This is a genomic window from Streptomyces sp. NPDC005492, from assembly GCF_040605995.1.
Taxonomy (GTDB): Bacteria; Actinomycetota; Actinomycetes; order Streptomycetales; family Streptomycetaceae; genus Streptomyces.
Window position 1 is genome coordinate 57,672 of the sequence record NZ_JBEXDX010000010.1, and the last position, 54,535, is coordinate 112,206.

The window sequence follows — 54,535 nt, forward strand, 5'->3', positions numbered from 1 at the left end:
GAAGTCGACCGTCACGCAGTACGGCGTGCCGATCTCGTCCTGGCGGCGGTAGCGGCGGCCGATGGCGCCGGCGTCGTCGAACTCGATGTTCCAGTTCTGCCGGAGGGCCGCCGCGAGGCCCTTGGCCTTCGGGGAGAGGTCGGCGTTGCGGGACAGCGGAAGGACCGCGACCTTCACCGGGGCGAGGCGGTGGTCGAGGCGCAGCACCGTGCGCTTCTCCAGCTTGCCCTTGGCGTTGGGCGCCTCGTCCTCGACATAGGCGTCGAGCAGGAACGCCAGCATCGCCCGGCCGACACCGGCCGCGGGCTCGATGACGTACGGCGTCCAGCGCTCCTGGGCCTCCTGGTCGAAGAAGAAGAGGTCCTGGCCGGAGGCCTTGGAGTGGGCGGTGAGGTCGTAGTCGGTGCGGTTGGCGACACCTTCCAGCTCACCCCACTCGTTGCCGCCGAACTGGAAGCGGTACTCGATGTCGGCGGTGCGCTTGGAGTAGTGGGAGAGCTTCTCCTTGGGGTGGTCGTACCACCGCATGTTCTCCTCGCGCAGGCCCAGGCCGGTGTACCAGTTCCAGCGCTGCTCCATCCAGTACTCCTGCCACTTCTCGTCCTCGCCCGGCTTGACGAAGAACTCCATCTCCATCTGCTCGAACTCGCGGGTGCGGAAGATGAAGTTGCCGGGCGTGATCTCGTTGCGGAAGGACTTGCCCATCTGCGCGATGCCGAACGGCGGCTTCTTGCGCGAAGTGGTCTGCACCTGGCCGAAGTTGGTGAAGATGCCCTGGGCGGTCTCGGGGCGCAGGTAGGCGATGGAGCCGGTGTCCTGCGTCGGGCCGAGGTGGGTGGAGAGCAGGCCGGAGAACTGCTTGGGCTCGGTGAACTGGCCCTTGTTGCCGCAGTTGGGGCAGTTGATGTCGGCCAGGCCGTTCTCGGGGACGCGGCCGTGCTTGGCCTCGTAGGCCTCTTCCAGGTGGTCCGCGCGGAACCGCTTGTGACACGCGGTGCACTCGGTCAGCGGGTCCGAGAAGGTGGCGACATGGCCGGAGGCGACCCAGACCTCGGGGGCCAGGATCACGGACGAGTCGATACCGACCACGTCCTCGCGCGACGTCACCATGTAGCGCCACCACTGGCGCTTCAGGTTCTCCTTGAGCTCGACACCCAGCGGCCCGTAGTCCCAGGCGGCGCGCTGGCCGCCGTAGATCTCACTACAAGGGAATACGAAGCCACGGCGCTTGCTCAGGCTGACGATGGTGTCGATCTTGTCGGCGGCCACGGTGCTCTCTTCATGACGAATGGACGGCAGCGAATGCCTCAGGTTACCGGCGCCTCCCGCCCCCGTATCAAATCGGTTCCGTACCCTCACCTTGTTGACAACGGTTTCCATGTCAGTTGAAAATGACTGTCATGAACGTACGACGACGCCACATATCCGCGATCGCGACAGCCGCGGCCACCGCCCTCGGCCTCGGGACCCTCTCCGCCTGCTCCGACAGCGCGGCCGCCGCCAACACCGACAAGTTCGACGTCGTCGCGGCGTTCTACCCGCTCCAGTACCTCGCCGAGCAGATCGGCGGGGACCATGTGCACGTCACCAGCCTGACCAAGCCCGGCCAGGAGCCGCACGACCTGGAGATCAGCGCACAGCAGACCGCCGCGCTCGGCGAGTCCGACGCGGTGCTCTACCTCAAGAACCTCCAGCCCGCCGTCGACGACGCGGTGAGCCAGTCCGGGCTCAAGACGAAGATCGACGCCGCCTCCCTGACCACGCTGGAGAAGCACGGCAACGAGGTCGGCGGCCACGCGGCCTCCCACGACACCTCGAAGAACACCGAACTGGCCGGCCTCGACCCGCACATCTGGCTCGACCCGGTGCGCTACGCCCAGGTCGCCGAGGGCGTCGGCAAGGCCTTCGAGAAGGCCGACCCGAAGAACGCGGCCGACTACAAGAGGAACACCGCCGCGCTGGTGAAGAAACTCGGCACTCTCAACACCGAGTTCAAGACCGGCCTGGCGCACACCAAGACCAAGGTGTTCATCACCACCCACGCCGCCTTCGGCTACCTCGCCGAGCGCTACGGCCTCACCGAGGAGGCCATCAACGGCCTCGACCCCGAGTCGGAGCCCAGTGCGCAGCGCGTGAAGGACCTTGAGAAGATGGCCAAGGCCGACGGCGTCACCACGGTGTTCTACGAGACGCTCGTCAGCGACAAGACCGCGAAGACCATCGCCGCCGACGCGAGCCTGAAGACCGACGTCCTCGACCCGATCGAGGGCATCACCGCCAAGTCCCGCGGCAAGGACTACTTCTCGGTCCAGCAGGCCAATCTCAAGGCACTGCGGACCGCGTTGGGTGCCAAATGACCGTTGTCACGGAGGACGACATGGGCGCATCGGACCTGGGCGCATCGCCCGAGCCCGTCATATCGCTGCGCGGTGTCCGCGCCGAGCTGGGTTCGCGCCCCGTCCTGCGCGGGATCGACCTCACCGTGCACCGCGGTGAGGTCGTCGCGCTGCTCGGCGCCAACGGCTCCGGCAAGTCGACCGCGATCCGCACGGTCATCGGCCAAGTGCCGTTGTCCGCAGGGGAGATCGAACTGTTCGGCACCTCGCGCCGCGCCTTCCGCGACTGGCGGCGCGTGGGCTACGTACCGCAGCGCACCACGGCCGCGGGCGGTGTTCCGGCGACGGTCACCGAGATCGTCGCGTCCGGCCGCCTCTCCCGCGCCCGCTTCGGTCTGCTGCGCAAGGCGGACCACGAGGCCGTACGGCACGCCCTGGATCTGGTCGGCATGGCGGACCGCGCCAAGGACTCGGTCAACGCGCTCTCCGGCGGCCAGCACCAGCGTGTGCTGATCGCCCGCGCGCTCGCCGCCGAACCCGAACTCCTGATCATGGACGAGCCGATGGCGGGCGTCGACCTGGCCAGCCAGAAGGTGCTCGCGGACACCCTGACCCGTCAGGTCGCCGAGGGCACCACCGTCCTCCTCGTCCTGCACGAACTCGGCCCGCTGGAGCCCCTGATCGACCGGGCCGTCGTACTCCGTGACGGCTGCGTCCAGCACGACGGCCCGCCCCCGCGCGCCATCGGCCAGCACGCGCTGCCCGGCCACGACCACGTCCACCCCCACGAGCCGCTTCACACGGGACTGCTGAGCTGATGGAGATCCTCGACTACGCCTTCATGCAGCGGGCGCTCATCGCCGCCGTCCTCGTCGGCATCACCGCCCCCGCGATCGGCATCTACCTGGTCCAGCGCCGCCAGCCCCTGATGGGCGACGGCATCGGCCACGTGGCGATGACCGGCGTCGGCCTCGGCTTCCTGCTGAACACCTCCCCCGTGTGGATGGCCACCGCCGTCTCCGCCCTCGGCTCGGTCCTCATGGAACTGATCCGCTGGTACGGCAGGACCCGCGGCGACATCGCCCTCGCGATGCTCTTCTACGGCGGTATGGCGGGCGGCGTGATGTTCGTCAACCTCGCGCCGGGCGGCTCCAACGCCAACCTGAACTCGTATCTCTTCGGCTCGCTCTCCACGGTCTCGCCCTCCGACGTGACGGCGATCGGCATCCTCGCGGCCTTCGTGGTGATCGTCACGCTCGGCCTACGGCGGCAGCTCTTCGCCGTGAACCACGACGAGGAGTTCGCGCGGGTCACCGGCCTTCCCGTGCGCGCCCTGAACCTGCTGACGGCGGTCACGGCGGCCGTCACGGTCACCGTCGCGATGCGGGTCGTGGGCCTGATCCTGGTCTCCGCGCTGATGGTGGTGCCGGTCGCCGCCTCGCAGCAGCTCACCCGCAGCTTCGGGGCCACCCTGGCGATCGCGGGCGCGATCGGCGTGACCGTGACCGTCAGCGGCACCGTCACCTCGTACTACCAGAACGTCCCGCCCGGCGCGACGATCGTGCTGCTGACCATCGCCGCGTTCATCGCGCTCACCGCCCTGGCGGCCCCGCTCGCCCGCCGCCGGGCCCGGGCCGCGGCCGCCGCGCGACCCGCCGGGGACCCGGTGGAGTGCGCGATTCCAGCCACTCGGGGAGCCGCCGACGAGGTCGGCGTCTGACCATGCACAGCCCGGGCTGGCACAATGGCTCGGCAAAGTGCAGACGTGAGGAGGCAACGGTGACGACGGCCGGTCCGCCCGTAAAGGGACGATCCACCCGCCAGCGTGCGGCCGTATCGGCGGCACTCAACGAGGTGGACGAGTTCCGCAGCGCCCAGGAACTCCACGACATGCTCAAGCACAAGGGCGACTCGGTCGGCCTGACCACGGTCTACCGCACCCTCCAGTCCCTCGCCGACGCCGGCGAGGTCGACGTCCTGCGCACCTCCGAAGGCGAGTCCGTCTACCGCCGCTGCTCCACCGGCGACCACCACCACCACCTGGTCTGCCGCGTCTGCGGCAAGGCGGTCGAGGTCGAGGGCCCGGCGGTCGAGACGTGGGCCGAGACGATCGCGGCGGAGCACGGGTATGTGAACGTGGCGCACACGGTGGAGATCTTCGGCACCTGCGCGGACTGTGCGGCGGCTGCCGGCTGAGGTCCTAGACCCGGCTCAGGTGGGCGTCGAGTATCGCCCGCAGCCGGTCCACGTCGGCGGGGTCCCGCAGACCGCGCTTGGGCAGCACGGTGAAGTTGAGGGCGTTCTTCTCGGAGCTGAACATGTAGAAGCCGTCCGCGGTCTCCCGGTAGCGGGGCTGCACCGTCCAGTTCAGCGACGTGGACGCGTCGTCGGTGACCACCGACACCCCGGTGTCCGTCACGGTCACCCGGAACTCGCCCCGGCGCTCCGCGAGGCGCTGGAACTGGCGGGCCACGAGCCGGGGCTGGAACACCAGCAGGAAGAGGGCGAAGACCATACCGGCGAGCAGCGGGTACGGCAGCGAGTCGCCCTTGGCCAGCGCGGTCCCGACCACCAGGGCGCCGAAGCCGAGCACGAGGCCGATCAGCCACTTCTGTCTTCGCGCGGACCGGCTGACCCGCCCGCGCGCTCTCAGCGCCGCCACGAAGTCCTCGGCCGTCGGCCGGTACACCAGCTCGACAACCTGCCCTGCCACGTCATCCCGCCCCATGTCCATGAGGCGGGATGGTAGCCGTCCCGCCTAGCCCTCCTCGGGCCGACCCCGCATCCCCTGCTCCATCTCCAGCAGCTTCTCGTTCGGTACCGCCCCGCCGAACCGCCGGTCCCGCTGGGCGAATTCGACGCAGGCGCGCCACAGGTCGCGGCGGTCGAAGTCCGGCCACAGGACGTCCTGGAAGACCATCTCGGCGTAGGCGCTCTGCCAGATCAGGTAGTTGGAGGTGCGCTGCTCGCCGCTGGGGCGGAGGAAGAGGTCGACCTCGGGCATGTCCGGGTAGTACATGTACTTGGCGAAGGTCTTCTCGTCGACCTTGGCCGGGTCGAGCCGGCCCGCCTGCACATCCTCGGCCAACGCCCTTGCCGCGTCGGCGATTTCGGCCCGGCCGCCGTAGTTCATGCAGAAGTACAGCGTCAGCGCGTCGTTGTCCTTGGTCTGCTCCTGCGCGACCTGCAACTCCTTGGCCACCGACCGCCACAGCTTGGGCATCCGGCCCACCCACCGCACCCGGATGCCGAGTTCGTCGAGGGTGTCGCGGGTCTTGCGGATGAAGTCACGGTTGAAGTTCATGAGGAAGCGCACCTCGTCGGGCGACCGCTTCCAGTTCTCGGTGGAGAAGGCGTAGAGGGAGATCGCGCCGACGCCCATCTCGACGCCGCCCTGCAACACGTCCAACACCCGCTCGGCGCCCACCTTGTGGCCCTCCGTGCGCGGCAGCCCCCGCTCCTTCGCCCACCGGCCGTTCCCGTCCATGACGATCGCCACGTGCTTCGGGATCAGCTCACCGGGCAGCTTCGGCGCACGGGCCCCGGACGGGTGCGGCTCAGGCGCCTTGTACTCGCGCCGCTGGCGCCCCAGGATCCCGCGTACAACCATGACGTTCCTGTCTCCCTCTAAGGCCTACTACCTACGACTTTTCCACGTACCGCAGCGAACGCAGCCCGCGTTCCAGATGCCAGTGCAGATAGGCGGACACCAGCCCGCTCCCCTCCCGCACATGCCGCCCCTCGCACGCGTCCGCCGTCTCCCAGTCTCCCGTGAGCAGCGCACCGAGCAGTTCGAGGGCCTGCGGTGAAGGTACGACGCTCCCGGCCACCCGGCAGTCGGCGCAGACGACCCCGCCGGACGCCACGGAGAAGAACCGGTTCGGCCCGGGCATTCCGCACCGCGCGCAGTCACCGAAGCTTGGCGCATAGCCGTTGACGGCGAGGGAACGCAGCAGGAACGCGTCGAGGATGAGATGCGGCGCGTGCTCCCCGCCGGCCAGCGTCCGCAGCCCGCCCACCAGCAGCAGATACTGCTGCACCGCGGGCTCGCCCTCGTGATCGGTGAACCGCTCCGCCGTCTCCAGCATCGCCGTACCGGCGGTGTACCGCGCGTAGTCGCTCACGATCCCGCCACCGTACGGAGCGATCGTCTCACTCTGTGTGCACAACGGCAGCCCGCGCCCGACCAGTTCACTGCCCCGCGCGAAGAACTGCACGTCCACATGCGAGAAGGGTTCCAGCCGGGCCCCGAACTTCGACTTGGTCCGCCGCACCCCGCGCGCCACCGCGCGTACCCGCCCGTGACCCCGCGTGAGCAGCGTGATGATCCGGTCCGCCTCACCCAGCTTCTGGGTGCGCAGCACGATGCCGTCGTCGCGGAACAGACTCATGCGGCCCATTGTCCCCTACGGCTCCGCACCTCCACGACGCTTCAGGGCACCTCGCCCCGGCTGCGTGCGTTCGCATACGCGGTCGCCGCGCTCAGCCGCTCGGCCGGGGTCGCGTCCCGCACGGCGGCCGGCTCGGCGTCCCACTCCCGGCCGCCACCGTACGGCCGCAACTGGACGTAGGGCCCGACGTGCCCCATGACGATTCCCACTCTCCCCGTACAGGTGTCCACGGCGACCGATCCGACGGGTGGCTTCATCGTTCTCCTCGCACCCGAATCCGCAATTCCACCAAGGTGTCCTTCGCCTCCGCACAGTGTGCCCACACCTGGCTCCCCGCCCTTTTCGACTTTCACGCTTCTCGACTCCGGAGTGTGCTTCCACCTCTACACTCGGCAGGATTCGCATCTCGTCACCGATCGTCCGCATTGGCGCCGATCCCGTGAAGGTCGGCGTTGCGATCGGGTGCGCCCCCGCTCCCGTTCCGACTATGGAACGAGGCTCGAACGGGGGAGACCACCCATGTCGGTACGCATCCACTTCACGGACGACGACCTCGCCCACATCAGGCTGGCGCAGACACCGGACCCCTTATGGGAAGCGCTGCTCAGCATGCACGTGCTCCAGACGAACGCCGCGTCGGCCGTCTTCGGCCCCTGGCGGCGGGCGGTACGGCCCGAACTGCCCGCCCCGGTAAGAGAGTTGCTCCGGCTCGCACCGCCCAACGGGTACTCGCCGGACTTCCTCACCCCGGCGGGCGGAGCCGGTGGGCTGGAGGCGGGGATAGGCGCCCTCCTCTCCACCCCGCGACAGCGGCTCCGGCGCGATCTGCTCGAACTCGCGCACACGGGACGGCGGTTACCGTCCTGGGCCGCCTCGCTGGCCGACGGCGACCGGGAGGCCGTAGGGCAGCTGGCGACGGCGCTCCGCAGTTACATCCGGATCGCCCTGGCACCCTGGTGGGACGCCATCCGCACCCGTCTGGACGCCGAACGCTCCCTGCATGACCGCTTCCTGACGGAGAGTCACCTGGATGGCCTGCTGGGCCGGCTCCACCCCGGCCTCTCCTGGCAACCGCCGGTTCTCGAGGTGAGGGGGGTGGGCGGCGTGGACCGGGACGTACGGCTCGACGGGCGGGGGCTGCTGGTCCTGCCGTCGTACTTCTGCTGGCGGCACCCGACGCTCCTGAAGGACCCCGGCCTGCCGGTCGTCGTGGTCTATCCCATGGCGCACGACTCCGTCGTAGGACAGCCCCGGCCGCGCGCGTCCCTCGGCGCACTGCTCGGGCAGACCCGGACGGAGGTCCTGGAGTCGCTCGCGGAGCACCACGGCATGACGACCACCGAACTCGCCCACGGCGTCGGCATCGCGCCGGCCACCGCGAGCCATCACGCGGGCGTGCTGCGGGAGGCGGGCCTGCTGAGCACCTCCCGCGCGGGCCAGGCGGTCCTGCACACACTCACGCCACTCGGGCTGGCCCTGCTGGACGGCTAGGACCGGGCCACCGAACCCTTCGACCACCGTCGAAGGGTTTTCCTTTCCCTGTACGGCAGTTGAGAGCCTGACCGCATGCTGACCGCACTCCGCAAACGCAGCGTCCAACTCTCCGTCCTCGGCCTCGCGCCCCTCGCGCTGTTCCTGGCGCCGGGCACCGCGCAGGCCACCACCTGCGACGGCGGCTACCAGTTCCACTGGCACTGGAACTCCGACTCGCTCTTCTTCGACACCACGATGGCCAACTCGACGATCACCATCACCCGTTGCTGGGACGGCCAGGGCAACCTCACCAGCGGCACCACGGCGTCGATCACGAGCACCGATACCGGCTGGGGCACCATCAACCAGGCCAAGACGATCGACGGCACCTTCCAGGTCACCAACTCCGCCCCGCAGCAGTACCAGGGCTACCTGCCCGAGAAGCTCGGCTACGGCGCCAGCCCGCCCGCCGGTGAGGTGAAGGTGACCGTCAGCATCAACGCCAACGGCGACATGTCCGTCAACACCGACCCGCCGCCGTACATCGAGCAGGGCGAGGACCCCGGCTTCCTCGCGGACGGCGACTACTCCAGCAGCGACTACGAGCAGCTCGTACCGCCGCCGCCCGGGGCGTGATCCCTAACCCACCGAGACCAGGCCCGCCTCATAGGCCAGGATCACCAACTGGACGCGGTCCCTCGCGTCCAGCTTGGTGAAGAGGCGGGTCAGGTACGTCTTCGCCGTGGCCACGCTGATGCACAGCTCGGCCGCGATCTCCGTGTTGGACAGCCCCGAGCCGACCAGCGTCAGCACCTCGCGTTCCCGTCCCGTGATGCCCGTCAACTCACGGCGTGGGCGGGTCTGTTCGGGGCGGGAGGACGCGAAGTCGTGGATCAGGCGCCGGGTCACACTCGGGGCGATCAGGGCGTCCCCGGCGGCCACCACCCGTACCGCGCCGATGATGTCGTCCAGGGCCATGTCCTTGACCAGGAACCCGGACGCACCGGCGCGCAGCGCACCGTAGACGTAGTCGTCGTCGTCGAAGGTCGTGAGGACGACGACCCTGGCGGCGGACGATGCTGCTGGGACTTGTCCGGCCCAGCGGCGGGAGCGCCACGATCAGCGGGCACGCCTTCCGCCGCCATGCGCGCGGGCTGCGGCACGTCGGCGCGCTGCTCGACGCGGGCGATGTGCACGGCGGGCGGTCCGCACGGGCGCATCTGCGGACGCTGGCCCGCAGCAACCGCATCCCGGCGGGCCGGGTGGAGAAGGTGCTCGCCGAGGTCGGGCTCGACGGGGCGGCGGCCCGGCGCCAGGTCAGTGGCTACTCCCTCGGCATGAAACAGCGGCTCGGCATCGCGACCGCCCTGCTCGGCGACCCGCCCGTCCTGCTCTTCGACGAACCCCTCAACGGGCTTGATCCGGAAGGGGTGTTGTGGGTGCGGGGCCTGTTCCGGAGGCTGGCGGCGGAGGGCCGTACGGTCTTCGTCTCCAGCCATCTGATGTCCGAGATGGAGAACACCGCGGACGAACTGATCGTCATCGGCCGGGGCGAGCTGATCGCAGCCGAGAGCCTCGCGGACTTCGCCGCGCGCGGTACGGCGCCGACGGTGACCGTCCGAACACCGGACGCGGGCGCGCTGACCGCCGTCCTCGCGTCGCAGGGTGCGGTGGTGGCGCCGGACGGCGAGGAGACGCCGAAGGTGACCGGGATGGGCGCCGACCTCATCGGCGAGCTGGCGCACCAACACGGCTTTCTGCTTGGGGAGTTGACGACCGAGCACGCCTCCCTGGAGGCGGCCTTCATGGAACTGACCGCCGACAGCGCCGACTACCTGGCCGGAGACTCCCGATGACGACCACCACCCTGGACATGCCCGTCGCGCGCTTCGGCGATCTGCTGGCCGCCGAATGGCTCAAACTCCGTACCCTGCGCTCCACTTACTGGGCGCTCGGCATGGGCGCCCTGGCCGTGGTCGCCTTCAACGCGAACGCGGCGCGCGCCGACTACGTCAACTATCCGCACTACAACACGATGATGCGGTCCCGCTTCGCCACCACCGCGCTCTTCGACGCCTTCACCGACGGTGCCGCGATGATCCTGGTCCTGACGGTGGCGAGCATCGGCGCGGTCACGGTCGTCGGCGAGTACTCGACCGGGCTGATCCACACGACCTTCGCGGCCGTGCCGGACCGCCGGGCCCTGATGTCGGCGAAGGCGGCGGTGGTGACCGCGGTCATGACGGTGTACGGGTGGTCGTCGCGTCGGCGCTGCTCGCTCCGGTGTCCGCGCTGGTCGGCATGGCCATGGGCGCGCTGATCCGGCACAGCGCCACGACGATGGTCCTCACGACCGGCCTCCTGCTCCTCCTCCCCACCTTCGTCACCGACCGCTACCACTGGACGGCCTGCGTCCGCAACGCCCTCCCGTTCAACGCCTGGCGCCGCCTCGTCCAGGTCGACTACGGCCATATGCCCTACACCTTGGCCGAGCGTTATCCGACGACCGTCGCCGGTGGCTGGGTCGTGTTCGCGGTCTGGGCGCTGGTCGCGGCGGTGGTCACGGTTGTCGCAGTGGATCGGCGGGACGTGTGACCGTCCTGCGGCCCTCCGGGTCCGGCTCCGGTTCGGGGGCGCGGTCCGGTTCCGTCGCCTCCCACAGGACGTCGAAGCGGTGTACGCGCTCCGCCACGTGCTCGCGCGTCATCTTCAGCGTCGTCTTGGCCGGCATGATCCGGATGTCGGGCTCGGTCTCGTAGGAGAGTTCGCCGTCGAGGACGATGAAGTCGTTCAACGAGTTCATCTGCGCGGTCGGTTCCAGCAGGGACCGGACCGCGATACGCGCGTCGATCCCGAACTTCTTGTGCCGCTCGCAGAGTTGGCGGAGGCTGGGGGTCACCTCCGACTCCTCGTCGACGAGGAACACACGCCGGATCTGCACCCGTCGGGTCTTGATCGCGACCTCCTGGGCAGCGAGATAGCGCCGCGCGGGCTCGCTCTGCCAGAAGTCGCGGTCCACGGACGTGCTGGTGGCGTAGAGCGTCCGCTTGACGCACTTGGTGAGGTCGATCAGCCACTCGTGGTTCTCGCCGGGGCAGTCCGCCGTGCCGTTGCCGAGGTTCTCCATGAGCAGCGCGAGCCGGCCCAACTCCTCCTCGGCGAAGGCCTTCACGAGGTCCGCGCCCTGCTCGCCGACTTTTGTGTAGCCCAGGACCAGCCGGGTCACCTCGTCGGAGCGCAGCACCGAGCCGTCGACCTTGCTGTACAGCTCCGTGGCGGCGTTGATCTTGGCGAAGCTCTCGTCCACCGCCGCGCGCATCTCCAGATGATGGCTGGAAAGGCTGTCCTTCATGTCCCGCATGCGCCGCTTCTGGTTCTCCTGGACGGCCTCCAGCCGCTCACCGAAGTCCACGAGCAGTTGCAGGATCAGGGTCGCGCAGCCGAGCAGGATGGACATCGTCCACTGCCACAGGTTGCCGTCGTCCTCGTTCAGGACGTTGGTCACGAAGAAGGCGACGCCTCCCGCTAAGATCGCGAACAGCGTCTTGAGGAACAGTTTTGATCTGCGCTGGGCCTGGTCCTGTTGCGGTACAGACCGCAGTCCGCCTGCCCCTGTTGTCGTCGCTCCGTCCATGTCGAGCCTCTCCCCCGTCGGATATGCGGTTCGTGCCGCCCCGTCAGCGCGTGCTCAGCGCCTGGTGCAGCAACGGAATTGCCTGTATGGCCAGTTGGTCCCGGATGCGCTGGCGAAGGTTCTCCCATTGGCGGCTGAAGCCCGGTTCTCGCTCCAGTACGTCCCACAGGTGTCCCAGCGTCCGGTCCACGTGCGCGCGCGGCATCCACAGATGCAGCAGGTGATCCACGGCCGGGCGCAGCGCCAGGACCGCCGCGGGCCCGTCCGCCGCTCCGAGCCGGCTGTTCTCCAGCATGTGCACCACCGTCGTCAAAAGCCAGTCGTGCAACGCGAGGTCTTCGCAGAGCCCGGCGACCGCGGCGGCCGGGACGCTCTCGGGCACCGTCAACTCGACGGTTCGCAGGCCGTCCTGGGCCAGCGTGAAGCGGTCAAGGGACGGCTCCTGGTCCTCCGGCGTCCGTCGTGCCGCCCAACGCAGGTGGGTGCGGCGGGACTTGAACGGCGCCTTGTGGTCGAGGAGCGGATGGCGCACCAACTGCGCCAGCAGACCCTCGGCGATCATCCCCAGGTCTAGGTCGCCGCGCCCGCCGCCCCGCAACACGCCCTGGGCAATGGCCTGTTCGGGCAGTTTCCCGAACGGTTCGACCACTCCGGGCCGCACCAGGTAGTGCCCCCAGGGACGGCGTACGTCGGGGCCTGTGGCCGGGGCGCTGAAGTAGGCGGTGGACTGCAGGACCCGGCCCTCGGTGAGCGCCGCGCGGGCGGCCACCGTGCCGACGGCCCGCACCTTGGCGCCGTTCGAGGTGGGCAGCCGGCAGTCCACTCCGGTCAGCACCTCGGGCGAGAGGGCGTACAGGTTGGGCCGCTCGGAGACCCGGACGTGTTCGTCGGCGCGCAGCCTCAGCAGTTGGGCGGCGGCCCGGCCGTCCAGTGCCTGGAAGGACGGCAGCAGAGAGGTGCGCACCTCGCCGCAGGCGAGGACCGAACGCGGGGCCCGTCCGGGGGTCGTCATCTCAAGTCCCGTCGGGTGAGGCGGGGTTGGCGGGCTCCTCGTAGAAGACGTAGGTGGCGCGCTGCGCCACCGCCTCCGGTACCGCGACGCCTTCGCCCGCGGAGCGCTTGGCGACCTGTGCGAGTGCCTCGGAGTCGACGTCGACCTGGTCGAGGATGAGCCGTACGGCGTCCTCGACGGCGAGGAAGCGGTTCGCCATCAGCGTGCAGGTGCGGTAGGCGCTGAAGGCGACCTTGGAGTCGTTGAGCTTGAGCAGCGGCGGCAGCCGGTCCCAGTCGCGTGGGAAGTCCCCGCCGGCCCAGGGCTTGGGGACCAGCACGGGTTCGCCGAGGTGCCGTAGCAGACCGAGGCGTGCCAACTGCCATACGGCGGCCAGGAACGGGCAGGACCACAGGCGGCCCTTGTCCGTCTCCGACCACAGCTCGACGTCCATGAAGACCGAGTGGTTGCGCGCCGCGGTCTCCTGGGGCGGCTGCCAGGTGACGATCTCGGCGAGGGCGCTGCGGGTCGGCGTGGTGCGCAGGCCGTTGGCGAGCCAGCCGGTCTGGCTGACCGGCGGGCGGGAGCCGTGGCTGCCCGGCGGCGGTGATTCCACGAGGCGGTGCATGACGGACTCGGCCAGCTCGATCCGGTCGGCGACCGCGCAGCCCGACTCGCGGGCCAGGTAGTCGATGACGAGTCCGGCCCTCTCGGCCTCCTCGAGGACCAGCGGGATGAGTTCGGCGGGGGTGGAGAAGCGGGTGAAGTAGTCGTCGATCAGGAAGCAGGTGCTGATCCGGGGGCGTTTGCCGCCGATCCGGCGGGCGGTGGCGGCGCGGGCCGCCTCCACCCAGATCCCTACCTCGGCGAAGTGCTCGCGCAGCCGCTCGGGACCCGCCTCGAAGTCCTCCATGTAGAGGTGGCCCAGCTCCAGTGAGAGATGGGCCAGCGGCACGGACTGGGTGCCAGGGTCCGCGGTGGTCTCCCGGAAGACGGCCTCCGTCATGCCTCCTCCCAGTACTTGTCGTCGGTGAGCCGCGCGGCCAGGTCGCTCAGCGCCTGCCAGGTCTCCATGGTGGCGATCTGGCTGTCCAACACGTCCTCGTCGGTGATGAGTTGCTCACGCCACTGCAGGACGGGTTCGAGGGGCACCGAGCCGAGGACCTGGCTGTAGCCGATGCCGTGGTGCGAGGCGAGCTGCTTCAGCTCGGTGTCGCACTGGTCCATCCACGCCGACTGGGTGGGCGTGGCCTGCGACCACAGCGCCGAGTCGGGATCGGGTACGGCGGCCCGTACGAAGCGGATGGCGCCGCGCAGCGCGTCCTCCTGGTGGCCGCGGGCGACACCGCCGGCGAGGATGCCGCGCTTGCCGTAGACCAGGCTCGCCGCGGCCTCGACGTGCTGGCGGGTCCAGCGGTGGAAGACCAGCCAGCGGGCCAGGACACCGCTCATCGAGCGCTGCGAGGTGGCCGCCAGTGCCATGTCGACGGCGTAACTGCGGCCGGCGCTGAGGTCGACGATGATCAGGTCGAACTCGCCGTTGAGGCGCAGCAGCAGGTCCACGCAGCGGCGCAGATTGTCCCCGGAGGTGGCGAACTCGCCGCCGCTGAGGTCACCGGGCATCAGGATCAGCCGGCCCGCGCCGGGCGGCTGGTTGCGCAGCACCCGGTGTTCGGTGTCCGCCCAGACGTCGATCCTGACCGGTTCGCTGATCTCGCCTATCAGATAGGAGTGCAGTCCGCGGTCCTCGGCGGCCTGCCGGGCCTCGGGCACGTCGAAGACGGCGGAGGCGGTGGGCGAGCCGAAGTCGAAGTCCAGATAGCAGACGTCGTCCCCCGTCAGCGCCCGCTGGTAGGCGAGGTTGGCGCTGGTGACGGAGCGGCCCGTGCCTCCCTTGTCGGAGGCCGCGAAGATCAGCACGGGTCACACTCCCTGGACCGCGGCGGCTTCGCGGGCCCGGGCGAGTGCGTCGAGCTGGCCGAGCACGTCGAGGGTCAACGAGTAGGCGGTGCCGGGCTGTTCGTCGACCAGGGCGCGGGCGCGGCGTAACTTGACTTCGATTCCCCTGAGTTGCATGCCACGTTTTCCGTCGGAGTTGGGCGCGGGCGCCATCTGCTCGTTGCCCAGGAGGTGGGTGGACTCGCTGAGCAACGCCTTTGCCAGCTCGGTGAGTTCGAGGCTGCGGATCGGTGGCTGGGCGTACATGTTGTGGACCTGGACCATCACCTCGGTGACCCGCTCGGTGATGCTCCAGGACACCGGGCCCTCGGTGAGGGCGGTCTCCGGGTAGGCCGCGTGCACGTTGTCCCACAGGCCGACGCCCTCGCCCTCGCCCATGCGGCGGCGCCACACGTGGCCGAAGATGTCCTCGGCCAGCCTCAGCAGCCGGTCGTGCGCGGAGAGGTTGCGGGAGAGCGTGCACAACTGCACGGTGCGCTTGAGGAGTTGGGCCGAGAAGTCGCTCATCGTCCAGTTCATCGGCGGGCCGATGGTGCCGCCGCCCTGGAGCGGCAGGGTGACACCCGGGTTGTGCAACTGGATCATCGGGTCGTCGCGCGTCATCCGGCTGGTGATACGGCCGCGTTCGGCGAGGCGCTCCATGACGCGCACGGTGCGGGTGAGGTCGTCGTCGGTGGCCCGGCGGCGCATCAGGTCGTGCACGAGGATGGCGGCGACGGAGAGGGAGAAGTACTCGGACTCCAGCCGCTGTCCCGTCGTACGCCAGGGGATGTCCTCCAGCGGCCAGCGGTCGCGGTCGAAACGGGCGATGCGCGACCAGTACTGCTGGGTGATCTCCCAGCGCAGTCGCAGCGCCTCGGCGAGCTTCTGCTGTTCGGCGTTGAGCAGGCCCAGAGTCAGGGTGCGGTCCGAGAACAGGTCCTGGATGCCGTCGAGCGCGACCACGGTGAAGTAGAGGTACGGCACCGGGTTGGCGACGCCGGTGGGCTGCTCCCCGATGGGTTCGTCGGTCTCCACCTCGGGCGCGTCCCGCACCAGGCTCCAGGCCCAGCCGCATTCGAAGAGCTGGCTCTCGTCCTTGAGCGCCTCCTGGACGTCGAGGCCGAGGATGAAGCTCTCGATGATGGCGGCGCGCAGCGGCCTGAACCGCCGCTGGAACTTCTCCAGCACCTGACGCTGCGACAACTGTCCCTGGCCGAGGATTCCGCAGAGCGTCTCGCCCTGGGCGGACTCGGTGTCGTAGACGTTGACCGTGAAGGAGCGCAGCAGGCTCACCATGGCGGCGGTGAGCCGGTTGCTGGTCGCGATCTTCAGGTCGCGGATCATCTCCTGCATGTCACCGCGGCGGGTCTTGGACTCATAGACCTTGAGGAAGCCGAGCAGGGCCAGGCAGAGGGTGATGGACATGGAGAACGAGTCCACGACGCCGAGTTGGCGCTGTTCCTCGGTGAGGTCCTGCTCCTTGTCGCGGGACTGGAAGTAGTAACCGCCCGCGAACGTGGGCCTCTTGTCGTCGGTGTGGGTGCGCATGAACTCGACGGCCGCCGTGACGATGTTGGCCGGAATCTCCAGCCGCCCGCCGGCCCGCTTCAGGGCCTGCTGGACATCGGTCAGCGTGGTGTCGGGATCGTCCAGCCGGAACGACGGCAGTTCGGTCGCGGGGTAGAGCAGGCAGAGGAGGCGCTCGGCGTCGGCGACGCTGCTCTCTCCGCCCCATTTGCCCCAGGCCCACTCACCACCGTCGAACGAGTGGCGGGCGACCGCCTGCCAGATGTCCAGCAGGTGCTGCCGCGGCTTGATCTCCATTCCATGCCCCTCACACAGACCGCACTGCCCTCAGCCGAGGAATATCCCTCTTCTGTTGTGAAGATTCACCGATCGACTCGATGATCGGCCCGGTCATTGGCCCGATCATCGACCTGATCAGAGAATCGGAACAGCAGCGTCCGAATTCCCGCGCCAACCGTAGGAGAGGATCATCCCGGAATAGCCGGCACGTAGATTGGGCTCTGTTTTCAGCCGGTACACCTCGAAGTCACCCGCGAATGGTTCGAGACTCGCACGCACTTCGGATTCTCCCACGTCGCACGCCGGAAAGAACTTCTTTCCCGTGTAATAACCCTTTGAATGCTCCATGAAAGCTGCGGCGAAGGGTGCGCCTGGGGCCAGGGCGCGCATGAAGCGCTCCACGCCGAGGCTGAACTCGTCCCGTGAGGAGGTCATCGACTCGGCGACGAAGAACATCGTCCCCACGGACCACCGGCCACCGAACCGCTCCAGGCCGAAGATGTTGCCCTGCTCGACCTTGACGACCTTGCGGAACTGCTGACGCGGGTCGACGGCGAAGCCGCCGTACGCCTTGTTCTCCCTCAGGACGCTCCAGAACTGGTCCCAGTTCTCGTCGTAGGAGTCGACCTGGCTCTCCAGATACTCCACGTTCGAGGGCGAGCGCTCGAAGAGGGTGACCTCGTCACACCACGGGATCATGGAGAGCGCGGGGTAGAGGTTGGCACCCGCGCCCACGTCGATACCCGAAACCGGGCCGACGTCCTGTTTCCGGAAATGACCGCCGAAATGATCCCGGACAATAGGAAGGATCTCCGCGTCCTCCGACTGTAAGTCGCGGTAGTTGTGATCAACGTAGGCGATCGGGTCGAATGCACCCCAGGCGACGTCTGCATTCTTCACCTGGTGGCCCCCCGGGGATCTGACGGTCATTTGGCCACGATACCAACATCGCAGGCAAGGAGGATACCCTTTCGTCAATGAGCCGAAACCATTGGGTCACGAGGGATCCTTCGCCGTGATGCACAGGGGGCGCATCGCGGCGAATACATTCATGCGACCTGATTCGGCCTTGAACTGCCGGATTGCCCCACCCAAGATGTTCGGAACCCTCTCGAACACACCAGAAAGGAAGATCGTTCGCGTCTCGCCCGTACCACCCGTACGAGTGGCAACACGCACGTGACCCTCTCCCCGCAGGAGGCAGTATGACGGCTTTTCCGGAGGAACGTTTCCCCCCTCTTGGTCGCCGCGCTGACCAGGCGTTCTTAGCCGACCGGGCCGACCGGCACCTGACCCTGAGGGGCATCACCGAGGCCGATCTGCCCGAGCTGCTCCGCGTGGACAGGGAGGCCTTCCCCGAAGAGCCCTACCCCGCCTTCGTGCTCCGCCAGCTCTGCGACATCTACGGCGACCGCATCCTCGTCCTCGACGACGGCGAGGGCCTTCTCGGCTACATCCTCTTCGTCAACACCTCGGACGGCTACGTGAGTTGGATCATGAGCCTCGCCGTCACACCCCATCAGCAGGGCCGCGGGCTGGGCCGCCGTCTGATGATCGAGGCGCTGCGCCGGCTGCGCACGGAGAGCGTCCACCAGGTCCGGCTGACGGTGGAGCCGACGAACGCCGCCGCGATCGTGCTGTACCGCTCGCTGGGCTTCTCGTCGGAGGAGGGAGTGCTCAAGGACTACTTCGGGCCGGGCGAGCACCGCCTCCTCATGACCCTCGCGCTGTGAGCGTAGTGCCGGGCCAGCGCGTGGAAGGCCTCCTTCGGCTCCCAGTGCCACGGTGAACTCGGGTCATCCGGGCGGTCCTTGACGGTCTTGGTGATGGCGTAGCTCGCCATGTCGAGGTCGTGTCGCGGGTCGTCGGCGCGGTGCGGGGCGTCCGGGGTGACGAACTCGAAGGCCATCGCGGCGTAGAGGTTCATCGACTCAAAGACCTCCAACAGGTCCACCACGTACGCGGCTTGGGTGTGTTCGCTGCGTGTCGGATGTCCCTTGATCTCCTGCGGGTTCTTGTCGTAGTCGACGACGTTCCAGCCCATGCCCGCCGTCTTCTCGGCGCCCTTGTACGCGCAGGTGCCGAACTCGGTGATGGCCACGGGCTTGCCCCAGCGCTGGTAGCGAAGCAACTCCCGTACATAGTCGGCAGGTTGACGGAAGTACGAGTAGTAGTCGATGCCCACGATGTCGAAGAGGTTCCAGTCGACCTCGTCGTCCTGGGCGGCGGCGTAGCAGAGGTGGCCGTGGAAGACGGAACGGCCCAGTGCCGCCGCCTTCTTGGTGAAGGCATCGAGCCTGCGCTGCATCCTGACCGGGTCGAAGGTGCCGTTCAGGAGGTTCTCGACGCGGTCCAGGACCGTCGCGCCCGGCACGATCCCCGGCACGAACAGCCAGAACTCGCAGCCCACGCTGAAGTCGACGCTCGCACCCTGCCGCCGAAGACGTTCCGCGAACCGGCCGGTTTCCGCGAGGTGTTCGAGGATGTCCCGCTCCGGGGCGTCGGCCAGGGTGGGCTGGAGCCAGATGTGCAGGCCGAGTTCGGCGGCGTGGGCGGCGGTGGCGGTGAGGCGGTCGACCCCGTCGCCGGTGACGTCGACCGTGTCGGCGTGCAGTTCGTCGCGGATGGCGCGGAGGTCGGCGCGCATCCGGCGGGGGTTCCAGGCGGTGGCGGGGGTCTCGCCCTCACCGACCGTGTAGACCACACCGTGGTGCCGCAGACCCCGTCGGCCGTCCGCCGCCCGCGTCCGCGCCGTGGCCTGCCCGGACGGCAGGAGCGCACCCGCCGTCCCGAGGGCCAGCGCCCCCGCCAGGAACTGCGCCCTGTTGATCCCCTGAGTGTTCGCCATGAGCCCACTGTGCCGATCCGGCGCCCTGCCCCGGGTCGCCCGATGGTCTACGGCGACGCAACCAATGGATGAGGTCTCGCGTCGGTCACTGGAGAGATCGTTGACGGAAATCGACCGATCGTCGACGGAGACCGCACCGAATCTCATCGACCGAACCTCATCGGCCGAATCTCATCCAACCGAACGAAGGAGAGCGCGATCTCAGGCTCCGAACAGTCCTCTACGCCCCCTGCCGCACCGGTGACCACCCGGCGTACTCTGCTCACCGCCGGTGCCGCCACCGCCGCGACCGTCCTCACCGGCGCCTCCTCCGCGCAGGCGTCGGACGGCACCGACACCACCGCCGACATCACGACCCGCCTGCGCGCCCTGGAGGAGCAACACAGCGCCCGTGTGGGCGTGTTCGCGCATCACCTCGGTACGAGGAGGACCGTCGTGCACCGCGCCGACGAACTCTTCCCGATGTGCTCGGCGTTCAAGACGCTCGCCGCCGCGGCCGTCCTGCGTGACCTGGACCGGCACGGGGAGGTGCTCTACAAGGTCGTGCACTACACGGAGGCCGACCTGGTCGACGGTTCCGACCGGACCCGGGCGCATCTGGCCGAGGGCATGACGGTCGAGCAGTTGGCGGACGTGGCGATCCGGTACAGCGACAACGGCGCGGGCAATCTGCTCCTGCGCGAACTCGGCGGCCCCACCGCGATCACCCGCTTCGCCCGCTCCCTCGGCGACCGGGTCACCCGGCTCGACCGCTGGGAGACCGAGCTGAACTCGGCCGAGCCGGACCGGATCACCGACACCACCAGCCCGCGCGCGATCGGCGGTCTCTACCGCCAACTGGTCCTCGGTGATGTGCTGCGCCGCCCCGACCGCGACCGGCTCACCACCTGGCTGCTCAACAACACGACGAGCGCCGCCCGTTTCCGTGCCGGGCTCCCCGCGACCTGGACGATCGCCGACAAGACGGGCAGCGGTGGCTACGGCACCGCCAACGATGTCGGCATCGCCTGGACGGAGGCAGGGGACCCGGTCGTCCTCGCGGTCCTGACGACCAAGCCCACGCTGCCCGACGCGCCGTACGACAACCAACTGGTGGCGGACACGGCCGAGTTGGTGGCGACCGCGCTCGGCTAGCGCGGGAAGTACTGCCTCGGTGTCACGCCGACCACGCGGTGGAACGCCGCCGTGAAGGAGCTCGCCGAGGCATACCCCACCCGCCGTGCCACGGACTCCACCGGCAACCCCTCGGCGAGGAACGGCAGCGCGGCCTGCATCCGCAGCCGCTCCCGCCACTGTCCGAAACCCAGGCCGGTCTGCGTGACGAAGAGTCGCGCCAACGTCCGTGCACTGGCGCGGACTTGGCGGCCGTACTCGGCGAGGGGCCGGTCGTCGGCCGGGTGGGTCCGCAGTGCCTCGGCCACCGCGCGCGCCCGTGGGTCGCGGGGTTCGGGGACGGCCACGCTGGTCACCGGCACCGGTCGCAGCTCGTCGAGCAGCACCAGTTCGGCACGTGAACGGACGTCCGGTGACAGGTCCGTGCGGTCCAGGTGCTCGACGAGCGCCCGGAGCAGCCGGGTCATGGCGACGACCGTGGGGTCCCGCCAGTCGATGTGCGGGCAGCTCACCGGGTCGACGTACACACCGCGCATGACGGCGTCGCCCTCCGACCCCGTCGCGTGCGGGACGAGGGCGGGGATCCACAGGGCCAGCGCCGGTGGCAGCAGCCAGGTCCCCTGTTCACTGCGGATTCTGAGTAACCCCCGTTCTGAACACAGGAGTTGGTGAACGGGATGCTGGTGCGTGGTGAAGAACGTCCCGCGCGGCATCGTGAACTGGCCGACGAGGATGGCCGTGTCGTGGGGGTGGCCCGGGTCCTGTCCGTTCCGCGACATGACACGGCAGCCTAGCCCGTGGCGGACAGCCGGCGGTGCCGCCTAGCGTCGACGTATGCCGATGAACCGAGCACACCGCAAGCTGTGCAGCTCCGAGGAGTGGGCGCGGACGACGAAGGACCGCATCCTGCCCTGGGCCCTGGAACACGTGGAACTCGGCGCGGACGTACTGGAGATCGGCCCCGGCTACGGCGCCAACCTCCGTGTCCTCGTCGAGCGGGTCGACCACCTCACCGCCACCGAGATCGACGCCGACACCGCACGCCTGCTGCGGTCGCGGTGGGGCGACCGGGCGGAGATCCTGCACGCGGACGGCGCCGAACTGCCGTTGGGGGAGGGGTCGTTCGACACGGTCGTCTGCTTCACGATGCTGCACCACGTACCCACGGCCGCCCACCAGGACCGTATCTTCGCCGAGGCGTTCCGTGTGCTGCGGCCCGGCGGCACCTTCGCCGGCAGCGACAGCCAGCCGAGCCTGCGCTTCCGGCTGCTGCACTTCCGGGACACGATGAACACCCTCGATCCGGCGACACTCCCGGCCCGGCTGGAACGGACCGGTTTCGCGGACGTGACGGTCGACCTCCACCCGGAGACCGGCGGCCTACGCTTCCGCGCCCGCCGCGCCTGAGTCCACCCCGAACCGCCGCACATACCGCCGCTGCCACGGCGTCTCCACCGCGCGCCGGTCATAGTGCGCCCGCACATAGGCCACCGCCTCTCCGGCCGGCACCCCATCCAGCACAGCGACACACGCGAGCGCCGTCCCGGTACGCCCCCGCCCACCCCCACATGCAACCTCGACCCGCTCCCCGTCGGCCCGCCGCCACACCTCGGCGAGGACGGCACGGGCAGCAACACGGTCCACAGGCAGCCGGAAGTCCGGCCACCGAATCCAGTCCGCGTCCCAAGACACGTCGGGCGGCCGCCGGCCCAGCAGATACACGCCGTACGACGGGGTCGGCGCCCCGGTCGGGAGGGGGTGCCGCAGCCCACGGCCCCGGATCAACCGCCCGGAGGGCAGCCGCAGGACACCGGGGTCGTTGGGGTTCCAGGTGTCGGTCACGCCGCCAGCGTAGGCCGCCGGGGACGGAATCGGCTGCCCGGCGGCTCCGCCGGGGGCGAGACCCCGTGGCTTGGCAACCCCCGGAGCGCGAAGGGCGGTTACCCGCGCTGCCCGAGCGGCGGAACGCCCGTGTGCTGCCCCGGGACCACGGGGGCGGGGCCCCCGGGACACGGGCGAAACTCCACGCCCCGCCCCCGACACCGCCTCGCACGACCACCCGCGACACATCACAAGCCGCCCCGCACCCCACCGCCCCCTACCCCACCCCCCGAGACTCCTGCGCCGCCCTCGCCTCGATCCCCCTGAAGTGATCCGCCATCGCCCGCTGCGCCCCCTCCACATCGCGCGAGCGCAGCGCGGTGACGATGTCGCGGTGGCGCCGCACGGTGATCTCGGGGGTCGGGTCGTCGGTCCAGCCGCGGGCTCCGGCTACTCGGCGGAATACCGTCCAGAAGGCGCCGAGGAGTTGGGGGACGAGTTCGTTGCCGAGGGAGGCGTAGAGCAACTCGTGGAATTCGCGGTCCAGTTCGGGGAAGGGGTGGCCCGCGCGGCCCGCGTCCTCCATGCGGGTCACGACCGCATCCAGTCTGTCCAGTTCCGGCTCGGTGACGGTGGCGGCGACCCGATGAATCAGGCCTTCCTCCAGTACCTCGCGCACCTGGAGGACCTCGGCCAGGGCGTCCGCGTCGTCCTCGTGGCGGGTGAGGGTGCGGAAGGTGAGGCCGTCGACGAGCGGGGTCAGCGAGGCGCGGCCGACGTAGGTGCCGTAGCCGTGTCTGATCTCCACGATGTCGAGGGCCTGGAGCGCCTTGAGGGCTTCGCGGACGGAGTTTCTGCTGATACCCAGGGCTTCCATGAGCTCGGCCTCGGTGGGCAGCGGCGCACCGGGCAGGAGCTTGCGGTCGAGGATCAGTTGGACGACCTCGCGCTGTATCCGACTGTTCCTTGGCTCCCCGGACATGCGCCGCATCGTAGCCTCACCGGACGTCCCACGTCCCATGTCTGACCTCGCCCAGCTCGGAAGAGGCGTCAACTTACGCCATTTCACGTGCCCTTCAAACTGCCATTGGTCCGACCTCTGACGGCTACGCCATTCGTGTGCGATGCCTTGACCGCCCCCACGGGCGCTCTTATGGTCGCGCTGACCGCAGGACGTAGGACGTCGTACCTCCTGGAGTAACCATGCGCGAAGACGTGACCCAGAACGTGCCCGCGCTGCACCGCCGGGCGTTCCTGAAGTACTCCGGCGCGCTGGGCGCGGCGGCCGCGATCTCCTCGTCCCTGACGGCCTGTTCGTCGGGGCCGCAGTCGACGAACGACACCGGCGGCGGGGGCACCGGCAAGAACCGCACCCTGACCGCGGTGATCGGCTACGGCAACGACGGAAGCTGGGACCCGACGCAGACCGCCTCCGCGTTCGGCATGGCCGGCAACAACCACATCTACGAGGGGCTGATCGACACCGATCCGATCACCCGGGCGCCGTACCCGGCACTGGCGACCGCGGTACCGAAGGACACGAGCGGCACCTCGTGGAAGTTCACGCTGCGGGCGGGCGCCAAGTTCCACGACGGGCACCCGGTGACCGCCGACGACGTGGTGTTCGTCTTCGACCGCATCCTCGACCCCAAGACGACGACCCTCGCCCAGGGTTTCTTCGCGAGCTGGCTGAAGGAGGTCCGGAAGATCGACGCGCAGAACGTCGAGCTGGTCCTCAAGTTCCCCTTCCCCGAAGGGGTTTCACGCCTCACCCTCGCGAAGATCATGCCGAAGCACATCTTCTCGAAGCCCGGCGCCTGGGACGACGCGATCAAGGGCAAGGCGGTCGGCTCGGGGCCGTACCGGATGACCGCGCACCACCCGAAGTCCAACACCACCTTCGCCGCGTTCGCCGACTACAACGGCCCGTGCCCGCCCGCCTTCAAGACGATGAACTGGCTGACGATCGTGGACGCGGCCCCCCGCGTCGCCAAGATCTCCGGGTCGAGTGCGGGCGCGCAGATCGCCGACAACATCCCCTACGCCAACATCCAGCGCCTCCAGAGCAGCGGGCTGACGGTCGCGGGCGGCGCCGGGATGAACAACCTGTTCCTGATGTTCAACACCCAGCACAAACCCTTCGACGACGTACGGGTGCGGCAGGCCCTGCACTACGCGATCGACACCGACAAGATGGTCCAAGTCGCCCTGCGCGGACACGGGAAGCCGTCCTCGTCCTTCCTCAACGAGGGCAACCCGACCTACCGGCGGGCGAAGACCGTCTACGACTACGACCCCGACAAGGCGAAGGCGCTGCTGAAGGCGGCCGGGGTCACCGGGCTGAAGGTCAACATCCTCGCGGTGAACGTGAGTTGGATCGTCGACTGCCTGCCGACCATCAAGGCGTCCTGGGACGCGATCGGTGTGAAGACGACCCTCTCCCCGCAGGAGACCACGGCCGTCTTCACCAAGATGGACCAGAAGCAGGACTACCAGGTCGTCGCCGCCGCCTCGAACCCCAACCAGTTCGGCCTCGACGCCGACCTGATCATGCACTACAACTACGGCCCCCAGAACCTCTGGATGGGCTACGCCCGTTGGGCCGGCAACTCGACCGCCAAGCAGCTCTTCAAGGACATGGACCAGGCGACGCAGGAGCCGGACGCGGCGAAGAAGAAGACGATGATCCAGGACTACATCGACATCGTCGCCGAGCAGGCCGTGCTCTACCCGGTCGTCCACAACGAGCTGATGACCGCCTGGGACCCGAGGAAGCTGACGGGGATAAGGGCACAGCCCTATCCCGGCATAAACGTCCTCCAGGCCAAGTGGGTCTAGCCCTACAGGAGTTGGCGTGATCACAGTCGTCAGGATTCTGGCCCGCCGTGTCGCCCTGCTCGTGCCGCTGATGCTCGGCATCGTGCTGTTCGTGTTCGTGGTGATGCGCTTCTCGGACGTCGACCCGGCGTCGGCGTTCTTCCAGGGCGCCAACCCGACCCCGCGGCAACTGCACGACTTCCGCGAGCGGAACGGCCTGCTCGATCCGCTGCCTCTGCGCTACGTCCACTTCGTGGGCTCGCTGCTCCACGGCGACATGGGCACCAGCGCGCTGACCCGCGCGCCGGTCGTCGACCAGGTCACCACCGCGCTGCCGCTGACCCTCCAACTCACCTTTCTGGGCCTGGGGATCGCGGTCGTACTGTCGCTGCTCGGCGGGGTGACGGCGGCCATCTACCGGGACCGGCTGCCCGACCAGATCATCCGGGTCGTGTCGCTGACCGGGGTCGCCGCGCCCGGCTTCTGGCTGGCGCTGCTCATGATCCAGTACCTGGCCGTCGACCGGGGCTGGTTCCCGACCGGCGGCTACATCAACCCGGCGGACTCCCTCACCGGCTGGCTCAAGACGATGGCGCTCCCCGCGCTCGCGCTGTCCCTCCCGGTGGCGGCCCAACTCACGCGCATCGTACGGACGTCGGTGGTCGAGGAGCTGGACAAGGACTACGTCCGGACCGCGATCGGCAGCGGGCTGCCGCCGAGGGTGGTGGTCGGCCGGAACGTGCTCCGCAACGCGCTGATGAACCCGCTCACCGTGCTGGGCCTGCGCGTCGGTTACCTGCTCGGCGGCGCCGTCGTCATCGAGACCATCTTCTCCCTCCCCGGGATGGGCAAGCTGATGATCGACGCCGTGCAGAACGGCGATCCGGCCGTCGTCCAGGGCGTGGTGCTCACGACGGCGACCGGGTTCGTCGTGGTGAACCTGGTCATCGACATCCTCTATCTGCTGGTCAACCCGCGCCTGAGGGATGCTTCCTGATGTTCACTCAGTTCTCCCGCAAGGGCCTCGCCGAGACGCTCTCCCGGCCCGGCATCCGGCTGCGCGGCCGGCGACGGCTGCCGCTGCTGTCGAGGGTCGCGGTGTGCTTCCTGGCGATCGTGGTCCTGGTGGCCCTCTTCGCGCCGCTGCTCGCGCCCGACGATCCGCTCGACCAGCAGCTCCCCGTCGACGGCACCGGGCACCCGTCCGCCGACCACTGGATGGGGCAGGACAGCCTCGGCCGGGACATCCTCAGCAGGCTGATGTACGGCGCCCGTTGGTCCCTCGCGATCGGCCTCGGGGCGACCGCGCTGGCCCTCGTCGTCGGCGCGCTGATCGGCGCGGTCGCCGCGACCTCCCGCAAGGGCGTGGACGAGACACTGATGCGCTGCCTGGACGTGGTGATGGCGTTCCCCGGCATCGCGCTCGCCGCCGTCCTGATCGCGGTGTTCGGCGGCGGGATCACCGTGCTGATCTGCGCCATCGCGTTCCTGTTCACCCCACCGGTGGCAAGGGTCGTACGGGCCAACGTACTTGACCAGTACGGCGAGGACTACGTCACCGCCGAGCGGGTGATCGGCGCCCGCACCCCGCACATCGTGGCCCGGCACGTGGCCGTCAACTGCGCTGCCCCGATCCTGGTGTTCTGCACCGTGCAGGTCGCCGAGGCGATCGTCTTCGAGGCGTCGCTGTCGTTCATCGGCGCGGGCGTACGGCCCCCGGACCCGTCCTGGGGCAGTGTCATCGCGGACGGCAAGAACATGGTGCTGACCGGAGGTTGGTGGGCGACCGTCTTCCCCGGCCTGCTGATGCTGATCACCGTGCTGTCGCTGAACATACTGTCCGAGGGAGTCTCCGACGCCTGGGCGGCCCCCGCCCCGCGCGAGGTGGACGTACGGCACGACGACGACCCGCTCGGCGCCCCGGAGCCCGGCAGCGGCGAGGTGCTCCCGCTGCCCGGCCTGACCGAGGCGGCGCTCCGACTCCGGTCCCGCGCACGGCCGTTGCCCGACCCCGACGGGCAACCGGTGCTCGCGGTCGAGAACCTCGCCATCGGCTTCGAGGGCCGGCACCAGGGCGTGGACATCGTCGACGGCATCAGCTTCGAGGTGCGGCCGGGCGAAGTCCTCGGCCTGGTCGGCGAGTCGGGCTGCGGCAAGTCGCTGACCGCGCTCGCGGTGATGGGCCTGGAACCCAAGGGTGCCCGGGTGCGCGGCCATGTCCGGTTCAGCCAGCGGCAGTTGGTGGGCGAGCCGATGCGCGTCCGGCGCAAACTGCTCGGCCACGAGATGGCGATGGTGTACCAGGACGCGCTGTCGTCCCTGAACCCGGCGATGACCATCCGCGCCCAGCTCAAGCAGGTGATACGGCGCGGCGGCCACCGGGGCGCGGGCGAGCTGCTGACGATGGTGGGCCTCGATCCCGAACGCACCCTGCGCAGCTACCCGCACGAACTCTCCGGCGGCCAGCGCCAGCGTGTCCTGATCGCCATGGCCCTCTCCCGCGACCCCAAGCTGATCGTCGCCGACGAACCCACGACCGCCCTGGACGTCACCGTGCAGGCGCAGGTCATAGAGCTACTGCTGCGACTGCGCGAGGAGTTGGGCTTCGCGCTCGTCCTCGTCTCCCACGACCTGGCGCTGATCGCCGACGTCACCGACCGGGTGGTGGTGATGTACGGCGGACAGATCGTGGAGACGGGCGTGACCGCCGACCTGGTGGAGTCACCGGCCCACCACTACACGCGCGGCCTCCTCGGCAGCGTGCTGTCCCTGGAATCGGCGGCCGAGCGGATGACCCAGATCAAGGGTGTCGTCCCCTCCCCCGCCGACTTCCCGGCCGGCTGCCGCTTCGCCGACCGCTGCCCACTGGCCGGCGACCTCTGCCGTACGACCGCACCGGACCTGGTCGGTCCGCGCACCCACACGGCCGCCTGCCACCACCCGGCGATCGACCTGCTGACGACGGAGAGCGAGACGGTGTCATGAGCGCGCTGGTCGAACTGTCCGACGCCCATGTCGTCCACAAGGCGCGCAGCGGCGGCCTGTTCACCCGCGACCGGGTCTACGCCCTGACCGGCGCCGATCTCACCATCGCGCCCGGCGAGACGGTCGGCGTGGTCGGCGAGTCCGGCTGCGGGAAGTCCACGCTGGCCAAGGTGCTGGTGGGTGTGCAGCGGCCGACCTCCGGCACGGTGACCGTGCGGGGCCGCGACCTGTGGACGATGCCGGCGGGTGAACGCCGAACCGCCGTGGGCACCGGCATCGGCATGATCTTCCAGGACCCGTCGACCGCCCTGAACCGCCGTCTGACGATCCGCCAGATACTGCGCGACCCGCTCGACGTGCACAGCCGTGGCACACGGGCCGAACGGGAGGACCGGGTAAGGGAGTTGATGTCCCTGGTCGGCCTGCCCCGCGCCCTCGCGGACGGCCTCCCGGGACAGCTCTCCGGCGGCCAGCGCCAACGCGTCGCGATCGCACGGGCGTTGGCCCTCGACCCCGACCTCGTGGTCGCCGACGAGCCGACCAGCGCCCTGGACGTCTCGGTCCGCGCCCAGATCCTCAACCTCCTCCTCGACCTGAAGGAACGCCTCGGCCTGGCCCTGGTGTTCGTGTCCCACGACATCCAGACCGTACGGCGGATGAGCGACCGTGTGATCACCATGTACCTGGGCCGGATCGTCGAGGAGACCCCGGCCGACCAGGTCACCGACCGGGCGAGGCACCCGTACACCCGGGCCCTGTTCTCGGCGACACCCGGACTGCTGCATCCCATCGACCCGATCCCGCTGATCGGTCCTGTGCCGTCGGCGACGCGACCGCCGAGCGGGTGCCCGTTCCGTGCCCGGTGCTGGAAGGCGGACGAGGTGTGCGCTTCCGTCATGCCGGACTTTTCATCCGCGTCGACACCGGAACATCGCTACCGCTGCCACCATCCTGTGGAGGAGGACCTTTCCACCCGCGACCTCGTTCGCCAGAGCCTCCCCAGGGAGCCTTCATGACCTTCCCCGCCCCGCTGACCGGTGTCGTACCGCCCGTCTGCACACCCCTGACACCGGACCGCGAGGTGGACGTCCGCTCGCTCCTCGGGCTCGTCGACCATCTGGTGGGCGCCGGGGTGCACGGGCTGTTCCTGCTCGGCTCGACCTCGGAGGCCGCGTATCTGACGGATCGGCAGCGCAGGTACATCGTGGAGACCGTCGTCGCCCACATGGGCGGTCAACTCCCGGTGCTGGCCGGGGCGATCGACATGACGACACCCCGGGTGCGCGACCACGTCACCGCCGTGACGGACGCCGGCGCGGACGCGGTCGTGGTCACCGCGCCCTTCTACACCCGCACCCATCCCGCCGAGATCGCCCGGCACTACCGCCTGGTCGCCGCCGCGTCATCGGTCCCCGTCGTCGCCTACGACCTCCCCGCCTCCGTACACAGCAAGCTGCCCGCCGACCTCGTCCTCGAACTCGCCGCCGAAGGGGTCCTCGCCGGCCTGAAGGACTCCAGCGGCGATCTCGGCAACTTCCGCAGGGTCGTCACCGGCGCCCGGGCCAACGCCGGCATCACGGGCTTCAGTGTGCTGACCGGTTCCGAGGTGTTCGTCGACTCGGCGCTCGCGCTCGGCGCGGACGGGGCGGTGCCCGGTCTCGCCAACGTCGACCCGCACGGGTACGTCCGCCTCGACGCGCTGTGCCGGGCCGGGGACTGGGAGCGCGCCCGGGCCGAACAGGAGCGCCTGTGCGCGCTGTTCGGGCTGGTCGGCGTCGGTGACCCGGCGCGGATGGGCGGCAGTTCGTCGGCGCTGGGGGCGTTCAAGGCGGCGCTGCAGCTGCGGGGGATCATCGAGTGCGCGGCGACCGCGGAGCCCCAAGTGCCGTTGTCCGCCGACGAGGTGGGGCAGGTGGGGAAGTTCCTGGCGGCGGCCGGGTTGCTGTGACCGCTACTCCCCGAGACCGTGCAGCAGGGTGTCGACGACGATGTCGGCGGCCTGCCCGGCGCCCAGCTCCGGCAGTTGCCGGGATACCAGGTGCATGAGCTGGGGCAGCAGCGCGCTCGCCCACCCCTTCGGCAGTCCCGGACGTAGCAGACCCTCCTCGGTGGCCCGCTCCAGGAAGGCGTCGACCTCGCGGACGGCCGCGTCCCGGCGCTCGCGGACGGTCTCGTCGGCGAGCATGCGGGCGAGGTCGACGGGCCAGGTGCGGTTGACGGTGATGATGTTCTCGACATAGCGGTGCAGCGCGACGGCCACGGGGGCCTCGCGCAGCCGGGCGTCCTCGATGGCCCGCTCGATGGCCGTGAGGCGGGACGCGTAGATGACCGCGAGGAGTTCCTCGCGGGAGGCGAAGCGCCGGTAGACGGTGCGCCGGTCCACGCCCGCCTCGGCGGCGATGGCGGCGATGCTCGCGCCGGGATCGGCGGCGAGCATACGGGCCCCGGTGGTCAGGACGGCTTCCAGGTTGCGTGCGGCGTCGGCTCTCACGGCGTCGATCCTAACCCTCACTTGTGGAACCTGGGACATCTAGCGCCTCACCAATGCGCTCTTATCTTCAGTAAGTGCTACATTGAAGTGACAGATAGATCCGATAACGCACCCCGGCGGGCGGAACGCACATGATCACCTACGACCGACTCTTCATCGCGGGTTCCTGGGTCGAGCCCAGCGACCCCGAGCCACTCGACATCACCTCGCCCCACGACCGCTCGGTGATCGGCCGCGCCGTCCAGGCCCGGCCCGCCGACATCGACCGCGCGGTGGCCGCGGCACGGGTGTCCTTCGAGTCGGGCGAGTGGCGGCTGACCCCGCCCGGGGAACGGATCGCGGTCCTGCGCGCGTTCAACGCGCTGCGGGAGGAGAACGCGGAGAAGATCGCGCACCTGATCTCCCTGGAGAACGGCTCGGCCGAATGGTTCACCCGTGCGGGGCAACCCGGTCTGAGCCGCCAGGCCAACGCCTATCTGAAGGCGGCGGAGGAGTTCGGCTGGGAGGAGACCCTCGCGCCCTCCGACCCCGACTCCCCCGTGCGCAGCGTGGTCCGCCGGGAGGCGGTCGGCGTCGTAGCGGCGGTGATCCCGTGGAACTCGCCGTTCTCCTCGGCCACCACGAAGATCATCCCGGCACTGGTCGCGGGCAACCCCGTGGTCCTCAAGGTGTCCCCGGAGAACTCGCTGAGCATGGGTTTCCTGGCCGAACTGCTGGAGCGGACGGGCCTGCCCGAGGGTGTGATCAGCGTGCTGCCGGCCGACCGCGAGACCAGCGAGCACCTGGTCTCGCACCCGGGCATCGACAAGATCGCCTTCACCGGCTCGACGCGCGCCGGACGCCGTATCGCGGCGATCGCGGGCGAGCAGCTCAAGCGCGTCAGCCTGGAGCTGGGCGGCAAGTCCGCGGCCGTCATCCTGCCCGACGCCGACATCGAGAAGGCGGTCGCGGGCCTGAAGTTCGCCTCCCTGCTCAACAACGGCGAGTCGTGCATCGCGCAGACCCGCGTCCTGGCCCCGCGCGAGAAGTACGAGGAGGTCGTGACCGCGCTGAAGGAGCTGGTGGAGTCGCTGAAGGTGGGCGACCCGAACGACCCCGACACCTTCATCGGCCCGATGATCCGCCCCGACCAGCAGCGGCTCGTCCGCGACTACATCCAGCTCGGCATCGACGAGGGCGCCCGTCTGGTCACCGGCGGCCCGCGGATCCCCGAGGGCCTGGAGAAGGGCAACTACGTCACGCCCACCGTCTTCGCCGACGTCGACAACTCCATGCGGATCGCCCAGGAGGAGATCTTCGGCCCGGTCCTGGTCGTCATCGCCTACGACGACGAGGACGACGCCGTCCGCATCGCCAACGAGTCCGAGTACGGCCTCTCCGGCGGCATCTGGTCCGCGGACGAGGACCACGCCCTGCGGGTGGCGCGCCGGATCCGCACCGGCACCCTCACGGTCAACGGTGCCTCGATCGCCTTCGACGGGCCGTTCGGCGGCTTCAAGGCCAGCGGCATCGGTCGCGAGTACGGCACGGTCGGCCTCGGCACCTACACCGAGTACAAGACCATCACCGTCTGACCCGGCGACGGCCCGGGCGGTCAGCCCCCGCCCAGTGCGCCCGCACCCACCCGACGGAACTCGATCGTGTCGTACGTCCCCGTCGCCCCGGTCTCGTACAGCACCCCCACCGTGTCCGGCCCCACCCGCACCAGGTCGGAGTAGCCCGCCCGCTGCTGCGACAGCGTGAGCACCTTGGTGAAGCTCTTGCCCGCGTCCCTGCTCCGCCAGATCGCCATGGCCTGGCGGACGGTGGGCACGGACGGCGCCGAGAACAGCAACGGGCCACCGGCGCCCGGCAGTTGGAGCACGCTCCCCTCCACCACCGGCACGTCGTCCAGCGTGTGCTGCACGGCGTAGGGGCGGTCGAGCGACACACCCCCGTCACTGGAGTACGAGTCGAGCCGGTTGCCCGCACTCGTGCCGAGCTGGTCCCGTGAGCTGAAGTACAGCCTGCCGTCGGGGAGTTCGGCGGCGGTCGACTCGTTCGCGTTCTCGACCCCGTCGTACGTGGAGTCCACGAACCCGAGCCGCCAGGTGTCACCCCCGTCGTCGCTGTACAGGTCGTGGCCGCCGTAGTACTTGGCCTCCTGCCCGGTGTCGGTCGAGCCGGCCGGCGGGGCGGCGGAGTGATTGGCGGGGACGATCAGCCGTCCCGTGTGCGGGCCCCGGGTGAGGGCGACCGCGTGGCCGGGGCCGGTGGCGTACCAGCGCCAGTCGGGCCGCTTCACGTCGCTGGTGATGTCCTTGGGCGGGGTGAAGGTGCGGCCGTCGTCCCAGCTCCGCTGGACGAACACCCGGCGGCTCTGCTCCGGGGTGACCTCGCCCCGCATGATCTGGCCCTCGGTCACGGCACCGCTGTTGTAGGAGGTGAGGAGCACGACGGCGCCGGTGCGGGGGTCGACCGCGGGGGCCGGGTTGCCCCGGGTGTCCCCGTCGCCGGCGGCCACCACGGACAGCGGGCCCCAGGTGCAGCCGCCGTCGGTGGAGCGTCTGAGGACGACGTCGATGTTGCCGGTGTCGCCCGCGTCGTTGTGCCGTCCCTCGGCGAAGGCCAGGACCGTGCCCCGGTCGGTGACGACGGTCGCCGGGATGCGGTAGGTGTCGTAGGCGCCGTCCCCGGAGACGTACGGCACGGAGGAGGTGCAGCCGGAGTGCGCGGAGGCGGACGCCGTGCCGGCCGTGAACGGCGCGACCAGTACGGCGGTGACGAGCAGCGTGCGGCTCAGGATGGTCATCGCGCTCCCTTACGGAGGTCGCCCTTCGCGGGGCGACACAGACCTGGCCGTCACAGCCTCCCCTCAGTCACCGCCCCCGACTCGTACACGACTGCCACCGCCGGCACCTCGGGCACATACGAGCCACGGTCGGCATGCTGTCGCACAGAGGCCCAACCCACCGTCGTATCAAGGACGTTGAGGCCGCACGCAACCGGCAGGGCACCACTCGCCGCACCACCGCGCGGATCGCGGCGCGGAGTTCGGCCGGACGGAGTACGGGGTCTACGACGGGGTGCGTGCCGCCGCGAGCAGTCGGGTGACGTCGTCCGCGCAGATGGTGAGGGCCGCGCCGACGGTCGCGAGGGCGTCGCGTTCGGCCGGTGTGTAGGGGCCGTCGGCCAGCGCGATACGGGCGCCCTGGAGCAGGATCGATTCGCGGCCCGCGGGGGCGAGGTGCGGGGCGAGCGGGTCGAGGGCCTCGTGCAGCTCTATGGCGAGTCCGGCGCCGCTGGGTTCGCCGAAGACGCGGCCGGTGTCGGCGGCCAGGGCCTCGACGAGCGCGCCGAGCTGGTCCTCGGTGCAGTCCTGGAAGCCGGCGGCGCGGACGGTGCCCGCGGCGGCCTCCAGGGAGGTACGGGCGCAGGTGCCGCCGGCCGCGAGGACCGCGAGGGCGACCGTGTGGACGGCGTCGCGGAGCATCGCGGAGAAGCGGGTCGTGGTGGGGTGGTCGAGGACGTCGGTGCCGTAGTGGCCCTGGCAGGCGGCGCACTCGACGACCGGGCCGGTGTCGCCGCGCGGCAGCACGGGCACGCCGAGCACGGTGAAGCGGCGGCGCCCGGTGAGCCGCTGGTAGTTGCGGTCGCCCCCGCATCCGGGGCAGAAGAACTCGCCGTCGCCGACGCTGGTCCACGCGGTACGGATGCCCAGGACGCGCGCCGCACGGCCCTCATGGACAACTCGGCCGTTTCGTCCCCGTTCTGGCAGCACGTCGCACCTCCGTAACGCCGCGGCAACATCGCCGCGCTGGCGTGATGTTAGCCACATTGTTGAGCCGGAGTCAGTACCCCGGACGAGACCTGCTCGTGACCTGCACATCGAATGGCCGGGAAACGACGGGGCCCCGCCCGCCGGAGATCGGCGTGCGGGGCCCTTGGAGCGCGAGTAAACCGCCGGTCAGGCTGGTTCAGCGGGTGGCGCGGTTGACGGCGGAGACGACCGCCTTCAGTGAGGCACGTGTCGTATTCGCGTCGATCCCGATTCCCCACAGAACCTTGTCGCCGATCGCGCACTCGATGTACGAGGCGGCCTGCGCGGAGGCGCCCTCGCTCATCGTGTGCTCCTGGTAGTCCAGGAGCCGTACGTCGATGCCGACGGACTGCAGGGCGTCGAAGAAGGCCGAGATCGGACCGTTGCCGGAGCCGGTCAGGACGGTGTCGACGCCGTCGACGGTGGCCTCCACCTTGAGCGTGTCCACGCCGTCGGTGTCGGTGGTCGACTGGCCGGTCTTCACCTGGATACGGCCCCAGGGGTTGTCCGCATTCGGCAGGTACTCGTCCTGGAACACCGACCAGATGTCGGCGCCGGTGACCTCGCCGCCCTCGGCGTCCGTCTTGGCCTGGATCAGCTTGGAGAACTCGATCTGCATCCGGCGCGGCAGGTCCAGCTTGTGGTCGTTCTTCAGAACGTACGCGATGCCGCCCTTGCCGGACTGCGAGTTGACGCGGATGACGGCCTCGTAGGAGCGGCCGACGTCCTTCGGGTCGATCGGCAGGTACGGGACGGCCCACTCGATGTCGTCGACGGTGACGCCCTTGGCGGCGGCGTCGGCCTCCATGGCGTCGAAGCCCTTCTTGATGGCGTCCTGGTGGGAGCCGGAGAAGGACGTGTAGACCAGGTCGCCCACGTACGGGTGGCGCGGGTGGACCTCCATCTGGTTGCAGTACTCCCACGTACGACGGATCTCGTCGATGTCGGAGAAGTCGATCTGCGGGTCGACGCCCTGCGAGAACAGGTTCATGCCCAGGGTGACCAGGTCGACGTTGCCGGTGCGCTCGCCCTGTCCGAACAGGCAGCCCTCGACGCGGTCGGCGCCGGCCATCAGCGCCAGTTCTGCGGCGGCTACGGCCGTGCCGCGGTCGTTGTGCGGGTGGATGGAGAGGACGACGTGCTCGCGGCGGGACAGGTGGCGGCCCATCCACTCGAAGCGGTCGGCGTGCGTGGACGGGGTCGAACGCTCCACCGTGGCAGGCAGGTTGAGGATGATCTCGCGACCGGGACCCGGCTGCCAGACGTCCATGACCGCCTCGCAGACCTCCAGCGCGAAGTCCAGCTCGGTGTCGGTGAAGATCTCGGGGCTGTACTGGTAGCCGAACTCGGTCTCGGGGCCCAGCAGTTTCTCGGCGTACTCCATGACCAGGCGGGTGCCGTCGACGGCGATCTGCTTGATGTCGTCCTTGGAGCCGCGGAAGACCACCCGGCGGAAGACGGGCGCGGTCGCGTTGTAGAGGTGCAGGGTGGCGCGCTTGGCGCCCTTCAGGGACTCCACGGTCCGCTCGATCAGGTCCTCGCGGGCCTGCGTCAGCACGGAGATCGTGACGTCGTCCGGGATCGCGTCCTCGTCCTCGATGATCGACCGTACGAAGTCGAAGTCCGTCTGGCCCGACGCCGGGAAACCGACCTCGATCTCCTTGTAGCCCATCTTGACCAGCAGGTCGAACATCGCGCGCTTGCGGGCGGGCGACATGGGGTCGATCAGGGCCTGGTTGCCGTCCCGCAGGTCGGTGGAGAGCCAGCGGGGGGCGACGGTGATCCGCTGCTGGGGCCAGGTGCGGTCGGGGATGTCGACCTGCTCGTACTGGCCGTACTTGTGGATCGGCATGGAACTGGGCTGCTGGCGATTGGCGCTGTGGGCCATGATGCGTGGGCTCCTCGTGGTGTCCTGAAGGACGGCCGACGGCGCAACGCCAGACTCCGCGGGGAGGGGGTCGGCCTCGACTACAGGCCCTCGCCGCGGCAGCTAAGGAGAAGCAGCCCGAAACGCATGATGTCCAGCAGACTAGCCGAGTCGTGCGCCGTGCGGGGGGCTGTATCACTATGCGGGACATTCGCGGCTGTATACCACTCTCCGCTACCGCACTGTGATGATTGTCCCCGTATTTCACCAATCATGGTTGCCGGTAGTGACAGTCACAGGACTCAGTGCCAATCTGCCGGGCATGACGACTCACGGGGGCTTCGAGCCCGTCTTCTGCACGATCGTCCCGCCGCATGTCCTCGACAAGCTCGCCCGGCACGAGGACCCCGCGGTCTCCGGTCCCGCCCGCGAGACCCTTCAGCGCGACGCCTACGAGCGCACCCACCGCCGGCTGACCACCGTCATCGGCGCACCGGCCGTCGCCGCGCCCACCGAGACCGACAAGCCGCGGCGCACGATCTACGACGCGAAGCACAAGCAGGACCTGCCCGGAAAGAAGGTCCGCGCCGAGGGCTCCGAATCCGGCAAGGACGCGACCGTCAACCGCGCCTACGCGGGCCTCGGCGCCACCTTCGAGCTCTACCTCAACGCCTTCAACCGCCACTCCATCGACGGCCAGGGCCTGCCGCTCAACGCGTCCGTCCACTACGACGTGAAGTATGACAACGCGTTCTGGAACGGCGAGCAGATGGTGTTCGGCGACGGCGACGGCGAGCTGTTCCTCGACTTCACCATCCCGGTCGACGTCATCGGCCACGAACTCACCCACGGCGTCACGCAGTACAGCGCGAACCTGACCTATTTCGGCCAGTCCGGCGCCCTGAACGAGTCGATCTCCGATGTCTTCGGCTCGCTCATCAAGCAGTACACACTCGGCCAGACCGCCGCCGATGCCGACTGGCTGATCGGCGCGGGCCTGCTCGCCCCGCGCGTCTCCGGCGTCGCCCTGCGCTCCATGAAGGCGCCCGGCACGGCCTACGACGACGACGCCCTCGGCAAGGACCCGCAGCCCGCGACGATGGACGACTTCGTGAACACCGGCAGCGACAACGGCGGCGTGCACATCAACTCCGGCATCCCCAACCACGCCTTCTACCTGGTCGCCGACGCGCTCGGCGGGCACGCCTGGGAGAAGGCCGGACAGATCTGGTACGACGTGCTGACCGGCGGCGCGCTCAAGCAGGACGCGCTGTTCGCCGACTTCGCCAAGCTCACCGTCGCCGCCGCGAAGACCCGGTTCGGGGACGGCGGCGAGGAGTTGCAGGCCGTGGCGAAGGCGTGGGAACAGGTCGGGGTGCAGATCACGTAATTCCGTACTAGAGATGACCCATGCGTATTCATGTGCGGCGCACGGGTGGGTTCGGCGGCACCGAACGGCAGGGCGAGGTGGACACCTCGGGCCGACCAGATGCCCATGAGTGGCACGCCCTGGCCGAGAACGCGATCACGTCCGGCCGGGGCGCGCCCGTGACGGGAGTCCCCGACGGCTTCCACTACGAGATCACGGTGGACGGGACGACCGTGCACGCGGCCGATCCCCGGCTTACGGAGGAGCAACGGACACTGATCTCAAGGGTGTTGAAGGAAGGTGCGTAAGCAGGTGTCGAGGGGTGGGCGTAACTGCTTGTTCACGCCCGCCCGTTGACACCCGTTACCACCGGTACGGATGATCCGGCGCATGGCGACTGATGCAGGCAACCCGATACCTCGGTTCCCGGCCGGCTTCCTCTGGGGCGTCTCGACCTCGGCCCACCAGATCGAGGGCGCGGCGGACGCACGTGAGCCCTCGATCTGGGACGCGTTCGAGGCCGAGCCGGGCCGGATCAAGGACGGCTCGACGGCGGCGGTGGCCTGCGACCACTACCACCGCCACCCCGAGGACGTGGCGCTCCTGGCCGACCTGGGCGTGGACGCGTACCGCTTCTCGATCTCCTGGCCGCGCGTCAACTCCCCCGGCGGCCTCGACTTCTACGACCGTCTCGTCGACGAACTGGGCGCGGCGGGCGTCCGTCCGGTCCCGACCCTGTTCCACTGGGACCTCCCGGTCACCCAGGACTGGCTGGACCGGGACACGGCCTCGCGGTTCGCCGAGTATGTGGCGGTGGTGGCCGACCGGTTGGGCGACCGGGTGAAGAAGTGGATCACCATCAACGAGCCTGCGGAACACACCCTGTTGGGGCACGCGCTGGGCGCCCACGCTCCCGGCAAGGCCCTGCTGTTCGACGCGCTGCCGGTCGCCCATCACCAACTGCTGGCCCACGGCCTGGCGGTACGGGCGCTGCGCGCGGCCGGTGCCACCGACATCGGGATCGCCAACTCGCACGGCCCGACCTGGCCCGCCTCGCAGGAGCCGGAGGACATCGAGGCGGCGAACTTCTACGACCTGCTGCTGAACCGCCTGTTCGCCGACCCCCTGCTGCTGGGTGAATACCCCTCCGGCCTGGGCGAGTTGATGCCGGGCGACGTCGAGTCCGACCTCAAGGTGATCGCCGAGCCGATCGACTGGTACGGGATCAACTACTACGCGCCGACCAGGGTGGGCGCACCGCAGGGCGCGGAGATCGAGTTCGGCGGACTCACCCTCCCCGCCGAACTTCCCTTCTCCGTAAGGGAGATCGAGGGCGTCCCGGTCACGGACTTCGGCTGGCCGGTGGTCCCCGAGGGCCTGACGGAACTCCTCACCACCTTCCGGGACCGGTACGGCGACCGACTCCCGCCCGTCGTCATCACCGAGAACGGCTGCTCCTACGACGGCCTCGACGACCAGGACCGGATCACTTACCTGGACGGTCATGTCCGGGCGCTGCACGGGGCGTTGGAGGCGGGCGTGGACGTCCGCGGCTACTTCGTGTGGTCGCTCCTCGACAACTTCGAGTGGGCGGAGGGCTACGAGCGCCGCTTCGGCCTGGTGCACGTCGACTACGACACCCAGGCGCGCACCCCGAAGGCGTCGTACGGCTGGTTCCAGGACCTGCTGCGGGCGCAGAGATCACAGGTGCGGGGATGACGACGGCCGACGCGGTCTCCTCGCCGTCCGGTGCCCTCGCTGAACCCGTCGAACGCGTCGGCCGGGGCTGGACGTCCGCGCTCTCGCTCGCCAACGGGGCGATCTGGGTGGGCTGGTACGGCCCGTTGCAGATCCTGCTGGCCTCCCAGGCCAAGGACTTCGCGCCCGGCACCGGTATGTCCAAGGAGACGATGCTGGCGTGGGTGACCGGCGCGGGCGCGCTGGTGTCCCTGGTCGCCAATCCGCTCTTCGGCGCGCTGTCGGACCGTACGACATCGCGGTGGGGCCGCCGTACGCCGTGGATCGTGGCCGGTACGGCGGGCGGGGCGCTGTCCCTGCTGCTGCTCGCGGGCGCGGGCGGGGTGTGGACGATGGCGGCCGGCTGGTGCCTGGTCCAGTTGACCCTGAACGCGGCCTTCGCGGCGGTCACGGCGGCCGTCCCCGACCGGGTGCCGCGCCTTCAACGGGGCTCTGTGGGCGGCTGGTTGGGGGCCGCGCAGATCCTGGGCGTGGTCGGCGGCACGGGGCTGGCGACGGCGGCCGGGGGCATCGGGGCGGGCTATGTGGCGTGCGCGGTGTTCACGGCGGTGGGCGTGCTGCCGTACGTGCTGCGCCACAAGGATCTGCGGCTGTCGGTGTCGGACCGCCCGCCGTGGTCCTGGCAGGGCTTCCTGCGCGGCTTCTGGCTGAGCCCGCGCCGCCATCCCGACCTCGGCTGGGCCTGGCTGACCCGCTTCCTGATCAACCTGAGCAACGCCCTGGTCCTGCTCTACCTCCTCTACTACCTGCGTGACCGCCTCCACTACCACGACCCCGACCAGGGCGTCCTGATCCTCACGGCGGTCAACGGCCTCACGCTCCTCGCCACCGTCGTGGTCGGCGGGGTGTGGTCCGACCGGGTCGGTCGCCGCAAGCCGTTCGTGATCTGGTCGGGCGTCCTGATGGCGGTGGCGACGGCGGTGCTGGCGGGCTGGCAGACCTGGCCGGGCGCGATCACCGCGGCGGCGGTCCTGGGCATCGGCTTCGGCGTCTTCACGTCGGTCGACTTCGCCCTGATGACGGACGTACTCCCCAAGGCCCTGGACCGCGGCAAGGACCTCGGCGTCATCAACGTCGCCAACGCCCTCCCCCAGGTCGCGGCACCCGCCCTCGCCGCACCGATCGTGACGTATCTGGGCGGGTACCGGGTGCTGTATCTGGTGTCGGCGGTGATCGGGATGGCGGGGGCGTTGCTGGTGCGGCGGATTCGAGGGGTGGACTGAGGCGGGTGGGTCAGAGCACGCCCGCGTCCCGTGCCGTCCACACCGTCGGGAACAGCGGGCGGTATCCCAGCTCGCGGCGGATCCGTTCCGTGGACATGATGCCGAACCAGGGGTCGGGGTCGGTCCGTTCGTGCATGTCGGTGGGGAGTTCGACGCCGTTGAGCTGGTGCAGGTCGACCGCGGTGACCGGGGCGTCGTCGGCGATGTTGTAGACACGGCCGGCGACTCCGGGGGCGTGCAGGATACGGAGCAGGCCCTGGGCGACGTCTGCGTGGTGGCCCATGTGGAGGCGCTGGGTCGAGGCCCAACTCGCCGCCCAGTGCATGGAGTTGGCGAGGTGGGGGTCGCCCTCGCCGTAGACGAAGGGGAGGCGGGCGACGCGGACGTCCATGGTGTCGAGGGCGAGGAGTTCGCGTTCGGCGGCCACCTTCGACTCGCCGTAGGCGCCCCACATGTCGCCGCCGGGGCGGCTCTCGTCCTCCTCGGTCAGCGGGCGGCCGCGTCCCGTGCCGTACACGATCGCGGTGCTGACCTGGACGAAACGCCGTACGCCGGAGGCCTGCGCGGCGCGGCCCAGTGCGACCGCCGCGTCCCGGTTGACGGCCCACGCCTCCTCGTCCGGCACCCCGCGGAAGGACGCGGCGACGTTCACGACCGCGTCGACTCCGGAGACCGCCTTGCCGAGGACCGCATCGTCGCGCAGGTCCCCTTCCACGACCTCGGCGCCCAGCGCCGCGAACGGCTCCGCGCGGGCCGCGTCCCGTACCAGGACCCGTATCTGCTCCCCCGGCCGGCTCTGCGCCAGCAGCCTCGGTACGAACCGCTTGCCGACCTGTCCTGTCGTCCCTGTGACCAGTGTCAACATCGTCTGCTCCTCACGTTCTGGTGGCTCCAGCGTGGGCCGGGCCCGGCGTGACCGGGAGAGACCTGTCGATCGGGGGATCGGCAGACCCTGGATAAGCCGGGCGGACTCCCGCACGCTGGAAACGTGAACCGAGCCGAACTCGCCGACTTCCTGCGCCGCGGCCGGGCCCGCCTGGACCCCTCCGACGTGGGCCTGACGCCCGGCGCCCGCCGCCGTACACCGGGTCTGCGCCGCGAGGAGGTGGCATCGCTGGCCGGTATGTCGGTCGACTACTACACGCGGCTTGAACAGTCCCGGGGCCCGCACCCGTCCCGCCAGATGCTCACGGCGCTCGCGCGGGCGCTCCGCCTCACGGACGACGAACGGGACCACCTGTTCCACCTGGCGGGCGAGGAGCCACCGCGCCGGGGCAGCGCCTCCGCGCATGTGCGCCCGGGTCTGCTGCTGGTCCTGGACCGGCTGCACGACACCCCGGCGTCGGTGCTGAGCGACTGCGGTGACGTGCTGGCCCAGAACGCGATGGCGAAGGCCCTGAGCGGGGACGCGTCGGCCCGCCCGCACCGGGACCGCAATCTGAACCGCCGCTTCTTCCTGGAACCGGCGGCCCAGGAACTGTTTCCGCCGGAGGACCGGCCGGAGCTGGCGCGGGCCCATGTCGCGAACCTGCGGGCCGTGACGGCGGCCCGCCCCGACGACCCGGAGCCTGCCGCCCTGGTGGCCGAACTACGTGCGGGCAGCGAGGAGTTCGCCCGCCTGTGGGACGAACACGAGGTAGCCGTACGGCGCCGCTCGACGAAGCGCTTCCAGCACCCGCTGGTCGGCCTCCTGGAACTGGACTGCGAGGTCCTGCTCAACGAGGGCCACGACCACCTGCTCGTCATCCACACGGCCCGCCCGGGGACGGAGTCGTACGAGCGCCTGCAACTGCTGCGGGTGGTGGGGTTGCAGGACCTGACCCCGTCAGAAACCCAGCTTCCGTAGCTGCCGAGGATCCCGCTGCCAGTCCTTCGCCACCTTCACATGAAGGTCGAGGAAGACCGGCGTACCCAGCAGTGCCTCGATCTGCTTGCGGGACTTGATGCCGACCTCCTTCAGGCGGGCGCCCTTCGGGCCGATGATGATGCCCTTCTGGCTGGGCCGCTCGATGTAGACGAAGGCGTGGATGTCGAGGAGGGGCTTGTCGGCGGGACGGTCCTCGCGGGGGAGCATTTCCTCGACGACGACGGCGATGGAGTGCGGGAGTTCGTCACGGACGCCTTCGAGGGCCGCCTCGCGGATCAGTTCCGCGATCATGACCTGCTCGGGCTCGTCCGTGAGGTCGCCCTCCGGGTAGAGGGCCGGGCCCTCCGGGAGGAGGGGGATCAGGAGGTCCGCCAGCAGGTCTACCTGCTGGTCCGCGACCGCCGACACCGGCACGATCTCCGCCCACTCGAAGCCCAGCTCCTTACCGAGCTGGTCGATGGCGATGAGCTGCTCGGCGAGGGTCTTGGAGTCGACCAGGTCGGTCTTCGTGACGATCGCGATCTTCGGCGTCTTCTTGATCGACGCCAGTTCCTTCGCGATGAAACGGTCGCCCGGGCCCAGCTTCTCGTTCGCCGGCAGGCAGAAGCCGATGACGTCGACCTCGGCCCACGTCGTCCGGACGATGTCGTTCAGCCGCTGGCCGAGCAGCGTGCGCGGTTTGTGCAGGCCGGGGGTGTCGACCAGGATCAACTGGGCGTCGGGCCGGTGGACGATGCCGCGGACCGTGTGCCGCGTGGTCTGCGGCTGGTTGGCGGTGATCGCCACCTTCTGGCCGACCAGAGCATTCGTAAGGGTGGACTTGCCCGCGTTGGGGCGGCCCACGAAGCAGGCGAAGCCGGCGCGGTGGGGAGCCGCCGACGACTCAGACGGCTTGGATGACGGGGTACGAACGCTCATGGCGCCCATTGTCCCTGATCCACAAGCCCCTGCCGCACAACAGTCCACCCGTGCCTCACCCGGTGAGCTTTCAGAAACCCTGCGGCAATGAAACATCCCGGAAACACGGCCGTGCACAACCGGAAACCCGGGCCGGTGACCCTCTGACGAGCCCCCACCCCGTTGGAGACGACCGTGACCCTCGCCGCCGCCCATGTCGACACCGGCGACACCGCCTGGCTGCTCGCCGCCACCGCCCTGGTCCTGCTGATGACCCCGGGCCTGGCCCTCTTCTACGGAGGCATGGTCCGCACGAAGAGCGTCCTCAACATGCTGATGATGAGCTTTGTGTCGATCGCCCTGGTCACGGTGGTGTGGCTGGTCGCCGGGTACTCGCTCGCCTTCGGCGACGACATCGGCGGCGGGCTGCTCGGCGGACTGAAGCACGCCGGCATGGCGGGGCTCGGCCCCGACAGCGTGCACGGCACGGTCCCCACCCTTCTCTTCGCGACCTTCCAGCTCACCTTCGCGATCATCACGGCCGCGCTGATCAGCGGGGCGGTGGCCGACCGGGTGCGGTTCGGGGCGTGGCTGGTCTTCGTGCCCGTCTGGGCGCTGCTCGTATACGTTCCCGTCGCGCACTGGGTGTGGGGCCCCGGCGGCTGGATCGCGGCGCACCTCGGCGCCCTCGACTTCGCGGGCGGTCTGCCCGTCGAGATCACCTCGGGCGCCTCCGGACTCGCCCTGTGCCTGGTCGTCGGACCCCGCCTCGGCTTCAAGAAGGACGCGATGCGCCCGCACAACCTCCCCATGGTGATGCTGGGCGCGGGCCTGCTCTGGTTCGGCTGGTTCGGCTTCAACGCCGGGTCCGCCCTCGGCGCCAACGGCCTCGCCGCCGCGGCCTTCCTCAACACCCTCGCCGCGGGCTGCACCGGCCTGCTCGGCTGGCTCTTCGTCGAGCAGAAGCGCGACGGCCACCCCACCACCCTGGGCGCGGCCTCGGGCGCGGTGGCCGGCCTGGTAGCGATCACCCCGTCCTGCGGCTCGGTCTCCCTGCTCGGCGCGCTGGTCGTCGGCCTCGCCGCCGGCGCGGTCTGCTCGTACGCGGTCGGCTGGAAGTTCAAGCTGAACTACGACGACTCGCTCGACGTCGTCGGCGTCCACCTGGTCGGCGGAGTCATCGGCACCCTCCTGATCGGCGTCTTCGCGGTCACCGCCATGACCGGCGGCCCCGAGGGCCTCCTCTACGGCGGCGGACTCGCCCAGCTCGGCAAGCAGCTCGTGGCCGTGGTCGCCGTAGGGGCGTACGCGTTTCTCGTGACGTACGGCATCGGCAAGTTGCTCGACAAGGCGATGGGTCTGCGGGCCAGTGAGGAGGAGGAGCGGACGGGTCTTGACCTTACGGTGCACGCCGAGACCGCATACGATCACGGCGTCCTGGGCCACGGGGCCCCGGTCACCGCCTCCGTCCTCCCCTCCGCGCAGAAGGTCACGTCCCAGCCATGAAGCTCATCACCGCGATCGTCAAGCCGTACCGCCTCGACGAGGTCAAGACGGCGCTCCAGGAGCTCGGCGTGCACGGCCTGACCGTCACCGAGGCCAGCGGCTACGGCCGGCAGCGCGGCCACACCGAGGTGTACCGCGGCGCCGAGTACCGCGTCGATCTCGTCCCCAAGGTGCGGATCGAGGTCGTCGTCGACGACGCGGACTCGGACGCCGTGATCGACGCGATCGTCAAGGCCGCACAGACGGGGAAGATCGGGGACGGGAAGGTGTGGTCGATTCCGGTCGAGACGGTCGTACGGGTACGGACAGGTGAGCGCGGCCCCGACGCGCTCTGACCGCCAGCACTCCCCCGACGAACCCGACCGCGAGCAGCAGCGCCGCCGCCAGCCAGGGCAGCGCGAAGAACGAGGCGCTCGCCGACTGTTTGGTGCCCGGCGCGCTCGCGGTCAACGTGATGTCGCCCCAGTCGAGTTGGGGCGAGCCCTTCCACGGCTCGCTGAGCTTCACGCTCTGCCCCGGCAGCAACTCCGAGGGGATGCGGGTGAGTCCGCGCGACAGCAGGGTCCGGCCGAACAGGCCCTGTGCCTTCAGCGTCACCTTCGGGTCGAGGGTGACGTTGCCGGTGTTGTGCAACGTGTAGGAGATCGTCGCGTCGCTGTCTCCCAACCCCGGTACCAGCGGCTGGTGATGGGACACATGGACGTGCTCGACGGCGAGCGCGGGCAGCGTGGGTCCGCTCACCCGGAGATAGACACGGGCGCCTACGGCCCGCTGCACACCGAGGGCGAGTGAACCGTCGCCCTTGTCGACGCGTTCGTCGAGGGCGACCAACGCGCCCGGGTGGTCGCCCGGTTCGGCCCCTTCGGGCACGTGGAGGGTGAACGGCACGGCGACCGTTTTGTGGGCGGGCACGGTGACCCGGGACCTGGCCGGTTTGGCCCACGCGCCGACGCCCCGCATCGTCTCCTTCACCGTCCGTACGGCGAACCCGCCGTCGCGCGCGGTGTTGTAGGCGTCGGCCGCGTACAGCCGGAAAGTAAGCGGCTGCGCCGTCTTGTTGGCGACGACCACCTTGTCCTGGATGGTCTGGCCGGGGTCGGCGGAGAGATAGAAGTACGGCCGCGCGGCGATCTTCGACGCGGCCGGGTACACGGACCAACTGCCGTTGTCCGCCGCGTGGGAGGAGGGTGCGGTGAGCACACCGAAGCAGAGGGTCAGGAGGAGGACGTACAGCTTGCGCATGGGTGCGGACCCCCACGGACGAGGAGTGTGGCGGTCGGGCGGGTGCGGGCGCCCGGCCACCGGAGGTGGGTCGGTACGGTCAGGTGAGCGTGAGCGTCAGAACGCCGGAGTACGAGCCCGGAGGCGTGAACGCCGGTACGTTCAGGGAGAGTCCGGCGTCGACGGTGAACTGGCCGCCGGTGAGCGTGCCGTCAGGGGTGGACGCGAGCGTCGCCCCCGAACTGCCCACGGTGCCCGCCGAACCGGCCGCGCAGGTGCTCGGGCTGCCCGCCTTGGTGGCGCAGGCGGGGGTCCAACTCAGCGCTCCGGCACCGATCTTGGCGCCGGGACCGGTGAAGTCGGTGACCTTGCCGGTCAGGGACCAGCCCGCGGGTCCGCCGCGGAAGTCCTGGACCGTCACCGTGTTCAGAGCGCCCGTGGAGGCGCCGCCCTTGCCGAAGTCGACCGCCGAGAGGCCCACGGCGTCCCCGGCCTGCGCCATCGACAGCGTGCCCGCCTTGACGGTGGTCGTCAGCTTCTGACTCCCGGGCGGAACGGGCGTGGTGTCGTTGACGACGTAGGCGGCGGGACCGGCACCCAGATCAGCACTCCACGCACTGCCCTCGTATGCCACGATCCCGGTCGTCGACTTGTCGTTGACGACGAGCGAGCCGCTGATGGTGCCGGCGCTGGTGGCCGTGACGGTCGCCGTGTCCGCGGTCTGGGCGGTGCCGGACCGCCCGGCCAGGGTCACGGTGGCACCCGGGGTGAAGTTGCTGCCGGTCACGGTGACGCTGTCACCGGCGTTGCCGGAGGCCGAACCCAGGCTGATCGCACGGGTGTTGACCGGAACGGTGGCGGTCGCGGTGACGGTCTCGGAGACCGGGGCCGGCGGGTTCGTCACCGTGCAGGGGGTGTCCAGCTCCAGGATGTAGCTGGTGTGGATGTTGTAGTCGCCCGGCGAGAGGGTGATCGCGCCGGGGGTGGTGACCGTGAAGGTGCCGGTCATGGAGAAGGACGGGAAGGCGCCGTTGCCCGGCACCGGGTCGTTCTTCTTGGGCCCGGCCACGGTGACGCTGCCGGTCTGGGCACCGCCGAGGGTGACCTTCCCGGTCGGCGTCATGATGTCGGCCGGCAGGGCGATCGCGGTCGGGTTGCTGGCGGCGGGCTTGACCACCGTGTAGGTCACGGTGACGGTGTCGCCGACCTTCGGCGCGGTGTTGTCCACCGTGATCGCGGCGGTGGTGGTGCCGTCGATCGGCGGGATGCCCGCGACCGCCGGCGGGATGCAGTGCGTGGCGAAGTCCACGTTCGTGGACGCACCGGCCGGACAGGCCAGCGCACCGCCCGTGGCGACCGCGAGCGCGGTCACCCCGAGCAACGACGCCCATCGGCGTCTTCGGGATGTCGTAGCCATGGCTGTGCCCCCTCCTGAGGACGGTGGGCACAGCGGCTCGTCCGCGCCCACAGAGGGCATTGATGTGGGGATCGCGTGAGAAGTCAATGGACACGGAGAAACTAACTGATGGACCGTCAGTTCCTGCCCAACGGCGGGAACTGACGGCCCAGTTGAAGCCGTGGGGGGAATTCTCAGTCGAACACGAACGGACCCGGTGACTGCGGTCCGGTCGCCGTGCAGGTGACCGCGATCCCGAAGATGGTCATCTGCAGCGACCCGCCGTACGCCTCCAGGCTGTCGCCGGAGGCCACGGTGCCGTCGAGCGGACCGACGGTGACCGGGTCGCCGGTCGCCATGGCCGGGTTCTTCGTACCGGTGAACACGGTGGTGCCACCGCTCGCGTTCTCGAACGTGAAGGTGGAGGAGATGGAGTCCTGCGACAGGGCCAGCGGCGCGGTGATGGACGAGGTGACGGTGACCGTGGCCGCCGTCCCGTCCTGCGTGGCCGTGATGGTGGCGTCACCGCCGCCGAAGATCCCGCAGTCCGCGGTGATCGTCGCCGTCTGGGGAGTGACGGCGAGCGCGGTGGGCGCGAACGCCAGCGAGACGGCCGCGAGGACCCCCGTCACCAGTGCCGCACCCGTTCCGATTCGCTTGCTTCTCAGCTTGCCTTCCATGGATCCGGTTCCCTTCCCGTGTCTGGGAATGCCATGTGGGGACGGACGGCAGAAACACCTCAGAGCCACCTCACGGACGCGGTGCGGTGCGTCACGCGAGCGAGAATCTGACGGTCCGTCGGAACTTACGGTTCCATTGATGCGCGGGAGGCGGGGGGAGAGCAAGGGCGAAATCTGGACGGGTGACTTCCGGTCACCCATGTCCGCTAGCCCGCGGCGACCGTCAGCCGCACAACCCCGTCCGGCGCGGCCAGCAGCACTGGCGTCCCTGGTCCGCCCAGATCCCGTACCGCCGCCCGGTCCTCCGTCGACACGGATTCCGCCTCCGACACGACCGCCGCCGCCTCCAGGGACTTCGCGCCGGACGCCACCGCCATCGCCACCGCCGTCCGCAACGCGCTCAGCTTCAGCGACGGAAGGTCGACCGTCCCGGCGACATACGTCCGCCCCGTCTCGTCCCGTACGGCCGCCCCCTCGGGCACACCGTTGCGGGCCCGCGCGGAACGGGCCAGGGTGACGATCTTGCGGTCCTCGGGGTCAAGCGCGCTGGTCTCGGTCATGAGCAGAGCATACGAAGGACCAGGGCCCTCATCCCGCCACGGGGTACATCGCACCCCGCCGCCCCTCCGGCGAGGCCAGCCACTCCAGCTTCGCCACCGTGTTCGCCTCCTCCAACGGCGTGTGCAGCACGATCGTGAGATCCGACCGCGCGGGCACCTTCAACGCCGTCGACTCGACACACAGCAGACCCACCAGCGGATGATCCAGCTCCTTGCGGACCACCCCCGCGTCCAGGATGTCCCGCCGCTCCCACAGCTCGGTGAACTCCGGGCTCACGGAGGTCAGTTCGGCCAGCACCTCGCGCAGCCCCTCGTCGTCGGGACGGTCCGCGCACATCGCCCGGAACTGCGCGACGACCGTACGCGCGTTCCGCTCCCAGCTCTGCGAACGGGCACGGTAGAGCGGGTCCGTGAAGAAGTCGATCAGGCAGTTCTGCGTGTTCTCCGGCCGCATGCCCAGCACCCACCCGGCCGCGTCGTTGTACATCACGCAGTTGTAGTACCGGTCCATGATGTGCGCCGGGAACGGCATCCAGGCGTCGATCAGCCGCCGTATGCCCTCACAGCCGTGATCGGCGGCGGGTTCGGGCGCGGGCGGGTTCAGCCCGGCCAGCACATACAGATGCCGGCGCTCGGCGTTGCTGAGCCGCAGCACCCGGCCGACGGAGTCGAGGACCTGCGGCGACACCGAGATGTCCCGCCCCTGCTCCAGCCACTGGTACCAGGAGGCGCCCACCCCGGCGAGCACGGCGACCTCCTCGCGCCGCAGTCCCGGCGTACGACGTCGCGCCCCGCCGTCCGGCAGACCCGCCTCGGCCGGGGAGACCCGGGCCCGCCGGCTCATCAGGAACTCACGCAGTTCACTCAGCCGACGACTCTTCAGGGCGTCCTCGGTCACGCGCCTCTCCCCCTGGATCCCCCTGGATCCTGTCGCTGCCTGGTGGTGCCACCACCAGCACAACTTCCGGCTCCCCACGCCTATTCCGACGGCCGGAAGCTCTTCCCATGGCGACCGACACGACAACTCCCACCGCCCACGAACCCCTCGCACCGCACAGCGAACCCAAGCTGTCGACCCGCGACAAACTCGTCCTCTTCGTCCTCTGCGCGGCCCAGTTCATGGTCGCCCTGGACTTCTCCGTCCTGAACGTGGCCCTGCCCACCCTCGGCGGCGACCTCGGCATGAGCCAATCGGCCCTCCAATGGGCGGTCACCGCGTTCGCCCTGCCGTCCGGCGGCTTCCTGCTCCTGTTCGGCCGCATCGGCGACCTCTACGGCCGCCGCCGACTGTTCCTCACCGGCCTGGCCCTGTTCGGCGCGGCCTCGCTCCTCGCCACGTTCGCCTGGGACCCGGCGTCGTTCCTGACCGGCCGCGCACTGCAAGGTCTCGGCGCCGCGGCCATCGTCCCCACCGGCATGTCCCTCCTCACCACCACCTTCCCCGAGGGCCCGGCCCGCGACCGCGCGCTCGGCATCTCCGGCACCCTGCTCTCCCTCGGGTTCACGGTCGGCATGGTGGCCGGCGGCGTCCTGACCGACGCGTTCGGCTGGCGCTCGACGATGGCCCTGCTCACCCTGTTCGCCGTACTGGTCCTGCCCCTGGCCCCCGCCCTGCTCCCCGAGTCCCGCACCCCGGACCGCCCCCGCCTCGACATCCCCGGCGCGATCACGGTCACCGGCGGCCTTCTCTCCCTCATCTACGCCCTGTCGACCGCCGCCGACCACGGCTTCGCCCGCGTCGACGTCATCGTCACCCTGATCACCGGCGTCCTGCTCCTCACGGCCTTCACCGCCATCGAGTCCCGCACCGCCCAGCCCCTGGTCTCCCTCCCCATGCTGCGCCGCCGCACGGTGGCCTGGGGCAACCTCGGCGGCCTGGTCACCTTCTCGATGATGTCGACGATCGTCTTCGTCCTGACCCTGTACCTCCAGGAGGTCCTGCACCTCTCGTCGTTCGAGACGGGCCTGGTCTTCGGCGTCCAGGGCGTCCTCTCGGCGGTCGCGGGTGTCTACGCCCCGAAGGTCATCGGCCGCATCGGCGCCCGCCGCACCCTGATCGCCTCACTCGTCGGCCAATCCGCCTTCATCGCCGCCCTGTTGGGCCTGAACGCCCACACCTGGTCGGTCTGGCTCGCCACGGCCGCCGTCTCCCTGGCCAGCATGTGCCACCTGGGCGCGATCATCTCCTACGGCCTGACCGTCACCTCCGGCGTCCCCGACGACCAACAGGGCCTGGCCACCGGCCTCGTCACCTCCACCCAGCAGGTCGGCATCACCATCGGCATCCCGCTCCTGGGCGTCCTCGCCACCACCTCGGGCGATCTGATGTCGGGGGTCCACACGGTCGTGGGCATCGACGCGGCGATCGTGCTCGCAGCCGCGGTGCTGGTGGCGATGGGGTTGCGGGACCGGCCGCGCCGGTGACCGAACTTCGAGGGCCTGCTCCCCGGGTCGGGGAGCAGGCCCTCGCGTCGACTCATCTCTGCCGCGAAGTCGAGGGTGATGGCACGGAAGGACGCTTCACGAACTCCAGGAAAGCGCACCAGGCCACAGACTGGAAGGCAAGAACCGCCTGATGAGGGCGAGTTGAATGACGTACCAGCAAGGACTCGCCGGTCCACGCCGCCTCGACACACGCGTCCCCATCGGGGTTGCTCGCACTGCTCTTACGCCACGTCCATGAGCCGCCCACGCCTTCTCCTCCAGCCTGGGTGCGGAGGGCCGGGACACGCAGCACCTCTTTCAGAGTAACGGGCCATCACATGAATATGAATGAGCCCTTTCTCGCCAAGGTCCCCCGGATCAGCTTGAGTTACGCGCTTTCGTCATCCCTCTCATGCAGCAGCCTCTCCAGGTCGTCACTGCCCGCGTCCATCCTCGCGCCCAGTGTGCGCAGCAGAGTGTCGATGTCGTCCTTGACCGCCAGGTCCTCCAGCTCCCAGAACCGCTCAAGGTACCGGCCGGTCTCCTCCGGGGCGTTGCTGCTGTACGTGTCGCCGCGCGAGTTCTCGATGAACAGCGAGTCCGGCATCTCATCCGTCTCGAACTCGAAGAGCGAGAAGGGGCCCATGATGCCGGGATGTGCGCCGACGCTGAGCGGCAGGATCTGGATGGTGATGCCCGGCTGGGCCGCGAACTCGGCGAGCCGGTCCAGTTGGGCGTGCATCACCCCGCGCCCGCCGACCTGACGACGCACGACGGCCTCGTCCAGGATGAAGAAGAGCTCGCGGTCGCTCCCCGCACCCGATGTGAGCTGTTCCTGCCGGGCAAGCCTGGCCTCCACCGCACGATCGACCTTGTCGTCCGAGATCCCTTTGTCGTAGGCCCGCATGATCGCGCGCGCATACTCCTCGGTCTGCAGCGGCCCGGGAAGTACCAGCGAGTTGTACTGCCGGATGATCGACGCCGCCGCCTCCAGCGCGAAGAACTGGAGGACCTCCTTGCTGTAGAGGTCCCGGTACTCCGTGTACGGCATCTTGCGGCTGCCTCGCGCGAGGTCCAGTAGCCCATCGATCCTGCGCCGGTCGGTGATCCCGTAGGCCGCGAGCAACGGACGGAGGTCGTTGATGGAGATGCCGACCTCACCCGCCTCGATACGGATGAGCTTGGAGGGACTCCACTCCATCATCTTGGCGACTTCGCGCTGTGTGAGGTTCGCGCTGGTCCGGGCCCTGCGCAACTCTGTGCGTAGCCGTAGCCGCTGCAGTGCCGCACTTGGCACGCTCATGATGGCTCCACCCCCAAATGGACCTCACGGCATGCAACATAGCAGAATAGATGCTTACTCATCGAGACCTTCCGAACTGGTTGTCTTCTCTTCAGCAGAACCCTAAAGCCGCAGGTCGGCAACACAGGCATCTACCTCCGACCCTCCTCGGGTAGCAGAAAGCTACATTGCACTTGGACAGGTCCAGAAAGAGACTCACCGTTCCGGAGGAGCCTGATATGCAGGTTCACTCAGCAAGCTAGCCAACAGCTCTACCCTGGTGGGCACACTCAAGCTACGCTGGACTCAGCCAGTGATGTGACCCAATCGACAGGCGCCAAAGGGAGGTTGAGTGCGGCAGGACCGAAGTTGACGTCGGCTCAGTCGGCAGCTGATCGCCCTGGTGTCGCGATCAACACGGAGCACCGCGGTCTCCGTGAGAGAGCGAGACCAGAAAGGAGGTCAGCCCCATGGCCGAAGAGGAGCCGTCGGGGCGTCGTACCAAGCACATGTGGACCGAGAAGCTCGCATTCACGCTTCCATGGGTCAATCTTCTCCTCGCGATCCAGCAGATCGTCGAGAGGTGGATGCACCCCCACATGTGACGCAAACAGCCCCGGCCTGAAGGTCGGGGCTGAGTGAGGCGGACGCCAACGCATTTGTTCCACTCCGAGTTTCCCTGGCCGGCAGCCCGGAGTGGGACCGTCTCGGTTCCGCCGTCCCTCCATTCTGCCGGTCCACACGCGCAATGGCGAGGGTCGCAGACGGGTTCGTCGGTAGAGCTGGGCGGGACCGCCGACCGTCGGGTTCCTCAAGACCGGTCCAGCCGCAGCCGCTCCGCCCGTGGCAACCCCGCCACCACCAGGTCGTAGGAGTCCTCGATCAGCTCCCGCACCAGCCGGTCCGGAAGGTCCCCGTCCACCGTCACCGTGTTCCAGTGCCGCTTGTTCATGTGGTACCCGGGGATGATCAAGCCCTCGTGCTCCTCGCGGAGCCGGATCGCGTCCTCCGGGTCGCACTTGAGGTTGACCGTGAAGGGGCGTGCCTCCAGGTTCGTCAGGGCGAAGACCTTGCCCAGCACCTTGAAGACGGACGTCTCCGGGTTGAACGGGAAGTCCTCCACCACCGCGTTGAAGGACAGGCAGAAGGCGCGCAACTCCTGGGGTGTCACTCCGGCTTCGTCTCCTCCTCCGGCGGGCCGCCCGGGCCCACCGGCTCCACCAGCACCGTCACGATCTTGTTCCGGCGACCGGCCGAGGCCTCCGCCGTCAGCCGCAGCTCGCGTCCGTCGGGCAGTTCCACGACCGACGACGCGCCCGCGATGGGGACACGGCCCAGCGCCTTCGCCAGCAGCCCGCCCACCGTCTCCACGTCCTCGTCGTCGTACGCCTCGAAGCCGTACAACTCCCCCAGGTCACCGATGTCCAGCCGGGCCGTGACCCGGTAGCGGTCGTCGCCCAGCTCCTCCACCGGCGGGAGTTCACGGTCGTACTCGTCGGTGATCTCGCCGACGATCTCCTCGAGGATGTCCTCGATGGTGACGATGCCGGCCGTACCGCCGTACTCGTCGATGACGACCGCGACGTGATTGCGCTCCTGCTGCATCTCGCGAAGCAGATCACCCGCGTTCTTGGTGTCCGGCACGAAGGACGCCGGGCGCATGGCCGTCGACACCAGCTCCGACTCGGCGTCCCGGCTGATGTGCGTCTTGCGGACCAGGTCCTTGAGATACACGATCCCGACGATGTCGTCCTCGCTCTCCCCCGTCACCGGGATCCGCGAGAAACCGGAGCGCAGCGCGAGGGTGAGGGCCTGACGGATCGTCTTGTACCGCTCGATGACGACGAGATCCGTCCTCGGCACCATCACCTCACGCACGAGGGTGTCGCCCAGCTCGAAGACCGAGTGCACCATCCGGCGCTCCTCGTCCTCGATCAGCGACTCCTTCTCGGCGAGATCCACCAGCGCCCGCAACTCGGCCTCGGACGCGAACGGACCGCGCCGGAAACCCTTGCCGGGCGTAAGCGCGTTGCCGATGA

General features: G+C 69.5%; 57 protein-coding genes and 1 pseudogene (2 of these 58 only partly in view). 27 read left to right on the forward strand and 31 right to left on the reverse strand.

Annotated elements, in window-relative coordinates; translation table 11 throughout:
- Positions 1-1,269 carry the 5' portion of a glycine--tRNA ligase gene (locus ABZT04_RS16265; RefSeq protein WP_356056917.1) on the reverse strand. 114 nt of this gene lie to the left of the window's left edge, so the window shows 1,269 of its 1,383 coding nt (coding positions 1-1,269); its start codon is at positions 1,267-1,269; its stop codon lies off the left edge, out of view.
- Between the two features lie 131 nt (positions 1,270-1,400).
- Here ABZT04_RS16265 and ABZT04_RS16270 point away from each other — a divergent pair, with 131 nt between their 5' ends.
- Genes ABZT04_RS16270 through ABZT04_RS16285 form a run of 4 tightly spaced genes read left to right on the forward strand, consistent with a single transcriptional unit; the run spans position 1,401 to position 4,532 of the window.
- Positions 1,401-2,357, forward strand: coding sequence for a metal ABC transporter substrate-binding protein (locus ABZT04_RS16270; protein WP_356056918.1), 957 nt, complete (start codon positions 1,401-1,403; stop codon positions 2,355-2,357).
- Positions 2,358-2,377: 20 nt separating this feature from the next.
- Positions 2,378-3,154, forward strand: coding sequence for a metal ABC transporter ATP-binding protein (locus ABZT04_RS16275; protein WP_356056919.1), 777 nt, complete (start codon positions 2,378-2,380; stop codon positions 3,152-3,154).
- Positions 3,154-4,056: a metal ABC transporter permease gene (locus ABZT04_RS16280; protein ID WP_356056920.1), complete on the forward strand. Its 903-nt coding sequence runs from the start codon at positions 3,154-3,156 to the stop codon at positions 4,054-4,056. Before ABZT04_RS16275 ends, ABZT04_RS16280 begins: the two co-directional genes overlap by 1 nt.
- A 59-nt stretch (positions 4,057-4,115) precedes the next feature.
- A complete protein-coding gene (locus ABZT04_RS16285; protein WP_356056922.1) occupies positions 4,116-4,532 on the forward strand; it encodes a Fur family transcriptional regulator in 417 nt (138 codons plus the stop codon).
- A 4-nt stretch (positions 4,533-4,536) separates the two neighbouring features.
- On the opposite strand, the gene ABZT04_RS16290 is transcribed toward ABZT04_RS16285, so the two are convergent.
- From ABZT04_RS16290 to ABZT04_RS16305, 4 genes are read right to left on the reverse strand one after another with little or no spacing between them, the layout of a single operon-like run.
- Positions 4,537-5,049, reverse strand: a complete 513-nt coding sequence (locus ABZT04_RS16290) for a YcxB family protein (RefSeq protein ID WP_356056923.1) — start codon at positions 5,047-5,049, stop codon at positions 4,537-4,539.
- A gap of 45 nt (positions 5,050-5,094) precedes the next feature.
- Positions 5,095-5,946, reverse strand: a complete 852-nt coding sequence (locus ABZT04_RS16295; RefSeq protein ID WP_356056924.1) for an isoprenyl transferase — start codon at positions 5,944-5,946, stop codon at positions 5,095-5,097.
- Between the two features lie 31 nt (positions 5,947-5,977).
- Positions 5,978-6,727: a DNA repair protein RecO gene (gene recO, locus ABZT04_RS16300; protein WP_355914038.1), complete on the reverse strand. Its 750-nt coding sequence runs from the start codon at positions 6,725-6,727 to the stop codon at positions 5,978-5,980.
- Between the two features lie 41 nt (positions 6,728-6,768).
- A complete protein-coding gene (locus ABZT04_RS16305) occupies positions 6,769-6,984 on the reverse strand; it encodes a hypothetical protein (RefSeq protein WP_356056925.1) in 216 nt (71 codons plus the stop codon).
- A gap of 262 nt (positions 6,985-7,246) precedes the next feature.
- Between ABZT04_RS16305 and ABZT04_RS16310 the strand changes: the two genes are divergently transcribed.
- Together ABZT04_RS16310 and ABZT04_RS16315 are read left to right on the forward strand one after the other, a co-directional pair.
- On the forward strand, positions 7,247-8,218 hold the full coding sequence (locus ABZT04_RS16310) for a winged helix-turn-helix domain-containing protein (protein ID WP_356056926.1): 972 nt from the start codon (positions 7,247-7,249) through the stop codon (positions 8,216-8,218).
- A 75-nt stretch (positions 8,219-8,293) separates the two neighbouring features.
- The gene (locus tag ABZT04_RS16315) at positions 8,294-8,836 is read left to right on the forward strand and encodes a hypothetical protein (protein WP_356056927.1); all 543 of its coding nucleotides are present in this window, start codon (positions 8,294-8,296) and stop codon (positions 8,834-8,836) included.
- Positions 8,837-8,839: 3 nt separating this feature from the next.
- On the opposite strand, the pseudogene ABZT04_RS16320 reads toward ABZT04_RS16315, so the two are convergent.
- A pseudogene (locus tag ABZT04_RS16320) lies at positions 8,840-9,265 on the reverse strand (response regulator transcription factor); the annotation flags it as partial.
- A gap of 11 nt (positions 9,266-9,276) precedes the next feature.
- Here ABZT04_RS16320 and ABZT04_RS16325 point away from each other — a divergent pair.
- Genes ABZT04_RS16325 through ABZT04_RS16335 form a run of 3 tightly spaced genes read left to right on the forward strand, consistent with a single transcriptional unit; the run spans position 9,277 to position 10,795 of the window.
- On the forward strand, positions 9,277-10,056 hold the full coding sequence (locus ABZT04_RS16325) for an ATP-binding cassette domain-containing protein (protein ID WP_356056928.1): 780 nt from the start codon (positions 9,277-9,279) through the stop codon (positions 10,054-10,056).
- Positions 10,053-10,520: a hypothetical protein gene (locus ABZT04_RS16330; RefSeq protein ID WP_356056930.1), complete on the forward strand. Its 468-nt coding sequence runs from the start codon at positions 10,053-10,055 to the stop codon at positions 10,518-10,520. The genes ABZT04_RS16325 and ABZT04_RS16330 overlap by 4 nt, the downstream gene beginning before the upstream one ends.
- Complete coding sequence (locus ABZT04_RS16335; protein WP_356056931.1) at positions 10,484-10,795, forward strand: hypothetical protein; 312 nt, start codon at positions 10,484-10,486, stop codon at positions 10,793-10,795. The genes ABZT04_RS16330 and ABZT04_RS16335 overlap by 37 nt, the downstream gene beginning before the upstream one ends.
- Here the strand turns inward: ABZT04_RS16335 and ABZT04_RS16340 are convergent.
- From ABZT04_RS16340 to ABZT04_RS16365, 6 genes are all read right to left on the reverse strand, one after another.
- Positions 10,761-11,834 carry a hypothetical protein gene (locus tag ABZT04_RS16340; protein ID WP_356056933.1) on the reverse strand — a complete coding sequence of 358 codons (1,074 nt, stop codon included), beginning with the start codon at positions 11,832-11,834 and terminating at the stop codon, positions 10,761-10,763. The two genes, ABZT04_RS16335 and ABZT04_RS16340, sit on opposite strands and share 35 nt — an antisense overlap.
- A 43-nt stretch (positions 11,835-11,877) precedes the next feature.
- Complete coding sequence (locus ABZT04_RS16345; RefSeq protein WP_356056935.1) at positions 11,878-12,846, reverse strand: SCO2521 family protein; 969 nt, start codon at positions 12,844-12,846, stop codon at positions 11,878-11,880.
- A 1-nt stretch (position 12,847) separates the two neighbouring features.
- Positions 12,848-13,831 (reverse strand): SCO2522 family protein, encoded by a 984-nt coding sequence (locus tag ABZT04_RS16350; RefSeq protein WP_356056937.1) that lies wholly within the window; start codon positions 13,829-13,831, stop codon positions 12,848-12,850.
- Positions 13,828-14,745, reverse strand: coding sequence for an SCO2523 family variant P-loop protein (locus ABZT04_RS16355; protein ID WP_356056939.1), 918 nt, complete (start codon positions 14,743-14,745; stop codon positions 13,828-13,830). The genes ABZT04_RS16350 and ABZT04_RS16355 overlap by 4 nt, the downstream gene beginning before the upstream one ends.
- Before the next feature lie 3 nt (positions 14,746-14,748).
- Entirely contained in the window at positions 14,749-16,590 is a 1,842-nt protein-coding gene (locus ABZT04_RS16360; protein WP_356056940.1) for an SCO2524 family protein, read from the reverse strand.
- A gap of 117 nt (positions 16,591-16,707) precedes the next feature.
- The gene (locus ABZT04_RS16365) at positions 16,708-17,502 is read right to left on the reverse strand and encodes an SCO2525 family SAM-dependent methyltransferase (protein WP_356056941.1); all 795 of its coding nucleotides are present in this window, start codon (positions 17,500-17,502) and stop codon (positions 16,708-16,710) included.
- Positions 17,503-17,777: 275 nt separating this feature from the next.
- Between ABZT04_RS16365 and ABZT04_RS16370 the strand changes: the two genes are divergently transcribed.
- Positions 17,778-18,305, forward strand: a complete 528-nt coding sequence (locus tag ABZT04_RS16370) for a GNAT family N-acetyltransferase (RefSeq protein ID WP_356056942.1) — start codon at positions 17,778-17,780, stop codon at positions 18,303-18,305.
- Here the strand turns inward: ABZT04_RS16370 and ABZT04_RS16375 are convergent.
- Positions 18,257-19,420, reverse strand: a complete 1,164-nt coding sequence (locus ABZT04_RS16375; RefSeq protein WP_356056943.1) for an abortive phage infection protein — start codon at positions 19,418-19,420, stop codon at positions 18,257-18,259. The two genes, ABZT04_RS16370 and ABZT04_RS16375, sit on opposite strands and share 49 nt — an antisense overlap.
- Before the next feature lie 240 nt (positions 19,421-19,660).
- Here ABZT04_RS16375 and bla point away from each other — a divergent pair, with 240 nt between their 5' ends.
- On the forward strand, positions 19,661-20,554 hold the full coding sequence (gene bla, locus ABZT04_RS16380; protein WP_356056944.1) for a class A beta-lactamase: 894 nt from the start codon (positions 19,661-19,663) through the stop codon (positions 20,552-20,554).
- Here the strand turns inward: bla and ABZT04_RS16385 are convergent.
- Positions 20,551-21,312 carry a helix-turn-helix transcriptional regulator gene (locus ABZT04_RS16385; RefSeq protein WP_356056946.1) on the reverse strand — a complete coding sequence of 254 codons (762 nt, stop codon included), beginning with the start codon at positions 21,310-21,312 and terminating at the stop codon, positions 20,551-20,553. The genes bla and ABZT04_RS16385 overlap by 4 nt on opposite strands.
- A gap of 55 nt (positions 21,313-21,367) precedes the next feature.
- On the opposite strand from ABZT04_RS16385, the gene ABZT04_RS16390 reads away from it, so the two are divergent.
- A complete protein-coding gene (locus ABZT04_RS16390) occupies positions 21,368-21,940 on the forward strand; it encodes a class I SAM-dependent methyltransferase (protein ID WP_356056947.1) in 573 nt (190 codons plus the stop codon).
- Here the strand turns inward: ABZT04_RS16390 and ABZT04_RS16395 are convergent.
- A complete protein-coding gene (locus ABZT04_RS16395; RefSeq protein WP_356056948.1) occupies positions 21,914-22,375 on the reverse strand; it encodes a protein phosphatase in 462 nt (153 codons plus the stop codon). The two genes, ABZT04_RS16390 and ABZT04_RS16395, sit on opposite strands and share 27 nt — an antisense overlap.
- Before the next feature lie 256 nt (positions 22,376-22,631).
- Positions 22,632-23,345, reverse strand: a complete 714-nt coding sequence (locus tag ABZT04_RS16400) for a FadR/GntR family transcriptional regulator (RefSeq protein WP_356056949.1) — start codon at positions 23,343-23,345, stop codon at positions 22,632-22,634.
- A gap of 212 nt (positions 23,346-23,557) precedes the next feature.
- Between ABZT04_RS16400 and ABZT04_RS16405 the strand changes: the two genes are divergently transcribed.
- Genes ABZT04_RS16405 through ABZT04_RS16425 form a run of 5 tightly spaced genes read left to right on the forward strand, consistent with a single transcriptional unit; the run spans position 23,558 to position 30,104 of the window.
- The gene (locus ABZT04_RS16405; RefSeq protein WP_356056950.1) at positions 23,558-25,192 is read left to right on the forward strand and encodes an ABC transporter substrate-binding protein; all 1,635 of its coding nucleotides are present in this window, start codon (positions 23,558-23,560) and stop codon (positions 25,190-25,192) included.
- Between the two features lie 16 nt (positions 25,193-25,208).
- Positions 25,209-26,168: an ABC transporter permease gene (locus tag ABZT04_RS16410; RefSeq protein WP_356056952.1), complete on the forward strand. Its 960-nt coding sequence runs from the start codon at positions 25,209-25,211 to the stop codon at positions 26,166-26,168.
- Positions 26,168-28,156 (forward strand): dipeptide/oligopeptide/nickel ABC transporter permease/ATP-binding protein, encoded by a 1,989-nt coding sequence (locus ABZT04_RS16415; protein WP_356056953.1) that lies wholly within the window; start codon positions 26,168-26,170, stop codon positions 28,154-28,156. The genes ABZT04_RS16410 and ABZT04_RS16415 overlap by 1 nt, the downstream gene beginning before the upstream one ends.
- A complete protein-coding gene (locus ABZT04_RS16420) occupies positions 28,153-29,172 on the forward strand; it encodes an ABC transporter ATP-binding protein (RefSeq protein ID WP_356056954.1) in 1,020 nt (339 codons plus the stop codon). Before ABZT04_RS16415 ends, ABZT04_RS16420 begins: the two co-directional genes overlap by 4 nt.
- Positions 29,169-30,104, forward strand: coding sequence for a dihydrodipicolinate synthase family protein (locus tag ABZT04_RS16425; RefSeq protein WP_356056955.1), 936 nt, complete (start codon positions 29,169-29,171; stop codon positions 30,102-30,104). Before ABZT04_RS16420 ends, ABZT04_RS16425 begins: the two co-directional genes overlap by 4 nt.
- A 3-nt stretch (positions 30,105-30,107) precedes the next feature.
- Here ABZT04_RS16425 and ABZT04_RS16430 read toward each other — a convergent pair whose 3' ends face one another.
- The gene (locus tag ABZT04_RS16430; RefSeq protein ID WP_356057254.1) at positions 30,108-30,593 is read right to left on the reverse strand and encodes a TetR family transcriptional regulator; all 486 of its coding nucleotides are present in this window, start codon (positions 30,591-30,593) and stop codon (positions 30,108-30,110) included.
- 185 nt (positions 30,594-30,778) lie between these two features.
- Here ABZT04_RS16430 and ABZT04_RS16435 point away from each other — a divergent pair, with 185 nt between their 5' ends.
- Positions 30,779-32,221, forward strand: coding sequence for an aldehyde dehydrogenase (locus ABZT04_RS16435; RefSeq protein ID WP_356056956.1), 1,443 nt, complete (start codon positions 30,779-30,781; stop codon positions 32,219-32,221).
- Positions 32,222-32,241: 20 nt separating this feature from the next.
- On the opposite strand, the gene ABZT04_RS16440 is transcribed toward ABZT04_RS16435, so the two are convergent.
- From ABZT04_RS16440 to leuA, 3 genes are all read right to left on the reverse strand, one after another.
- Positions 32,242-33,438 (reverse strand): sialidase family protein, encoded by a 1,197-nt coding sequence (locus tag ABZT04_RS16440; protein WP_356056957.1) that lies wholly within the window; start codon positions 33,436-33,438, stop codon positions 32,242-32,244.
- Between the two features lie 264 nt (positions 33,439-33,702).
- Positions 33,703-34,407, reverse strand: a complete 705-nt coding sequence (locus ABZT04_RS16445; protein ID WP_356056958.1) for a TerB family tellurite resistance protein — start codon at positions 34,405-34,407, stop codon at positions 33,703-33,705.
- 196 nt (positions 34,408-34,603) lie between these two features.
- The gene (gene leuA, locus ABZT04_RS16450; protein ID WP_356056959.1) at positions 34,604-36,334 is read right to left on the reverse strand and encodes a 2-isopropylmalate synthase; all 1,731 of its coding nucleotides are present in this window, start codon (positions 36,332-36,334) and stop codon (positions 34,604-34,606) included.
- Between the two features lie 301 nt (positions 36,335-36,635).
- Between leuA and ABZT04_RS16455 the strand changes: the two genes are divergently transcribed.
- The 4 genes from ABZT04_RS16455 to ABZT04_RS16470 all read left to right on the forward strand — a co-directional run bounded on the left by ABZT04_RS16455 (position 36,636) and on the right by ABZT04_RS16470 (position 40,663).
- Positions 36,636-37,703, forward strand: coding sequence for a M4 family metallopeptidase (locus ABZT04_RS16455; protein ID WP_356056960.1), 1,068 nt, complete (start codon positions 36,636-36,638; stop codon positions 37,701-37,703).
- A gap of 20 nt (positions 37,704-37,723) precedes the next feature.
- The gene (locus ABZT04_RS16460) at positions 37,724-37,990 is read left to right on the forward strand and encodes a protealysin inhibitor emfourin (RefSeq protein WP_356056961.1); all 267 of its coding nucleotides are present in this window, start codon (positions 37,724-37,726) and stop codon (positions 37,988-37,990) included.
- An 82-nt stretch (positions 37,991-38,072) separates the two neighbouring features.
- Positions 38,073-39,401 carry a GH1 family beta-glucosidase gene (locus tag ABZT04_RS16465; protein ID WP_356056962.1) on the forward strand — a complete coding sequence of 443 codons (1,329 nt, stop codon included), beginning with the start codon at positions 38,073-38,075 and terminating at the stop codon, positions 39,399-39,401.
- On the forward strand, positions 39,398-40,663 hold the full coding sequence (locus ABZT04_RS16470; RefSeq protein ID WP_355923436.1) for an MFS transporter: 1,266 nt from the start codon (positions 39,398-39,400) through the stop codon (positions 40,661-40,663). Before ABZT04_RS16465 ends, ABZT04_RS16470 begins: the two co-directional genes overlap by 4 nt.
- A 10-nt stretch (positions 40,664-40,673) precedes the next feature.
- Here the strand turns inward: ABZT04_RS16470 and ABZT04_RS16475 are convergent, their stop codons facing one another.
- Positions 40,674-41,528, reverse strand: coding sequence for an NAD(P)-dependent oxidoreductase (locus tag ABZT04_RS16475; protein WP_356056963.1), 855 nt, complete (start codon positions 41,526-41,528; stop codon positions 40,674-40,676).
- Between the two features lie 123 nt (positions 41,529-41,651).
- Between ABZT04_RS16475 and ABZT04_RS16480 the strand changes: the two genes are divergently transcribed.
- Positions 41,652-42,509, forward strand: a complete 858-nt coding sequence (locus ABZT04_RS16480; protein WP_356056965.1) for a helix-turn-helix transcriptional regulator — start codon at positions 41,652-41,654, stop codon at positions 42,507-42,509.
- Here the strand turns inward: ABZT04_RS16480 and era are convergent.
- Positions 42,489-43,457 (reverse strand): GTPase Era, encoded by a 969-nt coding sequence (gene era / locus ABZT04_RS16485; protein ID WP_355923442.1) that lies wholly within the window; start codon positions 43,455-43,457, stop codon positions 42,489-42,491. The two genes, ABZT04_RS16480 and era, sit on opposite strands and share 21 nt — an antisense overlap.
- Before the next feature lie 165 nt (positions 43,458-43,622).
- On the opposite strand from era, the gene ABZT04_RS16490 reads away from it, so the two are divergent.
- Both ABZT04_RS16490 and ABZT04_RS16495 read left to right on the forward strand, forming a co-directional pair.
- Positions 43,623-44,933, forward strand: a complete 1,311-nt coding sequence (locus tag ABZT04_RS16490; RefSeq protein ID WP_356056966.1) for an ammonium transporter — start codon at positions 43,623-43,625, stop codon at positions 44,931-44,933.
- The gene (locus ABZT04_RS16495) at positions 44,930-45,268 is read left to right on the forward strand and encodes a P-II family nitrogen regulator (RefSeq protein WP_200682139.1); all 339 of its coding nucleotides are present in this window, start codon (positions 44,930-44,932) and stop codon (positions 45,266-45,268) included. Before ABZT04_RS16490 ends, ABZT04_RS16495 begins: the two co-directional genes overlap by 4 nt.
- Here the strand turns inward: ABZT04_RS16495 and ABZT04_RS16500 are convergent.
- From ABZT04_RS16500 to ABZT04_RS16520, 5 genes are all read right to left on the reverse strand, one after another.
- On the reverse strand, positions 45,162-46,175 hold the full coding sequence (locus ABZT04_RS16500) for a DUF916 domain-containing protein (RefSeq protein WP_356056968.1): 1,014 nt from the start codon (positions 46,173-46,175) through the stop codon (positions 45,162-45,164). The genes ABZT04_RS16495 and ABZT04_RS16500 overlap by 107 nt on opposite strands.
- 79 nt (positions 46,176-46,254) lie before the next feature.
- Positions 46,255-47,571, reverse strand: coding sequence for a beta-xylosidase (locus tag ABZT04_RS16505; RefSeq protein WP_356056970.1), 1,317 nt, complete (start codon positions 47,569-47,571; stop codon positions 46,255-46,257).
- Positions 47,572-47,744: 173 nt separating this feature from the next.
- Positions 47,745-48,218: a hypothetical protein gene (locus ABZT04_RS16510; protein ID WP_356057256.1), complete on the reverse strand. Its 474-nt coding sequence runs from the start codon at positions 48,216-48,218 to the stop codon at positions 47,745-47,747.
- A gap of 218 nt (positions 48,219-48,436) precedes the next feature.
- Positions 48,437-48,790, reverse strand: a complete 354-nt coding sequence (locus tag ABZT04_RS16515; RefSeq protein ID WP_356056973.1) for a cytidine deaminase — start codon at positions 48,788-48,790, stop codon at positions 48,437-48,439.
- Between the two features lie 28 nt (positions 48,791-48,818).
- A complete protein-coding gene (locus ABZT04_RS16520; RefSeq protein ID WP_356057258.1) occupies positions 48,819-49,634 on the reverse strand; it encodes a helix-turn-helix transcriptional regulator in 816 nt (271 codons plus the stop codon).
- 161 nt (positions 49,635-49,795) lie between these two features.
- Between ABZT04_RS16520 and ABZT04_RS16525 the strand changes: the two genes are divergently transcribed.
- Positions 49,796-51,214: an MFS transporter gene (locus ABZT04_RS16525; RefSeq protein WP_356056975.1), complete on the forward strand. Its 1,419-nt coding sequence runs from the start codon at positions 49,796-49,798 to the stop codon at positions 51,212-51,214.
- A 52-nt stretch (positions 51,215-51,266) separates the two neighbouring features.
- Here the strand turns inward: ABZT04_RS16525 and ABZT04_RS16530 are convergent, their stop codons facing one another.
- Positions 51,267-51,527, reverse strand: coding sequence for a DUF397 domain-containing protein (locus ABZT04_RS16530; RefSeq protein ID WP_356056977.1), 261 nt, complete (start codon positions 51,525-51,527; stop codon positions 51,267-51,269).
- Positions 51,528-51,602: 75 nt separating this feature from the next.
- Positions 51,603-52,517 (reverse strand): helix-turn-helix transcriptional regulator, encoded by a 915-nt coding sequence (locus ABZT04_RS16535; RefSeq protein ID WP_356056979.1) that lies wholly within the window; start codon positions 52,515-52,517, stop codon positions 51,603-51,605.
- A gap of 449 nt (positions 52,518-52,966) precedes the next feature.
- On the opposite strand from ABZT04_RS16535, the gene ABZT04_RS16540 reads away from it, so the two are divergent.
- The gene (locus tag ABZT04_RS16540) at positions 52,967-53,101 is read left to right on the forward strand and encodes a hypothetical protein (RefSeq protein ID WP_356056981.1); all 135 of its coding nucleotides are present in this window, start codon (positions 52,967-52,969) and stop codon (positions 53,099-53,101) included.
- A 206-nt stretch (positions 53,102-53,307) separates the two neighbouring features.
- Here the strand turns inward: ABZT04_RS16540 and ABZT04_RS16545 are convergent, their stop codons facing one another.
- Together ABZT04_RS16545 and ABZT04_RS16550 are read right to left on the reverse strand one after the other, a co-directional pair.
- On the reverse strand, positions 53,308-53,667 hold the full coding sequence (locus tag ABZT04_RS16545; RefSeq protein WP_356056983.1) for an MmcQ/YjbR family DNA-binding protein: 360 nt from the start codon (positions 53,665-53,667) through the stop codon (positions 53,308-53,310).
- On the reverse strand, positions 53,664-54,535 hold the 3' portion of the coding sequence (locus tag ABZT04_RS16550) for a hemolysin family protein (RefSeq protein ID WP_356056985.1). The gene runs 436 nt beyond the window's last position; 872 of the gene's 1,308 nt are visible here — the last part of the coding sequence; its start codon lies beyond the right edge, outside the window; it ends in the stop codon at positions 53,664-53,666. The genes ABZT04_RS16545 and ABZT04_RS16550 overlap by 4 nt, the downstream gene beginning before the upstream one ends.

Excerpts from the sequence above, each read along its gene's own strand:
- ABZT04_RS16270 (WP_356056918.1), top strand. The coding sequence starts at position 1,401 with ATGAACGTACGACGACGCCACATATCCGCGATCGCGACAGCCGCGGCC.
- ABZT04_RS16275 (WP_356056919.1), top strand. The coding sequence starts at position 2,378 with ATGGGCGCATCGGACCTGGGCGCATCGCCCGAGCCCGTCATATCGCTG.
- ABZT04_RS16280 (WP_356056920.1), top strand. The coding sequence starts at position 3,154 with ATGGAGATCCTCGACTACGCCTTCATGCAGCGGGCGCTCATCGCCGCC.
- ABZT04_RS16295 (WP_356056924.1), bottom strand. The coding sequence starts at position 5,946 with ATGGTTGTACGCGGGATCCTGGGGCGCCAGCGGCGCGAGTACAAGGCG.
- recO (WP_355914038.1), bottom strand. The coding sequence starts at position 6,727 with ATGAGTCTGTTCCGCGACGACGGCATCGTGCTGCGCACCCAGAAGCTG.
- ABZT04_RS16305 (WP_356056925.1), bottom strand. The coding sequence starts at position 6,984 with ATGAAGCCACCCGTCGGATCGGTCGCCGTGGACACCTGTACGGGGAGA.
- ABZT04_RS16310 (WP_356056926.1), top strand. The coding sequence starts at position 7,247 with ATGTCGGTACGCATCCACTTCACGGACGACGACCTCGCCCACATCAGG.
- ABZT04_RS16315 (WP_356056927.1), top strand. The coding sequence starts at position 8,294 with ATGCTGACCGCACTCCGCAAACGCAGCGTCCAACTCTCCGTCCTCGGC.
- ABZT04_RS16325 (WP_356056928.1), top strand. The coding sequence starts at position 9,277 with ATGCTGCTGGGACTTGTCCGGCCCAGCGGCGGGAGCGCCACGATCAGC.
- ABZT04_RS16330 (WP_356056930.1), top strand. The coding sequence starts at position 10,053 with ATGACGACCACCACCCTGGACATGCCCGTCGCGCGCTTCGGCGATCTG.
- ABZT04_RS16340 (WP_356056933.1), bottom strand. The coding sequence starts at position 11,834 with ATGGACGGAGCGACGACAACAGGGGCAGGCGGACTGCGGTCTGTACCG.
- ABZT04_RS16345 (WP_356056935.1), bottom strand. The coding sequence starts at position 12,846 with ATGACGACCCCCGGACGGGCCCCGCGTTCGGTCCTCGCCTGCGGCGAG.
- ABZT04_RS16350 (WP_356056937.1), bottom strand. The coding sequence starts at position 13,831 with ATGACGGAGGCCGTCTTCCGGGAGACCACCGCGGACCCTGGCACCCAG.
- ABZT04_RS16360 (WP_356056940.1), bottom strand. The coding sequence starts at position 16,590 with ATGGAGATCAAGCCGCGGCAGCACCTGCTGGACATCTGGCAGGCGGTC.
- ABZT04_RS16365 (WP_356056941.1), bottom strand. The coding sequence starts at position 17,502 with ATGACCGTCAGATCCCCGGGGGGCCACCAGGTGAAGAATGCAGACGTC.
- ABZT04_RS16370 (WP_356056942.1), top strand. The coding sequence starts at position 17,778 with ATGACGGCTTTTCCGGAGGAACGTTTCCCCCCTCTTGGTCGCCGCGCT.
- ABZT04_RS16375 (WP_356056943.1), bottom strand. The coding sequence starts at position 19,420 with ATGGCGAACACTCAGGGGATCAACAGGGCGCAGTTCCTGGCGGGGGCG.
- ABZT04_RS16385 (WP_356056946.1), bottom strand. The coding sequence starts at position 21,312 with ATGTCGCGGAACGGACAGGACCCGGGCCACCCCCACGACACGGCCATC.
- ABZT04_RS16390 (WP_356056947.1), top strand. The coding sequence starts at position 21,368 with ATGCCGATGAACCGAGCACACCGCAAGCTGTGCAGCTCCGAGGAGTGG.
- ABZT04_RS16400 (WP_356056949.1), bottom strand. The coding sequence starts at position 23,345 with ATGCGGCGCATGTCCGGGGAGCCAAGGAACAGTCGGATACAGCGCGAG.
- ABZT04_RS16405 (WP_356056950.1), top strand. The coding sequence starts at position 23,558 with ATGCGCGAAGACGTGACCCAGAACGTGCCCGCGCTGCACCGCCGGGCG.
- ABZT04_RS16415 (WP_356056953.1), top strand. The coding sequence starts at position 26,168 with ATGTTCACTCAGTTCTCCCGCAAGGGCCTCGCCGAGACGCTCTCCCGG.
- ABZT04_RS16420 (WP_356056954.1), top strand. The coding sequence starts at position 28,153 with ATGAGCGCGCTGGTCGAACTGTCCGACGCCCATGTCGTCCACAAGGCG.
- ABZT04_RS16425 (WP_356056955.1), top strand. The coding sequence starts at position 29,169 with ATGACCTTCCCCGCCCCGCTGACCGGTGTCGTACCGCCCGTCTGCACA.
- ABZT04_RS16430 (WP_356057254.1), bottom strand. The coding sequence starts at position 30,593 with ATGCTCGCCGCCGATCCCGGCGCGAGCATCGCCGCCATCGCCGCCGAG.
- ABZT04_RS16435 (WP_356056956.1), top strand. The coding sequence starts at position 30,779 with ATGATCACCTACGACCGACTCTTCATCGCGGGTTCCTGGGTCGAGCCC.
- ABZT04_RS16440 (WP_356056957.1), bottom strand. The coding sequence starts at position 33,438 with ATGACCATCCTGAGCCGCACGCTGCTCGTCACCGCCGTACTGGTCGCG.
- leuA (WP_356056959.1), bottom strand. The coding sequence starts at position 36,334 with ATGGCCCACAGCGCCAATCGCCAGCAGCCCAGTTCCATGCCGATCCAC.
- ABZT04_RS16455 (WP_356056960.1), top strand. The coding sequence starts at position 36,636 with ATGACGACTCACGGGGGCTTCGAGCCCGTCTTCTGCACGATCGTCCCG.
- ABZT04_RS16460 (WP_356056961.1), top strand. The coding sequence starts at position 37,724 with ATGCGTATTCATGTGCGGCGCACGGGTGGGTTCGGCGGCACCGAACGG.
- ABZT04_RS16465 (WP_356056962.1), top strand. The coding sequence starts at position 38,073 with ATGGCGACTGATGCAGGCAACCCGATACCTCGGTTCCCGGCCGGCTTC.
- ABZT04_RS16470 (WP_355923436.1), top strand. The coding sequence starts at position 39,398 with ATGACGACGGCCGACGCGGTCTCCTCGCCGTCCGGTGCCCTCGCTGAA.
- ABZT04_RS16475 (WP_356056963.1), bottom strand. The coding sequence starts at position 41,528 with ATGTTGACACTGGTCACAGGGACGACAGGACAGGTCGGCAAGCGGTTC.
- era (WP_355923442.1), bottom strand. The coding sequence starts at position 43,457 with ATGGGCGCCATGAGCGTTCGTACCCCGTCATCCAAGCCGTCTGAGTCG.
- ABZT04_RS16495 (WP_200682139.1), top strand. The coding sequence starts at position 44,930 with ATGAAGCTCATCACCGCGATCGTCAAGCCGTACCGCCTCGACGAGGTC.
- ABZT04_RS16500 (WP_356056968.1), bottom strand. The coding sequence starts at position 46,175 with ATGCGCAAGCTGTACGTCCTCCTCCTGACCCTCTGCTTCGGTGTGCTC.
- ABZT04_RS16505 (WP_356056970.1), bottom strand. The coding sequence starts at position 47,571 with ATGGCTACGACATCCCGAAGACGCCGATGGGCGTCGTTGCTCGGGGTG.
- ABZT04_RS16515 (WP_356056973.1), bottom strand. The coding sequence starts at position 48,790 with ATGACCGAGACCAGCGCGCTTGACCCCGAGGACCGCAAGATCGTCACC.
- ABZT04_RS16520 (WP_356057258.1), bottom strand. The coding sequence starts at position 49,634 with ATGAGCCGGCGGGCCCGGGTCTCCCCGGCCGAGGCGGGTCTGCCGGAC.
- ABZT04_RS16525 (WP_356056975.1), top strand. The coding sequence starts at position 49,796 with ATGGCGACCGACACGACAACTCCCACCGCCCACGAACCCCTCGCACCG.
- ABZT04_RS16535 (WP_356056979.1), bottom strand. The coding sequence starts at position 52,517 with ATGAGCGTGCCAAGTGCGGCACTGCAGCGGCTACGGCTACGCACAGAG.
- ABZT04_RS16540 (WP_356056981.1), top strand. The coding sequence starts at position 52,967 with ATGGCCGAAGAGGAGCCGTCGGGGCGTCGTACCAAGCACATGTGGACC.